The sequence below is a fragment of the Photobacterium ganghwense genome, assembly GCF_003025595.1.
GTDB lineage: Bacteria > Pseudomonadota > Gammaproteobacteria > Enterobacterales > Vibrionaceae > Photobacterium > Photobacterium ganghwense.
Genome location: NZ_PYMI01000005.1, coordinates 113,693 through 171,363 on the forward strand (window position 1 = coordinate 113,693; position 57,671 = coordinate 171,363).

A 57,671-nucleotide genomic window follows, 5' to 3' on the forward strand; every position below is an offset into this window, starting at 1 on the left:
GCTGCCTCGCGAAGAGTGGGACAACAAGCTATGCGAAATTAACGTCGCCAGTCAGGTCTACAACCTGGGTAACTCGACCATTATGCAGAGTGCCTGGGAGCGCGGTCAGCAGGTGAAACTGCACGGCTGGATTTATGGTATCGGTGACGGCAAGCTGCGGAACCTGGGCGTGACAGCGACCAGCCGCGAGAGCCTGGAAGTGGCGTATCAGGCAGCCATGGCAGAAATCCTGCCGGGCAACACCCACAAGTAAATTGATGCCATAAAGAAAAAGCGACTGAAATCAGTCGCTTTTTCCTATTGGTTATTCGCCGTCCTGCGGCACCACTTTGCCGATAAACGGCAGGTGGCGGTATTTCTGGGCGTAGTCGATACCCACACCGACCACGAACTCGTCAGGAATCTCAAAACCGATCCAAGCGACATCTACCTTCACTTCGCGACGTTCAGGCTTGTCCAGCAGGGTACAGATACGGATAGAGTTTGGCTCACGCAGCGCCAGGATTTCACACACTTTGTTCAGCGTATTACCTGTATCGATAATATCTTCGATCAGCAGGACATCCTTACCTTTGATGTCGTCATCCAGATCTTTCAGGATACGTACATCACGGCTGCTTTCCATGGTGTTGCCATAGCTTGATGCGGTCATGAAGTCGACTTCATGCGGCAGTTCAATGGCACGGGCCAGGTCAGCCATGAACACAAAGGAGCCGCGTAACAGGCCAACCATTACCAGGTTTTCTGAATCTTTATAGTGTTCTGTGATCTGCTTTCCTAGCTCTTTAACACGTGCCTGAACGTCCTGCTCAGAAATCATTACTTCAATAGTGTGTTTCATTTTATTCTCCATCAGTCCGACCGTCTTCGTCGGCTGTCGGCTTGCGGTAAAACGGACGCCTATTCTAGCATTCCTTCAATTGTAATGGTTATTTTATCCGCCCTGTCAATGATATGATACACATTGATTAAAAACTGGTTTGAATACAACCGATTGCTCCTGTAAAGTTATCCCGCAAGAACAAATGATAACCAAAACAAATACTTTGGAGCTAGGGAATCAGTGATATGGATACCATCCTAAAAAAAACCAGAACACGCCTGTCACCGGAAAAAAGGAAGGAACAACTACTCAACTTTGCTATGGACGTTTTTGCCCGTCGCGGCATCGGTCGTGCCGGGCACGCTGATATTGCGGAAATGGCGAATGTCTCGGTCGCGACGGTATTCAATTACTTTCCTACCCGCGAAGCACTGGTTGAAGAAGTACTGGGACAAGTGGAACAATGCTTCAAGTCCATGCTGGCCGAGTCGTTTGACAACGACCAGCCGTTCCAGGCGCAACTGACTCAGATCTCCCATCGACTGATCGACGAAGTGATCGAGCAGCAGGACTGGGTCAAAGTCTGGTTCGAGTGGAGCACTTCAGTTCGCGACGAGATCTGGCCACAGTTTGTCAGTAACAACCAACAGAATTTTGCCTTCATCTCTGAACAGTTTGAAGCCGCGAAGATTGACGGTGTCCTGTCTGGTCAGGAGCGAGCCTGGCAGTTTCAGGGCCTGTGCTACGTGCTGTACCTGCAGACCAATATTAATCCGGATCGCGATGCAATGCAGGAAAAAGCCACCCTGCATATCCAGGCACTCCTGGAAAAATAATCCAAACCAATCAGGCCGGCAATATGCCGGCCTGATTATTTAGCGCCAAAGGCTATCTCTGTCCTGCTGCTCGGCATAATCCAGTACTAAGCCGCTGCACCAGGTTCAATATCAAAAACCCTGCGCTAGCAGGCAGAGGCAAACACCACCGGCTCATGAGGCTCAACACTGACTTCTACCCGCTCACCCATCTGCAGAATCAGGTGAGAGTAGACCATCAGGTGGTGTCCCTGATAATCGACGGTATACCGGCAGCTGTCTCCCATAAACAGCTGATCAATGATCACCCCGGCACCTTCTGCTGCCGGTATCACCTTCAGATTCTGAGGGCGCAGCAACCATTCCACGTTGCTGCTGCCCGCTTCCATCATGATCGGGCTGCCGACATTAATCGGGCCAAACGGGGTGGCAAGCGTTTTGTCATTCCCCATGGTCACCGGCAGATAGGTACCGGTTCCGAGAAACTCCGCCACAAACCGGCTGCTCGGTCGGTAATACAGCTCTGTGGCAGAACCAAACTGCTCGATCACGCCGTGGTTCATCACCGCCATCCGATCGGCAAACACAAACGCTTCCTCGCGGCTGTGGGTCACGAAAATAGCTGTCACACCCTGCGCTTTAAAAATCCGGCGAATTTCACGGATCAGGCTGTAGCGCACCTGGGTATCAATATTTGAAAACGGTTCATCCAGCAGGATCAGATCCGGTTCGCACGCCAGGGCCCGGGCAATCGCCACCCGTTGTTGCTGACCACCTGACAGCTGATGCGGATAGCGATCATCCAGTCCGCTCAGGTGCACCAGTTCCAGCATGTCCTGCACCTTGCTCTGAACCCGGGCTTTGTCCCAGTTTCTCAGGCCGAAGGCGATGTTCTCCGCCACCGTCAGATGCGGAAACAGGGCGTAATCCTGGAAGATCATGCCGATGTTGCGCTTCTCCGGCGGCAGCCAGGTTTTGCCATCAGCGATCACCCGACCGTTAATGTGAATCTCACCGCTGTCGAGCGGCAGCAGACCGGCAATAGCTTTGAGCAGGGTCGTCTTGCCACAGCCACTGGCCCCCAGCAGACACACAATTTCGTTGTCCTGAACCGGCAGCGACAAATTCTCCAGCACGGCCTGACCATTGTACTTACAGGTCAGGTTGGTTACGGATAATGCATGACTCATCAGTGTTTCTGCTCCAAAGAACGGTTAACCATCACCAGTGGGATCAGGCCAACAATGACCAGTAGTATCGCCGGCAGAGCGGCCATCTCCAGCTGCTCATCAGACGCGAAATTGAATACGTAGGTTGCCAGCGTCTCAAAATTAAACGGGCGCAACAGCAGCGCGGCATTGAGCTCTTTCATCGACTCAATGAACACCAACAGACCGGCAATCAGGCAACCGCGGCGGATCAGCGGCAGGTGAACCCGACGCAGCATCTGTATCGAGGCATACCCCATAGTCTTGGAAGCCATATCCAGTGACGGCGGAATCTTGGCTAGGCTGCTTTCAATACTGCCGACAGCCACCGCAGCAAAACGCACCACAAAGGCAAAAATAATGGCAAACATGGTGCCGGAGAACACCAGCCCAGGACGCCCTAAACCGAGCGCGATTGTCGTATCATTAAGCAAGTGGTCAGCCCCCGTCAGCGGAATCATCACCCCAATTGCCAGCACTGTGCCCGGCACCGCATACCCCAGCGAGGAAATCCGCGACGGCACAACCGTGGTACGGCGCCCGTCAAGACGGCGGTAAAAGTTAAAGATCAAGGCCAATACGACGGCAACAGCCGCTGCCATCAACGACACTTTCAGGCTGTTCAGACCGTATTGCTGAAATTCCGGCGTCCAGCTTGCAGCAAAGTAATGCCAGGCGTAATAGCTCAGTTGCAGCAGCGGCAGGACAAAGGCAAAAGCGACCAGTCCCCAGCACCAAATCACCGCGACCCACTTTTTCACGCCGCTGAGCGGGTAACGAATGTCATCACCGTGTTCAAACTCCTGCTGGAACAACTTCTGCTTACGCCGACTGAACCGTTCGGCACTGATCAGCAGGAAGATCGCCAGCAGCATAATGGCGGAAATTTTCGCGGCAGCATTGAGGTTGGAGTAACCCAGCCAGGTATCGTAAACCGCGGTGGTCAACGTGTTCACGGCAAAATAGCTGACCGTACCAAAGTCCCCCAGGGTTTCCATGGCCACCAGCGACAGGCCGACCGCAATGGACGGGCGAGCCAATGGCAAAGAAATACGGCGGAAACTTTCCCACGGTGAGCAGCGCAGCAGACGAGCTGATTGCAGCAGGCTGGTGCTCTGCTCCATAAACGCTGCCCGTGCCAGAAGATAAATGTAGGGATACAACACCAGAGCCAGTACCAGACTGGCACCGCCCAGAGAGCGGATATCCGGAAACCAGTAGTCCTGGTAATTCTGCCAGCCAAACCAGTCACGCAGCATAATCTGCACCGGCCCGGCATAGTCCAGCCAGTCCGTGTAGATGTACCCGACAATGTAGCCCGGCATGGCGAGAGGCAGTACCATCGCCCACTGCAGCACCCGCTCCCCCGGAATCCGGCACATCGCCATGATCCAGGCCGCAGGCAAGCCAAACAGCAAGGCCAGCAAGCTGGTACTGACCACCAGCAGGAAGGTATTAGTGGTATAGGTGGCCATCACCGTGTCCATCAGGTGAGAGAAGACTTCATCGCTCTCACCGGCTGCGGTGTAAAAAATGGCCAGAATAGGCAAAACCAGCAGCAGGGAAAACACCCAGCCACTGGTTTGCCAACAAAGATATCTTTCTTTCATTGCTTACAACTTAGTACCTTTTGCAACTTAACCCTGGTACGACGCCATACCACTGTCAGAGCCTGATAAATCCTTTCTCTGAGTAGGGAAGTGAAGCTACCACAAGTCATTGGAAAAAGTACAAGGATCTAAGGATTTTTCATTCGTTTTCCAACATCAAGCCAGATTGTCTGCTCCCCGATCCTTAAACAAAAATGGGGCCTGTGGCCCCATTTTTTGGTGTATTACAGGTCGAATTTCACTTCGTCCATCAGCTTGATGGCGGCAGTGTGGTATTCAGCCACTTTTTCCAGTGACAGCGTATCGGACTTGAAGTCACCCCATGAAGCTACCAGCTCAGAGCGCGCTACGCCTTCTTTAACCGGGTATTCGTAGTTCACTTCTGCATACATGTGCTGGGCTTTGTCGCCTGTCAGGAATTCCATCAGCTTCTGCGCGTTAGCTTTGTTTGGCGCGTATTTAGCCATTGCCATGCCACTCACGTTTACGTGTGTGCCGTTTGCTTGCTGGCCTGGGAAGTTGATGTATACCGACTCTGCCCATGCTTTCTGGCTCTCATCGTTCAGCATGTTACCCAGGTAGTAGCTGTTACCGATTGCCAGGTCACACAGACCTTCTTTCACCGCTTTAACTTGCGCACGGTCGTTGCCTTGTGGCTTACGCGCCAGGTTCGCTTTCACGCCTTCCAACCAGGTTTTTGTTTCTGCTTCACCGTAGTGAGCAATCATCGAAGAAACCAGCGAGATGTTGTAAGGGTGCTTACCTGAACGCGTACAGATCTTGCCTTTCCACTCCGGCTTGGCCAAATCTTTGTAATCAAATTCCGCTGGCAGTTTGCCCACACGGTCACGAGACGAATACACGTTACGTGCACGCATAGTCAGCGCAAACCACTCGTCTTCGTTATCACGGAACTGAGCCGGAACATTTTGCTCAATCACTTTGCTGTCAACGGACTGAACCAGCTTCTTGTCTGCCAGTTCAACCAGACGGCTGATATCTGTTGTCAGAAGGACATCGGCCGGGCTGTATTCGCCTTCCTGCTGCAGTTTCTCTGCCAGACCTTCTTTTGCAAACTTCACGTTTACTTTGATACCGGTCTCTGCAGTGAACTCTTTGAACATAGGTTCAACCAGGAAAGGTTGACGGTAAGAATAAACGTTCACTTCTTCCGCCGCCATTGCCGCCTGAGGAGCAGCCAGACCCAATAGAATTGCCGATGCCAACAGCTTTTTCATTTTTACTTCCCTTAAACGCAAAATAGAATGATAACAGTTATCAGTTTCGCTCAATTATACTGTAGCAGTTCATCAATACAATGCGTCATTGCCGTTGAGATAAAAAAAACGCTGCCTTATTGGCAGCGTTTTTTGTAAAGTTGTGATCTATATATATGTTAACTATTTCACACTGACAAACTCTGGGTAGGCATCGATACCACAATCGTGTACATCCATCCCTGCCAGCTCTTCTTCTTCGGTCACGCGAATGCCCACGGTGTATTTCAGTGCCGCCCAGACACCCAGACTGGTCGCAAATACCCAGCCGAAAATCACCGCCGCGCCCAGCAACTGTGAACCAAAGCTGGCATCGGCATTACTAAATGGCACCGCCATCAGGCCAAAGAAGCCACACACACCGTGGACCGAAATCGCCCCTACCGGGTCATCGATTTTCACTTTATCCAGACCAATGATGCTAAATACCACCAGTGAACCAGCCACTACCCCGATAATCACTGCCGCCATTGGTGACGGTGACAGCGGGTCTGCCGTGATGGCAACCAAGCCAGCCAGCGCCCCATTGAGAATCATGGTTAAATCCGCTTTGCCCCACGTGGTTTTACACACCGCCAGTGCCGCAATCGCACCCGCGGCCGCCGCGGCATTGGTGTTGAGGAAAATTTTCCCGACAGCGGTGGCGTTTTCAAAGTCAGACAACATCAGCTGTGAACCGCCGTTAAAACCAAACCAGCCGAACCACAAGATGAAGGTCCCCACTGTCGCCAGCGGCATATTCGAACCCGGGATCGGGTAGATCTCGCCGTTCTTACCGTATTTCCCCTTACGAGCGCCCAGCAGCAGTACCCCGGCCAGCGCTGCAGCCGCACCCGCCATGTGGACGATGCCAGAGCCGGCAAAGTCGCTGAAACCGGCTTCAGACAGGAAGCCACCGCCCCAGGTCCAGTACCCTTCCATTGGATAGATAAAGGCCGTCAGAATGACTGAGAAAATGAGGAACGACCACAGCTTCATGCGTTCAGCAACGGCACCGGATACCACCGACATCGCCGTCGCGACAAACACCACCTGGAAGAAGAAATCCGATTCCAGCGAGTGATCAGCTCCGTCCGCCTGCGTGCCGATCAATGTGCCGAACGTAGGCAGCCAGCCACCTTCCCCGTTGTCGACATACATCATGTTGTAACCGACAATCAGGTACATGGTGCAGGCAATCGCGTACAGACAGAAGTTCTTGGTCAGGATTTCGGTGGTGTTTTTCGACCGCACCAGCCCTGCTTCCAGCATGGCAAACCCGGCGGCCATCCACATCACAAGAGCACCTGACATTAAGAAGAAAAAGGTGTCGAGCGCATAACGCAGCTCGGTAACGGTAGTTGATAATTCCATAATCTTTGTCCCCTACTTCAATCCTGTTTGTTATAAGGCTTCTAAATCAGTTTCCCCGGTACGGATGCGAACCGCATGCTCCAGGTCGTACACAAAAATCTTGCCGTCGCCAATCTTGCCGGTCTGGGCCGCCTTGGTGATCGCCTCAATAATGGCTTCCATGTTGTCAGCCTGAGTCGCGATCTCCAGCTTTACCTTTGGCAGAAAGTCGACCTGGTATTCCGCGCCACGGTACAGTTCGGTGTGGCCCTTCTGCCGCCCGAACCCTTTCACTTCCGAGACCGTCATCCCTTCGACGCCGACATCAGCCAGTGCTTCACGAACATCATCGAGCTTGAACGGTTTAATGATTGCGCTAATTATTTTCATTGCCTGCTCCTCAATTCAGAATTCCTTCTCAGTCACCACTGATGAATAAACAAGCACTGTGCCAATTTTTTTATTTCTTAATTTTCATTAACTTGCTAAATATCCGCGCCAAAATGCAAAAAGGGCCGCACCAATTGGGTGCAGCCCTTTCACTAAAACGAAGCAAATTTGCTCTTAGAACAGCATAATGACCTAAAAACGGGTCACAAATGCACGCCAGGCTTGCAGAACCTGCTCAAAATCTTCAAATCCGCAGATGGCTACGGCTTCTTCATCATAAAAATCCATGTTTTCTTCCAGCTCAGTATCGTCTTCAGAAAACAGGTAGTTAGCCTGAATCAGCGCTTCATTTTCCTGCAGGCTGAGGGTCAGCTCCTCACCAATCCGCCGCCATTCCCGGGTGCTGTTTTTTAGTGCACCAAGCTGGGACACCACCTCGTCCATCAGTGCGAAGTTCTTGCCCACCTCCTCCGTCAGCCAGCGCCCCAGCGCCTCGTGGCCCATTGAGAAGTTGGCATGATAGCTACCATCCAGGGTATTTTTCTTAAACTCGTAATCCATAGCTATCCTCTTTCACTCATTCGTTCATCTTGGTGATACACTGGCGACCAATAAGATGGCTGCACTGTCACAGACAGCCGCACGCCGGAGCGCACATTGTCAGGATCTGATTCAGAAATGCAACTCAATGCCACACTGGCCCGTCAAATTGTCGAGCGGGCGATGAAAATCATTCGCTACTCTGTCAACGTGATGGATGAGTATGGCCGGATCATCGGGTCCGGCGATCCGACCCGCCTGAACCAACGCCATGAGGGTGCAATCCTTGCCATCAATGAAAATCGGGTGGTTGAGATCGATCCGGGGACTGCGCAGCAACTCAAGGGCGTCAAACCCGGTATCAACCTGCCGATCGTGTTTCAGCACCGGGTGATCGGCGTGGTGGGGATCTCCGGCGAGCCCGACAAAGTGCGCAACTACGGTGAGCTGGTCAAAATGACTGCCGAGCTGATCATCGAGCAGGAAGCCCTGATGGCGCAGGTACAATGGAACCAGCGCCACCGTGAAGAGCTGGTGCTGCAACTGATCAACGGCACCGAACTGAGTGAGTCCCAGCGCCTGTCCATCGCCCAGAAACTGGCACTGGATCTGGATCAGCCCCGCGTCGCCGCCATCGTCAAAGTGCTGCCCGCAGAAGGTGCCAGCCTATCGCTGGAACACCTGCAACGGATGGTTCACCTGCTGGAGCACCCGGAACGGGATAACCTGGTCGGCATCGTCTCCGTTTCCCATAATGAAATCGTGGTACTGAAACCCATCACCCTGACCTCTGATGGCTGGTCGAAAGCCCGGACTCAGAAACGGCTCGACAAGCTGATGCGTCAGGTTGCCAGAGAACGCCAGTTTTCCATACGGATTGCCATTGGTGACTATTTTCCGGGTCTGCAGGGATTAGCCCGCTCGTACCAGACCGCCAAAGCGACCCTCGAAGCCACGCTCGATGCTACTCCGGCAGCGGCCTTGGATACCACCCGAGTTGTGTTCTATCAGGATCATATCCTGCAAGTCCTGCTTAGCGGCCTGAAACAGGACAGCTGGCGTCATGAACAACTGATGCAGCCAATACAGGCACTGCGCAGTCAGGATCCGCGGGGTGTCCTGATGCGAACCCTGCAGGCATTTTTTGCTCAGAATTGTGATTTGGCGCAAATCTGCCAAACCCTTCATATTCATCGTAACACCCTACGTTATCGCCTGGAGCGGATAGAGCAGATAACTCAATTAAAAATCAACAATATAAATGACAAGACCCGGCTATACCTGGCGGTGACCTGTCTCCCCGAAAAACTCTGATTTTGTGCATCTGCACAAATCAACCTTTCTCTCGGCAGGCTTTTTTGTCATCTCGCCTAAAGCCAAACCTGCCGCCCCGCAGTACATTCCTGCCTGCTGATAATTTCTTTTTATAATTTTACGTGGATCAAAACATGGCAGAAGTCTCTACCCTCGGGGCATTAGCGGCACTGGTCGTCGCGATATTCCTGATATTAAGAAAAGTCCCGCCCGCTTACGGCATGATCATAGGTGCACTGGTCGGCGGGGTGATTGGTGGTGTTTCGCTGAGCGACACCGTCGGCCTGATGATTGGCGGTGCCCAGGGCATTGTGACCGCCGTCCTGCGTATTCTCGCGGCCGGGGTGCTGGCTGGGGTGCTGATTGAATCCGGTGCGGCAACCTCCATTGCCGAAACCATCGTGAAAAAAGTGGGGGAAACCCGTGCCCTGCTGGCGCTGGCAGTGGCAACCATGATCCTGACCGCCGTGGGGGTGTTTGTGGATGTGGCGGTGATCACCGTGGCACCGATTGCCCTGGCAATTGCCCGCCGGGCCGATCTGTCCAAGATGGCGATCCTGCTGGCCATGGTCGGTGGCGGCAAAGCCGGTAACGTGATGTCGCCGAACCCGAATGCAATTGCCGCGGCCGATGCCTTCAACGTGCCGCTGACATCCGTGATGGCTGCCGGGGTGATTCCCGGTCTGTGCGGCATGGCAGTCGCCTACCTGATCGCCAAAAAACTGGTGAACCGCGGCAGTAAAGTACAAGAGCACGAAGTGGTTGCCGTTGATCACAGCCGCCTGCCAGGCTTTGGTGCCGCCATCGTGGCTCCGTTGGTCGCCATTGCCCTGCTGGCGCTGCGCCCGCTGGCCGGGATTCAGGTCGATCCGCTGATTGCCCTGCCGCTGGGTGGCCTGATGGGCGCTCTGGCCATGGGCCGTTTTCGCGATACCAACCATTTTGCCGTCTCCGGCCTGACGCGCATGGCGCCGGTCGCCGTGATGCTGCTCGGTACCGGAACCCTGGCAGGGATCATCGCTAACTCCGGGCTGAAAGGAGGTCTGATTGATGTCTTGACGGCTTCCGGTCTGCCGTCGTACCTGCTGGCGCCAATCTCGGGTGCCCTGATGTCACTGGCCACCGCCTCCACGACCGCCGGTACCGCGGTCGCAGCCGGCGTGTTCAGCCATACCATCCTGGAGCTGGGTGTGCCTGCTCTGGCTGGCGCAGCCATGATCCACGCCGGTGCCACGGTGATGGATCACATGCCGCATGGCAGCTTCTTCCACGCCACCGGCGGCGCGCTGCACATGGACATTAAAGAACGACTGAAGCTGATCCCTTACGAATCTGCGGTCGGTCTGATCATTGCTTTTGTGTCGACCCTGATTTTCGGTGTCTTCGGTTTCTTCGTGTAAGGATAAATGTATGAAAATTGTGATTGCCCCTGATTCTTATAAAGAAAGCCTGACCGCGATGGAAGTCGCTGATGCCATTGAAGCAGGATTCAAGGACATCTGGCCTGATGCACAGTACCTGAAGCTGCCGATGGCCGATGGTGGCGAAGGGACGGTTCAGTCACTGGTCGACGCGACCCAGGGCACCATCGTCGAGCACACGGTCACCGGGCCGTTAGGCGAACCGGTTTCAGCGTTCTATGGCCTGCTGGGCGATGGCCGAACCGCAGTGATTGAAATGGCGGCGGCATCCGGCCTGCACCTGGTCGCGCCGGATCAGCGCAATCCCCTGCTGACCACGACCTACGGCACCGGTGAGCTGATCACCGCGGCGCTGGATCGCGGCGTCGAGCACATCATTATCGGGATTGGCGGCAGTGCCACCAATGATGGCGGGATTGGGATGGCCCAGGCACTCGGCTTTCAGCTGCTAGATGCCGACAACCGCAGCCTGGGGTTCGGCGGTGGCGAACTGGCAGCCCTGAACCGAATCGATACCCAAAAAGTCGACCCGCGTCTGGCTCAAGTGAAACTGGAAGTGGCCTGCGATGTCGATAACCCGCTGTGCGGGCCCAAAGGCGCCTCAGCCGTGTTTGGTCCGCAGAAAGGGGCTACACCAGAGATGGTGGCACAGCTGGATGCCAATCTGGCGCACTATGCCGCAGTCATCCATTCACAACTTGGACGTGACGTGAAAAATATCCCGGGAGCCGGTGCCGCCGGAGGACTGGGCGCGGCGCTGATGGGCCTGCTGAATGCCAGCCTGCGTCCGGGGATTGAGATCGTCACTGAAGCAGCTGGGCTGGAAGCCGCAGTGCAAGATGCAGATCTGGTGATCACTGGTGAAGGGCGTATCGACAGCCAGACCATTCACGGTAAAACCCCGATGGGGGTTGCCCGGATCGCCAAGCAGTATCAGCTGCCGGTTATCGGGATTGCCGGTTGCGTCGCACCGGACTGCCATGTGGTCCACCAGCACGGTATTGATGCAGTGTTTAGTGTGGTACCGCGAGCGATGCCTTTATCTGAAGCCCTACAGGAAGCCGCGTTCAACGTACGTCAAACGGCGCGCAATGTCGCGGCATCACTTGCTCTGGCCCGCCAGTTTTCGGCTTGAGTCTAGAGGTGCCTGACTCCGGCAGGATTCAGGTGCAGCAATCAGCCATAAAAAAACGCCTCCGTCTGGAGGCGTTTTGCTAATGATGATTCAAAGCAGTGCTTATGCCGGCTCTTGGAAAATAACCGTGTCCGCTTTTTTGGTGTACTGCTCCATCAGGTGGAAGTTCAGGTAGCGATACGTATCGGCTGCCGTGGCATCGATCTGTTTCGCGTATTCCATGTACTCCTCAACCGTAGGAATGCGGCCCAGAATAGCGCCAACCGCAGACAGCTCAGCCGAAGCCAGGAAGACATTCGCGCCCGTACCCAGACGGTTCGGGAAGTTACGGGTAGAAGTCGACATAACCGTTGCTTTGTCAGCCACGCGAGCCTGGTTACCCATACACAGTGAACATCCCGGAGTTTCAATACGAACCCCGGCACGACCGAAGATGCCGTAGTAGCCTTCTTCAGTCAGCTGATCGCGGTCCATCTTCGTTGGCGGAGCCACCCACAGACGGGTTTCCAGCTGGCCTTTGAATTTATCCAGCAGTTTACCGGCCGCGCGGAAGTGACCGATGTTAGTCATACAAGAACCGATGAAGACTTCATCAATTTCTGTACCTTGTACATCAGACAGCAGACGCGCGTCATCCGGATCGTTAGGTGCACACAGAATTGGCTCGTTGATTTCCGCCAGATCGATTTCGATCACGTGAGCATATTCTGCATCGTTGTCCGCGCTCATCAGCTCTGGATTTTCCAGCCACGCTTCCATCGCCTTGATACGACGCTCGATGGTACGTACATCACCGTAGCCTTCAGAAATCATCCACTTCAGCATGGTGATGTTTGACTTCAGGTACTGGGCAATTGAATCTTCAGACAGCTTCACAGTACAGCCCGCAGCACTACGCTCTGCAGAGGCATCAGACAGCTCGAACGCCTGCTCAACGGTCAGGTGTTCAACACCTTCGATTTCCAGGATACGACCAGAGAATTCGTTGATCTTGCCAGATTTCTCAACCGTCAGCAGACCCTGCTGAATCGCGTAGTAAGGAATTGCATGTACCAGGTCACGCAGGGTGATGCCCGGCTTCATTTCGCCCTTGAAACGCACCAGGATAGATTCCGGCATATCCAGTGGCATAACGCCAGTCGCTGCCGCGAACGCCACCAGACCAGAACCGGCCGGGAACGAAATACCCAGCGGGAAGCGGGTGTGCGAGTCACCGCCCGTACCTACGGTATCTGGCAGCAGCATACGGTTCAGCCATGAGTGGATCACGCCGTCACCCGGACGCAGTGAGACACCGGCACGGTTCATGATGAAATCAGGCAGGGTGTGGTGCGTGTTCACGTCAACCGGCTTCGGATACGCCGACGTGTGACAGAATGACTGCATCACCAGATCAGCCGAGAAACCAAGACACGCCAAGTCTTTCAGCTCATCGCGGGTCATTGGGCCCGTGGTATCCTGAGAACCAACGGTCGTCATCTTAGGCTCACAGTAAGTGCCAGGGCGGATACCTTCCACGCCACAGGCTTTACCAACCATTTTCTGAGCCAGGGTGTAACCTTTACCGCTGTCAGCAACACCCGCAGGACGGCGGAACACGTCAGATGTCGGCAGACCCAGCGCCTGACGCGCACGGTCAGTCAGACCACGACCGATGATCAGAGGAATACGGCCGCCGGCACGGACTTCGTCCAGCAGTACATCGGTTTTCAGCTTGAAGGTGGAAACCACTTCATCGCTGTCATGACGACGCACTTCGCCTTTATGTGGGTACACATCAATAACATCGCCCATGCTCAACTTGGACACATCCAGCTCAACCGGTAATGCACCGGCATCTTCCATGGTGTTAAAGAAGATTGGAGCAATCTTGCCGCCCAGTACGAAGCCACCGGCACGCTTGTTTGGTACATGTGGAATATCTTCACCCATGAACCACAGGACGGAGTTGGTCGCCGATTTACGTGATGAACCGGTACCCACAACATCACCAACATAAACCAGCTGGTGACCTTTTTCTTTCAGGGCTTCGATTTGTTTGATTGGGCCGACGGTTCCCGGCAAATCCGGTGTGATCCCTTCACGTTCGTTTTTCAGCATCGCCAGGGCGTGCAGCGGGATATCCGGACGCGACCAGGCATCAGGGGCTGGAGACAGGTCATCGGTGTTGGTTTCACCGGTTACTTTGAACACTGTCAGGGTGATTTTTTCAGCCAGTTCAGGCTTAGACAGGAACCATTCGGCATCCGCCCACGACTGGATCACCTGCTTCGCCGCTTCGTTACCGGCTTTGGCTTTCTCTTCCACATCATAGAAAGAATCAAACATCAGCAGTGTGTGAGACAGAGCTTTAACGGCGATCGGAGCCAGCTCGGCATCGTCCAGCAGAGAAACCAGAGGCTCGATGTTGTAGCCACCTTGCATGGTGCCCAGCAACTCTGCCGCTTTTTCCTTGCTGACCAGCGGTGACTGGGCTTCCCCTTTCGCTACCGCGGCCAGGAAGCCGGCTTTCACGTATGCTGCTTCGTCAACCCCCGGCGGAATGCGGTTTTCAAGAAGATCCAGCAAGAACGCTTCTTCGCCTGCTGGCGGGTTTTTCAGTAGTTCAACCAGAGCGGCAACCTGCTCAGCATCCAGGGGCTTAGGCACCACTCCTTCAGCGGCACGTTCTTCGACGTGTTTACGGTAGGCTTCAAGCACGACATATTCCTCATTGTTGGTTCGGCCGCACTGACCGAACATCCTTGGAAGTGATTGATCTCTCGAACGCTACAATGAGGCGACGGGTGCTGTGCAGACCAGACAGTAGCTGCCTCAATTTTCGTCAAGGGAGACCAAAACCGTCCGCTCAGCATACCAGTTTTAACGTAAAATTAAAATCAGCCCGTTTTTTACAACATTCACAAATTTCGAATAAATATCGAGGGTATTCTCAAAATCCACCTACAATGCCCCGCCAAAAAAGACGTAGAAGGTCTTGTTATTTTGTTCGGTCTGCCCATATGCCAGGATCAACGGGCCAATCGGGGTGGTCATCCCGGTGAATGCACTGCCGGCAAAATACAGCGGCAGATCGCTGATACTCAGGCTGGTGTTGTTGTATACCCCGCCGTATTCCATGGAGCCGCCCAGATATATCGACGATTTAAACAACCCAAAGTCCTGATCCGTCAGGTGATAACGGTATACCCCGGCGGTGAAAAGCTTGTTGTTGCCCGTCAGGCTATTCTTCGGAATACCGGATAGATTTAAAAAACCGCCCAGCTCTTTGGGATCCAGCCGCAATTCAAGATCCGAATCGACCCTGCCGTATTCCGCTTTCCCCATCAGGGTGTGGCGTCCGAACGTGTACGCTCCTTTCCAGGAAGCATCCAGATGAATAGAGGTACCGTTATACTCAATGCCGAAGTTGCGGATGTTGTCGTCTGACGCCGCCAGTTCAATTTCCAGCAGATTCCCCGTTGACGGCAGCATCAGGTTATCCAAAGTATCCAGACTGTAATGCAGGTATCCCACCCTGTTCTCCCGCTTATCCCGGCCGGCATCAGGAAACCCGATGTACTCGGTTTCACCGGTGATGTACCGCATCCCCACCCGAAACTCCTGCCACAGTTGAGGCTGCCAGCCAAACGAGGCATCCAGAGTCACATCGGTATAAGTAGCAGGCAGGAAGTTATCAATAAATTCCAGCTCCGGCTCTTCGCCGAAAAACAGGCGCACGTTTTTATCCGCAATCTTGTACTCCGCCGAAAGCAGGCTGAACCAGTCCTGATTCTGATAGAACGGCAGGTAGAATTCGGTGGCGATGCGCTTGTCAGAGCCGTATTCCAGCTCGGTCCGCCATTCGGCCCCCGCCCGGCTCAAGCCGGTCACATTAAATGCCGCCCCAATAGAGAAATCGGTATTACTTTCAAAATCATCCTCCAGCGCGAAGCGCAAATCGATGAAGTTAGGTCCCCAGCTTTTTTCCCGGACATTCAGAAAAATTGCATTGTGGCCGTCATCATTTTCGATGTGGTAATCGATACGCTCAAACCGATCCAGGGCATACAGGCTGCGAATACTCGACGATAGCTGTTCCGACGTAATCTGCGAGCCGGCTTCCAACTCAAGCCTGTCCAGCAACACATCGTCCGAATAAGCGCTGTTGTTAACCAGACGGATTTCTTCCACGCTGAGCTCGTCGAGATATTGCATGTGACGCCGGCGTTTCTGTTTATGATCGATATAGCGCTGATACCAGGTCGAACGCCCCAACGCGCTGAGTTTGGCTGACTGGGCTTTGGTCTCAATATAGCCGCGCTCAAACGCTAACGGCATTTGAGCAAAGTCGGCAGTCCGGATCCCTTTGATATTCGGCCGGATCAGTACATCCTTATCAGTCAGGGTCTCGATCTGCCGGTTGGCGTTATCACGTACCATGTAGTCGGTCAGCTGATCCATCACCGAAAAGTAGCTGTCCAGCTCATCCCGCTGGCGAAATTCATTACTGATATCCACCGCAATGATGATGTCAGCCCCCATCTCACGTACCACCTGAATCGGCAGGTTATTGGTAATACCGCCATCCACTAACAGCCGATCATTGAGTGCCATCGGCGGCAGTAGGCCCGGAATCGACATACTGGCCTGCATGGCGGCCGCCAGATCGCCGTGATCCAGCACGACTGGCACCAAATGCTCAATATCCGTCGCCACCGCACGGAACGGAATCGGCAGCTGATCAAAGCTGTCAAAGACCGGCAGGTTGCCGGACGTCGAGCGCAGGATCTCTCCCATGGTCTGGCCCTGTACAAACCCTTTCGGCGCTTTGATCTCCCACCAGTCAAACCCGATTTCACTGCTGATCTGGAATCGATCTTCCTGCTGCTTCTCCCTGACCCGCCGCTCGCTGCGCTCAACCCTGTCCTTGTAGCCTTTATCCCAGTTGACGGTGTTAAGCAGCGACTCGATTTCGTCGGCACTCATGCCGGTGGCATACAGTCCCCCTACGTAGGCGCCCATACTGGTCCCGGCAATGTAATCGACCGGGATCTGCATTTCTTCCAACGCTTTCAGCACACCGATATGGGCAGCCCCTTTGGCCCCCCCGCCCCCCAATACCAGACCGATCTTCGGCCTTTCCTGAGACGCCGCCAGGTTGGGGACCGCCGCCTGTACAGCCTGAGTTGCCAACAAACAGGTCGTCAGCAAACAGGTCACGAACATGCAAGTGGCCCACTTACACCCAACGAGTGAACGGACTGGCGCAGCCAGCAATGAGCGTAAGAGAAACAGTGGTTGTAATCGCAGGGTTCGGGTCATTGGCGATGGATTCCATGCTTAACAGCAGGTTCAAAATAAGGGTCAATACAGTCAGTCGGTGATATGCAGCCTCCCAGTCTGAGACGCTGTGACAGAATGTGCCTGCATAACACCGCTCTGCATAATATCAAAATCTCGTTTTCAGCAGATCGGAAGACATTCTCATCGTACCACTGTGTGACATGGTTCAAATTTTAGCCAGCACCGGCCCAGAGAGAGCCCAATGTGAAATACAGCTCGTTTGGCTTGAAACCTTGTTTTCTTGAGACTTTGTTGGCTTGAGACCTGGTTGGCTTAAAACCTTGAGACCACAATGCGTGCTATCGGTTTAACCGGAAGATCTCAGACATAAAAAAAGCGCCCCGAGGGGCGCTTTCAGCAATTCGTAGCGGAAGTGATTCCGAGACGACAATTATTTTTTCTTCTTCACTGCTTTCGGGTTAGGCAGGTCAGTGATCGAACCTTCGAACACTTCAGCAGCCAGACCAACAGATTCGTGCAGTGTTGGGTGAGCGTGGATAGTCAGCGCGATATCTTCGGCATCACAACCCATCTCGATCGCCAGACCGATTTCACCCAGCAGTTCACCACCGTTAGTACCAACGATTGCACCACCGATCACACGGTGAGTGTCTTTGTCGAAGATCATCTTCGTCATACCGTCAGCACAGTCAGAAGCGATTGCACGGCCAGAAGCTGCCCATGGGAACGTCGCTACTTCGTAGTTGATGCCCTGTGCTTTTGCTTCTTTCTCAGTCAGACCAACCCATGCCACTTCTGGCTCAGTGTAAGCAATTGAAGGAATCACTTTAGGATCGAAGTAGTGCTTCTTACCAGAGATAACTTCAGCTGCTACGTGACCTTCATGCACACCTTTGTGAGCCAGCATTGGCTGACCTACGATGTCGCCGATCGCGTGGATGTGAGGAACGTTGGTACGCATTTGCTTATCAACGTTGATGAAGCCACGCTCGTCAACTTCGATACCCGCTTTCTCAGCGTCAATCAGCTTACCGTTTGGTACACGGCCGATTGCAACCAGAACCGCGTCGTAACGTACAGGCTCAGCAGGTGCTTTCTTGCCTTCCATTGACACGTAGATACCGTCTTCTTTCGCTTCAACCGCGGTCACTTTCGTTTCCAGCATCAGGTTGAATTTCTTCTGAATGCGCTTAGTGAAGACTTTAACGATATCTTTATCCGCTGCAGGGATAACTTGATCGAACATCTCAACAACGTCGATCTGAGAACCCAGTGCGTGGTAAACCGTACCCATTTCCAGGCCGATGATACCGCCGCCCATAACCAGCAGTTTTTCAGGAACTTCTTTCAGTTCCAGTGCGTCAGTTGAGTCCCAGATACGTGGGTCTTCGTGCGGGATGAATGGCAGCTCGATTGGACGAGAACCCGCAGCAACGATCGCGTTGTCGAAGTTAACGGTAGTTTGCTCACCGTCAGCACCTTCAACCAGGATAGAGTTAGGGCCAGTGAACTTACCGTAACCGTTAACAACGTTAACTTTACGCATCTTAGCCATACCGCCAAGACCGCCAGTCAGCTGGTTGATAACCTTTTCTTTCCAAACACGGATTTTGTTGATGTCGGTTTGAGGCTCACCGAATACTACGCCGTGGTCGGCCATCGCTTTAGCTTCTTCGATAACTTTCGCTACGTGAAGCAGTGCTTTAGATGGGATACAACCCACGTTCAGACATACACCACCCAGGGTGCTGTATTTTTCGATTAGTACCGTTTCCAGACCTAAGTCAGCGCAACGGAACGCCGCAGAGTAACCAGCAGGGCCTGAACCCAACACCACTACCTGGGCTTTAATTTCTTTACTCATCATGACCTCGTTGTAAGTCTTTTATCCCTTTCAGGCTATCGGGTATGTTCTTCTTTTTGTTTCAGCTGGCCAACGATTTTACAGAGGTGTTAACAAACTGAAAAGTAAATTCCCGGAGCCTGTGAGCTACACAACAGAATCCATGCCTGCTGTTGCAGGCATGGACGTTGCGATTGGATACCTTAAAGCACCAGACGGCGAATGTCAGACAGACAACCGTTCAGGTAAGTGATGAAGCGTGCACCTTCAGCACCATCGATCACACGGTGGTCGTATGACAGAGACAGTGGCAGCTGCAGGCGTGGAGTGAAGTCTTTACCATTCCACACAGGCTTCATTTCAGACTTAGATACACCCAGGATTGCTACTTCTGGCGCGTTTACGATTGGAGTAAACGCAGTACCACCCAGGCCACCCAGGCTAGAGATGGTGAAACAGCCGCCCTGCATGTCAGCAGCAGTCAGTTTGCCGGCACGTGCTTTCTTAGACACAACCATCAGCTCTTCAGACAGCTCGTAGATACCTTTCTTGTTCACGTCTTTGAAGACAGGAACAACCAGGCCGTTTGGCGTGTCTACTGCGATACCGATGTTCACGTATTTCTTCAGAATCAGGCTCTCACCGTCTTCAGACAGAGAAGAGTTGAACGACGGGAACGCTTCCAGTGCTTTAGCAGCTGCTTTCATGATGAACACAAGTGGAGTGATCTTCATGCCAGAGTCATTCTTCGCTTCGATAGCATTCTGCTCTTTACGGAATGCTTCCAGCTCAGTGATGTCTGCGTTATCCCACTGAGTCACGTGAGGGATCATTACCCAGTTACGTGCCAGGTTCGCACCAGAGATCTTCTTAATGCGAGACAGTGGTTTAACTTCAGTTTCACCGAACTTGCTGAAGTCAACTTTCGGCCAAGGCAGCAGACCCAGACCTGCACCGTCGCCTTTGCCAGATGCCGCAGCACCAGACTCAAGACGTTTCAGCGCGTCTTTCACGAAGTTCTGTACGTCTTCTTTCAGGATACGGTTCTTACGACCAGTACCTTTCACCTTCGCCAGGTTAACGCCGAATTCACGAGCCAGACGACGAACAACCGGAGAAGCGTGTGAATATTCGTTGTTCTCAACGAAATCACTCGCTGCCGGAGCCGCTGCTTGCGCTGCCGCTGGCGCCGCTGCCGGAGCAGGTGCTGCTGCCGCCGGAGCTGCTGCAACTGGCGCAGGCGCTGCGCCCGCTACTTCGAAGACCATGATCAGAGAGCCGGTAGACACTTTGTCACCCGCTGCGATCTTGATTTCTTTTACTTTACCTGCGAATGGAGCAGGAACTTCCATAGACGCTTTGTCGCCTTCCACAGTGATCAGAGATTGCTCTTCTTCCACCATGTCGCCAACTGCAACCATGATTTCAGTCACTTCTACTTCGTCGCCACCGATATCTGGAATGTTAACTTCTTTGTCAGCTGCCGCCGCAGGCGCTGCTGCTGGAGCTTCAACTGCTGCAGGAGCCGCTGCCGGAGCACCTGAACCTGCTACTTCGAAGACCATGATCAGAGAGCCAGTAGACACTTTGTCACCAGCCGCTACTTTAATGTCTTTCAGAACGCCAGCGAAAGGTGCTGGTACTTCCATAGACGCTTTGTCGCCTTCCACAGTGATCAGTGACTGCTCTTCTTCGATGCTGTCACCGATAGCAACCATGATTTCAGTCACTTCTACTTCGTCGCCACCGATATCCGGTACGTGAACTTCTTTCAGTTCAGAAGTAGCAGGAGCCGCTGCTGCTGGAGCAGGTGCAGCTGCTGGAGCTGCCTCTGCCGCAGGAGCAGGTGCAGCAGCTGCTGCACCCTCGGCTTCGAAAATCATGATTAGAGAACCGGTAGAAACCTTGTCGCCTTCTGCAACTTTGATTTCTTTAACGATACCCGCCTGAGAAGCTGGCACTTCCATAGAAGCTTTATCGCCTTCTACAGTGATCAGAGACTGCTCTTCTTCAACCTTGTCGCCAACGCTTACAAGGATTTCAGTTACTTCAACCTCATCCGCACCGATGTCAGGTACATTAATTTCGATTGCCATTGTTTCTATGCCTCTTACGCGTATAGCGGGTTGATCTTGTCAGCGTCGATGTCGAATTTCTTGATTGCTTCAACAATCACAGATTTCTCAACATCACCACGCTTAGCCAGTTCAGTCAGTGCAGCAACAACTACGTAGCCAGCGTTAACTTCGAAGTGACGACGCAGGTTCGCACGGCTGTCAGAACGACCGAAACCGTCTGTACCCAGAACCTTGTAAGATTCAGCTGGGATGAATGCGCGAACTTGGTCAGCGTAGTTCTTCATGTAGTCAGTCGCAGCGATTGCAGGCTCAGTACCCATTACAGTTTGGATGTAAGGTACTTTCTGCTCTGCTTCTGGGTGCAGCATGTTGAAACGCTCTGCATCCTGACCGTCACGAGTCAGTTCGTTGAACGAGGTTACTGAGTAAACGTCAGAAGCGATGCCGTATTCTTCGCTCAGGATCTGAGCAGCTTTACGTACTTCGTTCATGATCGTACCAGAGCTCATCAGCTGAACTTTAGACTTGTCGCCCGCGTAAGACTCAAGCTTGTAGATACCCTTACGGATGCCTTCTTCAGCGCCTTCTGGCATTGCTGGCATCTCGTAGTTCTCGTTCATCAGCGTCAGGTAGTAGAACACGTTCTCTTGTTCGCCGTACATGCGACGGATACCGTCTTGCATGATTACCGCAACTTCGTAAGCAAATGTTGGGTCGTAAGAGATACAGTTAGGAACCGTGCCCGCCATGATGTGCGAGTGACCGTCTTCGTGCTGCAGACCTTCACCGTTCAGCGTAGTACGACCGGCTGTTGCACCCAGTAGGAAACCACGTGCTTGCTGGTCGCCCGCCATCCACGCCATATCGCCAACACGCTGGAAGCCGAACATAGAGTAGTAGATGTAGAACGGAATCATCGGCAGGTCGTTTGTCGAGTATGAAGTCGCAGCTGCAACCCAAGATGACATCGCACCCAGTTCGTTGATACCTTCCTGCAGTACCTGACCAGCAGTGTCTTCTTTGTAGTAAGACACAACGCCACGGTCTTCAGGCGTGTACGTCTGGCCGTGTGGGTTGTAGATACCGATTTGACGGAACAGACCTTCCATACCGAAAGTACGCGCTTCGTCAGCAATGATAGGAACAATGTTCTTACCAATGTTCTTGTTCTTCAGCAGGATGTTCAGTGCACGAACGTAAGCCATAGTTGAAGAAATTTCACGCTTCTGCTCTTCCAGCAGAGGTTTGAATTCTTCCAGCTCAGGAACGATGAATTCTTGAGTGAAGTTAGGCAGACGTTGTGGCGTGTAGCCGTGCAGAGCCTGACGACGTGCGTGCAGGTATTCGTACTCTTTTGAACCTTCTTCAAGCTTCAGGTACGGCAGAGCTTTCACATCTTCATCAGAGATCAGGTCTTGCAGACCCAGGCGATCACGCAGGTGCAGAACATGAGTCATGTCCATCTTCTTAACCTGGTGCGCAATGTTCTTACCTTCGGCAGCGTCACCCATGCCGTAACCTTTAACGGTCTTGGCTAGGATTACAGTTGGCTTGCCTTTGGTTTCTTTCGCATTCTGGTACGCAGCGAAGATCTTAGATGTTTCGTGACCACCACGCTTCAGCGCGAAGATCTCGTCATCAGTCATGTCTGCAACCAGAGCAGCAGTTTCTGGGTACTTACCGAAGAAGTGCTCACGAACGTAAGCGCCGTCTTTCGACTTGAACGTCTGGTAGTCACCGTCGATGGTTTCGTTCATCAGCTGCAGCAGTTTACCAGTGGTATCTTTCGCCAGCAGAGAATCCCAGTTGTTACCCCAGATAACTTTAACAACGTTCCAGCCAGCACCTTTGAACAGGCCTTCCAGCTCTTGGATGATCTTGCCGTTACCCATTACCGGGCCGTCCAGACGCTGCAGGTTACAGTTGATCAGGAAGCACAGGTTGTCCAGTTTCTCACGCGCAGCGAAAGAAATCGCACCACGTGATTCTGGCTCATCCATCTCACCGTCACCCAGGAACGCGTACACGCGCTGCTCAGACGTATCTTTCATGCCACGGCCATCCAGGTACTTCAGGAAGCGAGCTTGGTAGATAGCAGAGATTGGACCCAGACCCATAGATACGGTCGGGAACTGCCAGAATTCAGGCATCAGTTTAGGGTGAGGGTATGAAGGAATACCTTTACCGTCGACTTCCTGACGGAAGTTGTCCAGTTGGTCTTCAGTCAGACGACCTTCAACGAAGGCACGTGCATAGATACCCGGAGAGATGTGGCCTTGGTAGTAAACCAGGTCACCGCCGTCCTTCGCATTTGGCGCACGGAAGAAGTGGTTGAAACCGGTCTCGTAGAACGCTGCCGCAGACTGGAATGATGCCATGTGGCCACCCAGGTCTAGGTCTTTCTTAGACGCGCGCAGTACGATCATTACTGCGTTCCAGCGGATAATAGCACGGATACGACGCTCAAGAGTCGTGTCACCAGGATATGCTGGTTCCTGTGCGGCAGGGATGGTGTTGATGTAGTTAGTAGTGATGCCAGTTGGCATATCTACGCCATCAAGACGCGCTTTTTCCATTACTTGCTCAAGCAGGTACTGGGCACGTTCTACACCTTCTTCACGAACGACTGATTCAAGAGCTTCAAGCCACTCTTGAGTTTCTAGTGCGTCCACGTCATTTTTCATGACTTCAGACATGCGATCTATCCTTTCGTTGATAATCTACAAAACTAACAATGTCGCGACTGTTCACTAGCGCCCCAGGCTTATATGAGGGGTACTAATCCAGCCCATCCTTGCGTTGTTGAATACGACGAAGAGAGCGTTCACGTCTGCTATCTTCACGCGATAAATCCAACAAGGTTTCCTCGATATAAGCCAGGTGTGCATGCGATGCTTCTCGGGCCTGCTCCGGCTCGCCAGAAACAATCGCTTGGACAATGTTGGCTCGATGATTTCGCACCTTTTCCACCACCTCAGGGCGACGGTTCAGGAGCTCAAAGTTTTGTAATACGTTTTGCTCTAGCAATGGGGCAAGGCTACGGATGATATGAAGCAGAACCACGTTGTGTGCGGACTCGGTGACCGCAATCAGGTACTGCATAACAGCGGCAGCTTCTGCCGGTAAATCACCTTGCTGCTGAGCGTCCTGTATCCGACCGTGGCAGTCACGGATACGGGTAAAATCTTCTTCGGTGCCTCGCAGGGCTGCATAGTAAGCAGCCAGGCCTTCAAGGGCGTGGCGAGACTCCAGCAAGTCTAGCTGGGTTTCAGGATGGGCGGACAAGAGATCCAACAACGGCTCGGAAAAGCTCTGCCACAGTTTTTCCGTTACAAATGTGCCGCCGCCCTGGCGACGCGTCAGTAAATGTTTGGCTTCAAGACGCTGAATAGCTTCACGAACAGACGGGCGAGAAACATCGAATTGCTTAGCCAGCTCACGCTCAGGGGGGAGCTGCTGTCCCGGAGACAGAATGCCCTCGAGGATCAGATGCTCAAGCTCTTGCTCGATCGCATCAGACAGTTTGGGCTGGCGAATTCGTTTATAAGTCATTTTTTTATTATTTCTTCTGAGTACTTATCGCGCTTCTGGACAGTCTGTGTTCGGACAATTGGTATTACCAATTTAACGATAGCAGCAAAGTTTACAGAAATAATTGAAGATGTCCACCGACAACTTGATGGAAATCATAGAACGAAGGGGGATTTAACAAAAATTTCAAGATATGAAAACTTGTTAAAACAAGATGAAAAATAGTCGTCAACTGACTTGTGGGCAAGGAGCGGCAAGAAAAAAATCAATGGTCTGACCAATTTGATCGGTCACAATCTCGCCACTTCACATCCATTTCACGATTCAATGTCGGCTTGCAGCTTTTGTCGATAAGCCAACCAGTCAAACGCCAGCCCCGGATCGGTTTTCCGTCCCGGAGCAATAAACTCATGCCCGGTGATGCGCTGGCTGTCCAATCGCGGATAGCGGTTTAATAAAACCCGTGTTAACTCGGCCAGAACGTCGTACTGAACCTGGGTATAAGGCAGATTGTCGGTTCCTTCCAACTCAATACCAATCGAGTAGTCATTGCACTTATCGCGTCCGGCAAACTGGGATACTCCGGCATGCCAGGCCCTGCTGTCGAAGGGAACGAACTGGATGATATCGCCGTTACGCCGAATTAAACAGTGGGCCGAAACACGAATGCCTGAAATTGCTTCAAAATAGGGATGATCTGTCGGATTTAACGTCCCTGTAAACAATTGCTCAATGTACGGACCACCAAACTGCCCCGGCGGCAAACTGATGTTGTGCACCACCAGCAGCGAAATATCTGCCGGATCCGGACGCGGATCATGAAAGGGAGAAGGAACATGCCGGACACCTTCCAGCCAGTGTTGTGCGTTAATCGTGAGCATCTGTGCGATCCCGGTTTACCATAATGTCGCAAGGGTAGCGTGAACTGCCGTAAGGTCAAGCACCTGGCTTATTCTTCTTGTTCTTCTTTATATAGAGATGAAGCATTTTTTTACTGCCCAAATTGGCTTAGCTACAAAGCGAACACCAGAACTCCGATCTCCCTCCTAGGATCTCCGGAAAAGCCAAGGTATGATCCTTATATGACCGTCGGCAAGCCCAGACGGCCCCGAAAGCCGCCCAGAACCGTGCTTTCGTTTGCCCAATATATGCTCACTTGTATGGACGTGTAATGACTCAAATGGAAAAGATGCACGACAGCGCGTCGCGCCTGAACTACCTCAAGCAACAGCTTCCGGCCGAAATTACCCGCATGGTCGCCGATACCCTCAGAGAAGATCTCGGTGGCGAGGTTGATCCGAGCCGCGACATCACCGCCAATCTGATCCCGGTCGATAGCCAGGGCGAAGCCACTATCATTACCCGTGAACACGGTATTTTCTGCGGCCAACTGTGGGCGGACGAGGTATTTAAACAACTGGGTGGCGAAGTGGACATTACCTGGCATGTCCAGGACGGCGATAAGGTAGAGCCAAATCAGACGCTTTGCACCCTGCACGGACCATCGCGCATTCTGCTCACCGGTGAACGCAACGCCATGAATTTTATTCAGACGTTGTCAGGCTGTGCGACCACAGTGGCAGCGTATGCCAAGCAACTTGAAGGCACCGGATGCCGCCTGTTGGATACCCGCAAGACCATTCCGGGCCTGCGCAGCGCCCTGAAATACGCCGTGACCTGCGGCGGCGGCTTCAACCACCGCATCGGGGTGTTTGATGCCTACCTGATCAAAGAAAACCACATCATCGCCTGTGGCGGGATTCGTCAGGCGATAGAAACCGCCAAGCAGTTGGCTCCCGGTAAACCGGTTGAAGTGGAAACCGAAAGCCTGGATGAGCTGCAACAAGCTATTGATGCCGGTGCAGACATCATCATGCTCGACAATTTTACCACTGACATGATGCGTGACGCTGTCAAGCTCAACGCCGGCCGGGCAGCACTGGAAAACTCCGGTAATATCACGCTCGACACCATCCGGGAATACGCTGAAACCGGCGTGGACTATATCTCGGTCGGCGCACTGACCAAGCACCTGAAGGCACTGGATTTGTCAATGCGTTTCAAATAATACAGCGTAACTCTTCATAATCTGTTCATACAAAAAGGCAGCATCCGCTGCCTTTTTTGCTTTACCTGTGTGAATAACTTGTTTGACCAGCTTGTTCAGATAAGCAGCCCGTGACCATATCCACACCAATACACCCTTTCCCTGCGCTTTTGTGCACCCTCTATTCCACATACCATTTTCTCACCTCTCCCACCCGGTTTTACCTTGTTAACCAGGCAAAGCCCAAGTCCTGTATTTCCGGATAAAAATGCCGCTGAGCCGATCCCCTATCCCTCACTGACAAAATCCCCAATGACATTACGTCTACTCACTCGCAAAGCCACTGAAAACCATGCAAGTCTCCTGAATTTTTTTTCGACTGGGCCGAGCAATCATTTGTAGCCAATTCAGCACGTTGCGCAATCGGCATATCCTCGCTCCACCAATTATTTGGGCTTATTTGCATCTCTTTATTTTGAAAGGAAACAGAAATGAAAAAACAAAACGGCTTTACGCTGATTGAACTGATGATTGTGGTGGCGATTATCGGTGTATTATCAGCAATAGCAGTACCTGCTTATCAAGACTATGTTAAACGAAGTGAAGGTGCTTCAGCTCTTGCAACATTAAAATCACTTATCACGCCATCAGAACTTTGGTACCAGGAAAATGGTGACTACCTAAAATCAGAACAAGCAAATATTTTTACGGCACTTGGAATCTCCGCAAAATCAAATAGCCTAGGCGATATTTCTATTCCTTCAGACAATTCACTTGATTTTACTTTTTCAGGCAATTCTTCACTCCCAAATACAACGAAGATAACATTTACCCGTTCAGCTACAGGCTGGGGTTGTGAAGTTAACAATGCAGACATTGAAACAGATAGCTGCCCAGCAGCTAAGAAACCGTAGACAAGAAAATGCAAACAAACCTCGCCTCCATTCTTCACCAAGCAGATCTTCTCAGTCTGGTGGAGCAACAACAAGTGGTGGATCAGGTTCAGTCAGAGGGCGCCTCGGTGCCCTCTGTTCTGTTGCAACTTGGCATCATCGGCAGCGCCGAGCTGGCCCGGCAACTGGAACAGCTGTTCGCCCTGCCGCTGGTTGATGTCCATCAGTACGATTACGCGGAATGTTGCAAAAGCCTGAACCTGCGGGATCTGGTGTTACGCCACAAAGTGCTGCCGCTGTACAACACGGACACCAGTATTTTTATTGGCCTGAGCGATCCGACCCGTATTGATGTGCTGGATGAATTTCGCTTTGCCACCGGCAAAAACATTGAGCCGCTATTGCTGGATCATAAGCAGCTGGAAGCGGCGATCCGCCGGGTATACGGCAGTGACATTAAAGGGGCCGGCTCCAACAAAACACAGCGCAGTGTCAGTGATGCAGATCTAATGGAGCTGGTGGATCTGACCGACACCGAACTGGCTGACGACGCCACAGATCTCACCAGTGATAACGCCCCGGTAACCCGCTATATCAACCAGGTGCTACTGGACGCCCTGCGTAAAAGCGCTTCCGATATCCATTTTGAACCCTATGAAGAGAGCTATCGGATCCGTTTTCGCTGTGACGGAATTTTGCATCTGCACGCCTCCCCACCGGCCAATTTGTCCCGTCGCTTATCCACCCGGCTGAAGGTCATGTCCAGGCTCAATATTGCCGAGCGGCGCCAGCCTCAGGATGGCCGGATCAAGCTCAAATTGTCCGAAAATGTGGCCGTGGATTTGCGGGTTTCCACACTGCCTACCCTGTGGGGTGAAAAGGTGGTGCTGCGGATTCTTGACAGCTCCAGTGCCAATCTGGATATCGATATTTTGGGTTATACCGAGCCCCAAAAAGCCGCATACCTGAGTGCCCTTCAGCGCCCTCAGGGCATGATTCTGATGACCGGACCGACTGGCAGTGGCAAAACAGTCTCCCTGTACACCGGCCTCAAAATCCTGAACACCGAGGAACGCAATATCTCCACCGCCGAAGACCCGGTGGAAATCAACCTGCCGGGCATAAATCAGGTACAGATACGCCCCACCGTCGGGCTTGGGTTTGCCGAAGCACTGCGCTCATTCTTGCGCCAAGATCCGGATGTCGTCATGGTCGGGGAAATCAGGGATCTGGAAACCGGCTCTATTGCCGTGAAAGCAGCTCAGACTGGCCACCTGGTGTTGTCGACACTGCACACCAACTCAGCGGCAGAAACCATTACCCGACTGACCAATATGGGGATCGAGAACTTCAACCTAGCATCGTCATTGAGCCTAATTATTGCTCAGCGGCTGGCCCGCCGTCTTTGCGGACATTGCAAGCAGCCTGATGACCCGGATCGTTTTATCAGAGATACCCTCGCGATTCCCGACAATGCCACCATTTTCAAAGCCAGCCCAACAGGGTGTGATGAGTGTAACAAAGGCTATCTGGGACGGGTCGGTATCTACGAGGTCATGCCCTTTTCACGAGAGCTCGCCGAAGCCTTAATGGCAGGTGCCAATACACTGGAGCTGGAAGGCATTGCCTGTCGGCAAAGCATGAAAACCCTGCAACAGTCAGGTATAGAGAAGCTATGCGAAGGCATCACCAGTTTAAAAGAGTTACAACGCGTACTGCACTTTAGTTAAGACCACCGCGGGCCTGATTGCGTCAGACCGATTGAACCATCTGAGGGACCTTACCATGGCGCAAGCCGGAAAAATCCGTTACTACCACTGGCGGGGGGTTAACCCGTCAGGCAAAAAGCTCTCCGGGGTGATCCTTGGTTTCCAGGAGCAGGAAGTCAGGGCCAAGCTCACAGAGCAGATGATCCAGGTAAAAAAAATTCGCCACCGTAACCCGTCTACGTTCAGTAAACTAAAAAATCAGCTGAAGCCAACCGATGTTACGACCATTACCCGTCAACTGGCGACCATGATTAACGCCGGCGTTCCCGTCGTCCAGGCGCTCAAACTCATGGCCGACAGCCATCACAAAGCAGAAGCACGCGCCACACTGACCCAGGTATCCGTCCAGGTCGAGTCTGGCTCCTCTCTCGCCCGGGCGATGCGCAACAGCTCCCCACTGTTTGATACCTTCTATTGCGACCTTGTCAGTACCGGCGAACAAACCGGTCATTTGGGCCAGGTATTTGACCGGATCGCGACCTATCGGGAAAAAAATGAAGCCATGCGGAAAAAAGTGATCAAAGCCATGATCTATCCATCCATCGTCACGCTGACAGCCGTCGGCGTAACGGTCATGATGCTGCTGTTTGTCATTCCGCAGTTCGCCAGTATTTTCAATAGCTTTGGTGCAGAGTTGCCGTGGTTTACCCGTCAGGTCATTTCGGCTTCTGACTGGTTGGTTGATTCCGGGAAATACCTGGCCATCCTGTTGTTGCTGGGATTTATCACGTTACGTTACAGCTACCAGCGTTCTGCCCCTCTGCGCTATCGCTGGCACCGCTCTATGCTTAAGATTCCGGTGATTGGCGAGGTATTACTGAAAGCCACAGTCGCAAGGTTTGCCCGCACCCTGGCAACCACTTTCAGTGCAGGTATCCCATTGCTCAGCGGGTTACAGTCCGCGGCAAAAACTGCCGGTAACCTGTATATCGAAAAAGCCGCGATGGAGGCCCACGGCAGCACAGCATCTGGCATGCCTTTGCATATTGCGTTACGCCAGAGCGATGTATTTCCAGAACTCATGCTGCAAATGACGATGATTGGCGAGGAGTCCGGCTCTCTGGACGATATGCTCAATAAAATGGCGATGTTTTATGAAGATGATGTCGATAATACCGTCGACAACCTGGGAAAAATTATTGAGCCCCTGATCATTATTTTCCTGGGAACGGTTGTTGGCGGATTACTCGTTGCCATGTATATGCCGATATTCAAACTGATGAGTGTGATTGGGTAACTGTGGATTAGATAACTGTGGGTTTGTTATAAACAACAGAAAGAGGGAGGGAAGCCATGGCCAAATCAGCTTTCCCTGCTTTCTGCCACAAGCTATTGCTTCTGCTTCATAACCTTTGCCCCATTTGCCTTTGCTTAGCTTTTAGTGACATCACTTTGCGCTGTACGGGTTTCGCGGCACGCGAGCACCATTGTGACTCACTCCTCCAGCGACCGCTATGATCCGAACTGCGAATCCCCTACAATAATCCCATTGACTGATATGAGAATGTTTTCATGGAACTGCTGATCCTCTATCCCTGGCTTTTTCCTGTTTTTGCGGCTGTTTTTGGACTGCTTGTCGGCAGTTTCCTGAATGTCGTCATTTATCGCCTACCTATCATGATGGAGCGGCAGTGGAAAGCCGACTGCGCCGAGTGTTTTCCGGAATTTGGTTCTGTTCAAGAAACCGGCCCATTCAACCTCAGCATTCCCCGCTCGCGCTGTCCACATTGCCAGCATCCCATCAGCATGTGGGAAAATATCCCGGTTGTCAGCTGGCTGCTGCTAAAGGGGCGCTGCAAGAATTGCCAGGCAAAAATCAGCATCCGTTACCCGCTGGTCGAGCTGTTTACTGCCGCCATTGCTACGACAGTGGCGCTGACGCTACCGCACTCTGAATGGGCGCTTGCCGTTATCTTTTTCAGCTTTGCATTGATTGTCCTGACGTTTATCGACATTGACAAAATGCTGCTACCGGATCAAATTACGCTGCCGTTGATGTGGGCTGGCTTGCTGATGGCGCTGCTTGGCTTTTCGCCAGTCAGCCTGACCGATGCCGTCATCGGTGCCATGGCGGGCTACCTGTCGCTGTGGAGCCTGTACTGGACGTTTAAGCTGCTGACCGGCAAAGAAGGAATGGGCTACGGGGATTTTAAACTTCTCGCCGCACTGGGAGCCTGGCTTGGCTGGCAACTGCTGCCTTTTGTCGTGCTGCTTTCTTCTTTGGTTGGGGCAATCTGCGGCATCATTCTGATGCGGGTGCAGCGTTCCGACAGCCAAACACCGTTTTCATTTGGCCCCTATCTGGCGATTGCCGGCTGGATAGCCATCTTGTGGGGTGAGCCACTGCTCAACTGGTACCTGACTTCATATCTGGGAATGTAATGCTATGACCATGGTGATTGGCCTGACTGGCGGCATCGGCAGCGGTAAAACAACCGTTGCCAATCTGTTTGCCGCCTACCATATTGATATTATTGATGCTGATGTTATTGCCCGGGAAGTCGTGGAACCGGGAACGCCCGGCCTTCAGGCTATCGCTGACAAACTGGGATCTGACATCTTACTGACAGATGGTTCTCTCAACCGCAGTAAGCTGCGAGAGGCCATCTTCAATGACCACTCGCTCAAACAATGGCTCAACGATCTGCTGCACCCGATGATTCGGGAAAAGATGAAAGCCGACATTGAAAAGACGACATCCGCCTACTGCTTGTTGGTCATCCCCCTGATGGTGGAAAATAACCTGCAAACCATGACCGATCGTCTGTTGGTGGTGGATGTGGATGAATCGGTACAGGTCCAACGTACACAGCAACGCGACAATGTTGCAGCAGAGCAGGTCCGTAAAATCTTGGCTTCACAGGCAACCCGGGAGCAGCGTCTGGCCGCTGCCGATGATGTGATTTCCAATAACGGTGACGCAGAGAGCCTGAAACAAAAAGTGGCGGAACTGCACGCCTATTACCTGACATTAAGCCAGTCTCCGGCGGCATCAAATTAACCGAACATTTTTGGGTAAGTCGATATGCAAATGATTCGCTATGAACACCCTCTCAGCGAGAAAGTCCGGATCTACCTGCGGCTGGAATACCTGATCCGCCAGATGACGCATGCCAGCCAGCTTACTGACCCCTGGCAACATCAGATCTTTTTTCGTGCCCTGTTTGATATGCTGGAAATCCTGGATCAAATACAGCTGAAATCAGAGCTGGCCAAAGATCTAGAAAAACAACGCGGTAAACTCAAGCAGTGGCTGAACATTGACGGAGTGGACCAAAACGCACTGCTGGAGCTGCTAGATAAGCTGGATCTTGCTCACCATCAACTGCTGACAGCCACCCGGCTGGGGCAGGAGCTGCGTGAAGATCGCTTCTTGAGTAGTATTAAACAGCGCCTGTCAATTCCCGGCGGGAGCTGCAGCTTTGACTTGCCGACACTGCATCACTGGCTGCACCTGCCGCTGGCGCACAAACAAAGCAATATGCAAAACTGGCTCAATCACATCAGCGAACTGAGCGTGGCGCTGCACTTGTGGCTAAAGCTGATCAGGGAGTCAGGGCAATTCCGCCCGCAGGTCGCTCGGGGCGGCTTCTTCCAGCATGACGCCGAAGCGGCTAACATGCTGAGGATTGATATTTGCTCAAGCCATGGGGTATACCCTATGATATCGGGCCATCGCAGCCGCTTTGCTGTTCGCTTCCTACCTTTTGAGGAAGGAACCGGCATCGCGGAATTGCTCGAGTTTAAACTGGCGATATGCTGAGGTTCACCATGACACAAGCCAAATCCACCCAATCTGATCTCACCGTGGTCAAGTGCCCGACTTGTCGCACCGACGTGGTATGGGGAGAGCAAAGCCCATTCCGACCTTTTTGCTCCAAGCGCTGCCAACTGATTGATTTGGGTGAGTGGGCGGACGAGGAAAAATCCATTCCCGGCGCTCCGGACATGTCCGATTCTGATGGCTGGTCAGAAGACATGGGATACTGACAGCATAAGGCCCGGCATCTCGCCGGGTCTTATCGTATCTCAATCCACAGAACACCGAGCATAGGCTCTGTCATGCGCTTATAACCAGCAGCACTACAGACCCATCAGTTTGTCCAGAACCACCTCATTGGCTTCCGGAAAGGTATAGTCACGCAAGTTTGAGAGAGCGACCCATTCCCCGGGCTGACCTTCTTTACCAAAGGCTTCCCCTTCAAACGCCGTCACCAGAAAGAAATCAAATTTCAACGCCTTTTCCGGATAGTCATGCTCAAGAGCCATGAAATGCTCCAGGGCCGTCGCTTCAATGCCGACTTCTTCATGCAATTCACGAATCACCGCCTGCTCTGCCGTTTCGCCCTGCTCGACTTTGCCGCCGGCAAACTCCCAGAAGCCGCCTTTGTGCGCCTTGGCAGGACGTCGGGTTATAAAGACCGAATCTTTACTGTCATTTAGAATGATCCCCGCAGAGATCCACACGCGTTTTTTATCCACTCTTCACCCTATCATCAAACGGTAATGCTGCGTCTCTGTGTTATCTTGCCTCATTGTGCGCATAAACAAAAGGCCGCGTTGGCGGCCTTTTATTCTATAACACGGTCAGTTGTTAGCTGATTTTACCGTGACACTGTTTGTATTTCTTACCTGAACCGCAAGGACAAGGTTCATTACGACCTACCTTACGCTCAGCACGGTGTGGAACACCATCTTCATGGCTCTCGTCCGCCACCTGGTTTTCGGCTTCCTGATGCTGGAACTGCTGACGGCGGGCCAGTTCTTCGGCCTGACGACGACGCTCCGCTTCCATTCGCTCGACTTCTTCCTGCTGCTGGACGCGAACCTTACTCAGGATGGCAATCACATCAGACTTCAGGCTTTCCAGCATGCCCTCAAACAGCTCAAACGATTCACGCTTGTATTCCTGTTTCGGGTTTTTCTGTGCATAACCACGCAGGTGGATACCCTGACGCAGGTGATCCATGGCAGCCAGGTGCTCTTTCCACAGCATGTCCAGATTTTGTAGCATGACCGTCTTCTCGAAGTTACGCAGCACAGGCGCACCAACCACTTCTTCTTTGTGACGGTAAACTTCCACCGCTTTCTCGACAATACGTTCACGCAGCGCTTCTTCGTACAGCTTCTCTTCGCTGTCCAGCCACTCCTGAATCGGCAGTTCAAGATCGAAATCGTTCTTCAGGCGCTCTTCCAGGCCCGCAATATTCCACATTTCTTCCAGAGACTGAGGCGGGATAAACTCGTCAATCACAGCCTGCAGCACATCCTCACGGTTCTGCTCGATCATATCGCTGATGTCTTCGGCATTCATCAGCTCGTCACGCAGCTCGTACACGACTTTACGCTGATCATTAGCCACATCATCGAATTCCAGCAGCTGTTTACGGATGTCGAAGTTACGGCTTTCTACTTTACGCTGGGCGTTTTCGATCGCCTTCGTCACCCATGGGTGCTCAATGGCCTCGCCTTCTTCCATGCCCAGTTTCTTCATCATCCCGGAAACACGCTCAGACGCGAAGATACGCATCAGGCCATCTTCCATCGACAGGTAGAAACGCGAGGAACCCGGGTCACCCTGACGACCTGAACGGCCGCGCAGCTGGTTATCAATACGGCGGGATTCGTGACGTTCTGTACCAATAATGTGCAGGCCACCGGCTGCCAGTACCGCATCGTGGGCTTCTTTCCACTGGGCCTTCACGCCGGCAATTTGTTCTTCTGTCGGGTTATCCAGCTTCGCCACTTCGCTCTGCCAGGAGCCGCCCAGCACGATATCCGTACCACGGCCCGCCATGTTGGTAGCAATTGTCACCGCACCGGCTTTACCCGCCTGCGCCACAATTTCAGCTTCCATTTCATGGAATTTCGCATTCAGAACCTGATGCTTAATCCCTTCTTTTTTCAGGGCGTTTGACAGCATTTCTGATTTTTCAATCGAGACGGTACCCACCAGCACCGGCTGACCTTTGCTGACGCGCGCTTTGATGTCTTCACTGATCGCCGCGAACTTTTCACGTTCAGTCATGTAAACCAAATCACCCATGTCATCACGAACCATCGGCTTGTTGGTTGGGATAACCACGGTTTCCAGACCGTAGATTGTCTGGAATTCAAAGGCTTCAGTATCCGCAGTACCTGTCATACCTGACAGCTTCTCATACAGGCGGAAGTAGTTCTGGAAAGTGATGGAAGCCAGAGTCTGGTTTTCATTTTGAATTTTCACACCCTCTTTGGCTTCAACAGCCTGGTGCAAGCCTTCAGACCAGCGACGGCCCGGCATCGTACGGCCTGTGTGCTCATCAACGATGATCACTTCGCCGTCTTTCACGATGTAGTCGACGTCACGCTCAAACAACACATGGGCACGCAATGCGGCATTCACATGGTGAAGCAGGCTGATGTTGGCTGGCGAGTACAGTGTATCGTCCTCGTCCATCATACCGTTTTGTTTAAGCAGCTCTTCAACAAATTCCTGACCGTTCTCCGTCAGGTAAGTCTGCTTAGATTTTTCATCAACCGTATAGTGGCCTTCACCACGGTATTCTTCGCTATCTTCTTTGTCCTGCTTCACCAACTGAGGAATCAGGGCATTGATCTTAATGTACAGCTCCGAGCTGTCTTCAGCCGGACCAGAAATAATCAGCGGGGTACGGGCTTCATCGATCAGGATGGAGTCGACTTCATCGACAACCGCAAAGAAACGCTCACGCTGTACACGGTCTTCCGGGCGGAAAGCCATGTTGTCACGCAGGTAGTCAAAACCGAATTCGTTGTTGGTACCATACAGTACGTCTGCCGCGTACGCTTCTTTCTTCGCATGCGGAGGCATATTCGGGATGTTCACCCCAACGGTCATCCCCAGGAATTCGAACAGTGGTCGGTTGGTTTCGGCGTCACGGGCAGCCAGGTAGTCGTTCACCGTAACGATATGCACACCTTTACCGGTCAGTGCATTCAGGTAAGCTGGCAACGTCGCCGTCAGCGTTTTACCTTCACCCGTACGCATTTCTGCGATCTGGCAGTTATTCAGTACCATACCGCCAATCAGCTGAACATCGAAATGGCGCATGCCAAACACACGCTTCGACGCTTCACGAACCGTGGCAAACGCTTCTGGCAACAGCTGATCCAGGTTTTCGCCCTGATCCAAACGCTCACGGAACTCAACCGTTTTGGCTTTCAGTTCTTCGTCTTGTAAGCTTTCAAATTGCGGTTCAAGCTTGTTAATTTGGTCAACGATTTTGCGCATACGACGCAGTGTGCGGTCGTTACGGCTACCGATAACTTTAGTCAGTAGTTTTGATAACATGGCGTTGCCGTTTTCTCTTTGTTATGTCAGCCAGTAGGTCGGGCTGATGACTCAATCTGAATATTTCACCGGGATACTACCAGACGGAATCGAGGTCATGGCCTGAACGTCTTCGTCCCTGTCCCGTTTCAATCCACCACACAAGTGGCGAAACAAGCCGACCGGAAAATAGTGGTTAAGAAAGATATTGTGGCCTATCTCCGCCATTTCAAGTCGAAACCGTAAAATACCCACATTTTCCGCTCACCGGTGTTCATTTTGGGAGCCACAAGACAGTTATGTCGTGTTATTCATTAGGTTCCCAAGCCTGATATAATAAGCCATATTGACAGTGTCGCCTATGGCAAATCCCCCGGCGATGTTTACCATATCCGAAAAATTAGAACTTATCCCCTAATTCAGAGCCAGGAATTGCCAGACATGCGTGATCACCGCCCTCAAACACCCGCGACTTTGCTGGACAACAGCCAGATGGGGAATATTCAGCAGCGTGCTATCGCCTTGAGTAAGCTGGATAAAGCGGTTAAGGCGCACCTGAACTGTGCTGAACACTGTCGAGTCAGTAACTACCGCCAGGGAGTCCTGATTATTGAAACGGCCTCAGCGGCCTGGTCAATGCGCCTGAACTACGAGCGCAATACGCTGATGCAGAAGCTCCGGGAAAAACTACTCCCGAATCTCAGTCAAATTGACATTCGGGTCAATCCGGCTTTAGCTGCGGTCGCTCCGGCACCGTCAGAAAAAACCCCGGATATCGTTCGCAAGCCAATCTCGGATAAGGCAGCAGGTTACCTGCGTCAAACCGCAGCAGATGCCCCTGATAAAATTAAAGCTCGGCTGGAACGTATCGCCGCTATGGCTGAAGCCCGAAATCGTTCAAAATAACACGGCATAAGTAGCTATTGTTTAAAGTAGCTACTAACTAAAGTAGCTATTGCTTAAAGAAGCGAATACTGAGAGTGGCTATTGCCGAAAATAGTAAAGTATTTCTCGAGGCGAGATTCACGAAGCCAGAAAAGCAAAACGCCGGACAGAGTCCGGCGTTTTTCAATCTGATTGGGTATCAGGCAAGTACCATGCCCGGCTGGGCAAAAGTAACAGGCACCTGCTGTTCATTATCGAAGGTCGACCATTCAAAAGCTTCTTGGTCAGCCAGAACAGCACGCAGCAATTTGTTGTTTAGCGCGTGGCCTGATTTATAAGCCACCATCTCACCAATGATGTTGTGGCCGCACATGTACAGGTCACCAATGGCGTCCAGTACTTTGTGAGTCACGAGTTCATTGTCGAAACGTAAGCCGTCATCATTCAAGATACGGTAATCATCCAGTACGATGGCATTATCAAAGCTACCACCCAGACACAGGTTCTGTGACTGTAAATACTCGATATCACGCATGAAACCAAAGGTCCGTGCGCGGCTGATATCTTTTACAAATGACTGGCTTGAGAAGTCCAGAACCAAACGCTGCTGATCCGCATCAATCGCCGGATGGTTAAACTCGATAGTGAAATCCAGGCGGAAGCCGTTGTATGGACGCAGCTCGGCCCATTTGTCACCATCTTCGACGCGAACAGTTTTCTTAAGACGCAGGAAGCGCTTAGGCGCATTCAGCGTCTCAATACCGGCTGATTGCAGCAGGTAAATAAACGGGCTGGCACTGCCGTCCATAATCGGAATTTCCGGCGCATCCACTTCGATAATCACGTTATCGATACCCATACCTGCCAATGCGGCATTCAGGTGTTCCACAGTCGAGATACGCACACCTTCTTCGTTCACCAGAGCGGTGCATAACATTGTATCGCGCACTGAGTCGGCGTTCGCTGGAAAATCAACAGGTGGATTCAAGTCCGTACGACGATAAATCACACCGGTGTTTGCCGCAGCAGGACGAAGGATCAGCGTGACTTTACGTCCAGAGTGCAAACCCACCCCGGTCGTTTGGACAATGCTTTTCAATGTACGTTGTCTGATCATCTGCGTTTCTCAACTGTTTAAATGCCTAATGTCGGCCCTTATCCTTGTTCAAAAATAGGACAAGGACAGACATCATACCACTTTGTTACCTGTTTCCCAAATAATTTGCAACAGCTAAGCAATTAGTCTGCTTGCTTGCGCAAAAACGCCGGGATGTCCAGGTAGTCGTGGTCCGCTTGTGGTTTAGCTTTCGCTGCTGCCTGAGCGTTACCTTCAGCGGCTGGGGCAGACTGAGTCAGCGGAGCTGGCTTCGTGTCTTCCATCACAGGCGTAGGCTGAACCGTTTTTTCCTGTGCAACTGCTGGTGCTGGTTTGCTGGTTGTAACCAGAGTGATATCAGGCTTGGTGTCTTTACCAATACCCGTTGCCACTACTGTTACACGCAGCTCGTCAGACATTTCCGGATCCAGTGATGTACCGATAACCACGGTCGCGTTGTCAGAAGCAAATGCCTTGACGGTGTTACCAACGGTTTCAAACTCATCCAGACGCATGTCCATACCCGCGGTGATGTTAACCAGTACGCCACGAGCACCCGCCAGGTCGATATCTTCCAGCAGTGGGCTGGAAATCGCCATTTCAGCGGCTTCTTCTGCACGGTCATCACCGGTCGCAACGCCGCTACCCATCATCGCATGACCCATTTCAGACATCACTGTACGTACGTCCGCAAAGTCGACGTTGATCATGCCCGGGCGAGTAATCAGCTCGGCAATACCCTGTACCGCGTTTTTCAACACGTCGTTCGCTTTCGCAAAAGCGTCCAGCAGAGTGATGCCACGGCCCAGCACTTTCAGCAGCTTCTCATTCGGAATCGTGATCAGCGAGTCAACGTGCTTAGACAGTTCTTCGATACCTTGCTCGGCAAAAGCCATACGCTTTTTACCTTCGAAGCTGAATGGCTTGGTAACTACGGCAACCGTCAGAATACCCAGCTCTTTCGCGACTTCCGCAATAATCGGGGCCGCACCGGTACCGGTACCGCCGCCCATACCGGCAGCGATGAAAATCATGTCTGAACCTTCCAGCTCAGCTTTGATTGCTTCACGATCTTCCAGCGCCGAATCACGGCCAACCTGTGGGTTGGCACCGGCACCCAGACCTTTAGTGATCGCGCCGCCAATCTGAATTACAGTGCTGACACTGCTTTTACGAAGTGCCTGAGCGTCAGTGTTTACACTGATGAACTCAACGCCTTCAATAGATTCACGTACCATGTGATCGACAGCGTTACCGCCACCGCCGCCAACGCCAATGACCTTAATTACTGCCTCGTCAGACATTTCCATCATCGGTTCAAACATGTGTTCTCTCCGTTCATCCTGTTCGCATCAGGTTTTAAAATTCTTTTTTAAGCCAACCACTTATTCTAGTGAAAATACTGGAGACAGACCGTTTCGGCTCCAGATCACTATCGTCAAATGTCTGACTATCCTTTCCGTAATGCAGCAGACCGACTGCTGTCGCGTAATGCGGTGATTGGACATGTTCTGTCAGTCCAGTCACGTCCAGCGGCAATCCTACCCGGACCTGATTGCTGAATACCCGTTCGGCACATTCAACCAGCCCTTCCATTTGAGCCGCACCACCGGTCAGGACAATACCTGCTGCCAGTTGGTGCTTGACGCCCGCATTACGCAGTTGTTCTTGTACTTCGATTAGCTTCTGATTCACCAGCCCCAGCAATTCGCTGTAACGAGGCTCGATCACTTCCGCCAATGTCTGGCTCTGCAGACTACGTGAAGGCCGTCCGCCGACGCTCGGTACATCGACCTTCGCATCTTTGCTGACCATTTCACTCAGTGCACAACCGTATTTGACCTTGATTTCTTCCGCATCACCGAGCGGTGTACCAAAGGCATAAGCAATATCGCTGGTCACCACATTGCCGGCATACGGGATGACGGCAGCATGGCGCAGTGCGCCACCGGTCCAGACCGCGATATCCATTGTACCGCCACCGATGTCCACGACACACACGCCGAGCTCGCGCTCGTCCGGTGTCAGAACAGCATAACTGGCAGCCAGACCAGAGAATATCAGCTGATCGACTTTCAGATCACAGCGCTCAACCGCTTTCACGATGTTGCGCGCCATGTCGTTATGGCAAGTGATTAGATGAACACTGGCTTCCATGCGCACCCCTGATAAACCAACAGGATTTTTTATCCCCTCTTGGTAATCAATAGCAAATTCCTGAGGAATAACATGCAAAACTTTATGTTCATCACTAATTTTTACTGACTTCGCTGTATGTATAACATTATCAACGTCGTCTTGTGTCACCTCTTTATCAGAAATCGGCACCATACCTTCTTCTGTCTGGCAACGAATATGCTTACCTGATAAAGACAGGAAAACCGAGGAAATCTGGCAGTCAGCCATCAGTTCGGCCTTGTAAACAGCGCTCTGAACCGATTTTACGACGGACTCAAGATCGTTCACGCCGCCTTTGTCCATTCCGCCAGAAGGACTGCTACCCTCACCGATGACGTTTACTTCACCATCCGGCAACACTTCCCCGACTAAAGCACAGACTTTGGATGTACCAATATCCAAGCCCACTATCAGTTTTTTATCTGCTGCCTTCGTCATTAGCGCACGCTCTTATAGTTCTACCAAGCCAAACAGAAAGCGGCGATGCCGTCCCATTTGGTTTCGCTTACTCTGGATCTGTAGTCCAGCCTACAGCAGCCCCGGTGTCATAGCGCAAGTCTACGTACTCGATGGCCTTTCCCTGCTGCTCTATCTCCGGGAACAAGGTAATGAAACGTTCCAGCCGCTCCATTCTTTCCTTGCGCCCTAATTCGAGCCTGATGCCGTTGGTTAACCACACGCGCCAGGCACGACGTTCGTTCAATACCAGCCTAGCAATTTCAAAGCCGGCTCGCTGTAATCTGGGTTGCATTTCATGCAACGCAGCCAATACCTGTCGGCTGCTGTCTTCCGGTCCGGATAGCGCGACAAACGCCTGTCCGGCCTGCTCTTTCGGGGCATAAAATACGTCACCAGACGTATTCAGCAGAAACTCATCATCCCAAAAGGCCGCGGGCTCCTGTTCAACCAGATACACTTTCACCGTATCCGGCCACTGCTTGCGAACTGCCGCTCTGGCTACCCAGGGCATGGCTTCCAGCGTATGCTGAATATCATCCACATCCTGCGTCATGAAGCTGCCCAGACTGTCAAGCTGGAGTATTCCGTTTCGGACATCATCCGGCGTCAGGTAATGCAGCTCCCCCTGAATAATGAGCTGCGATAATGGCAGCCGGTTGGCATCGGTCATCCAGTCTATTGCGGCACTGAACAGCCAGACAATAAAGCTGATGACAAAAAGAAAAAAAGCCAACCCACCCCAGTGTTTTCTGGCCACAGGGGAAGGTAGCGGTATGCGATTTAAAACCGTATCAGCCATACATTCAAAACCCTAATAGCCGACATTTACCGGCAAGATACGGAACTGGCAGCCTAAACCGCTCTAAATCAGACCGCATCTTGCGAGCAAAGTTGACAGATTATACCGAGCAAGCTCTGGCACTCCAACACTTGTCTCATGATTCCTTGCAATTACTGATAGCAATAAGACACTTAAGAGACCTATTGCACAGCTTTTTCCGGCAAACATCACGGCAAACATCACTGAACCTGATACTCAGGCAAGATTTACGCCAGACTTGCGCCTCCGCTGACTACTTCTGACGCATCATGTCAATATTCAGTTTCATTTCAGCAAGTTGGCGTGCAATTTTGCCAACATCACCGGCGCCTTGTGTCAGAACTAAATCATCATTTTGTAGAATGTTGGCCAACGCTGACGGCAATGCTTCACCGTTGGGCACAAAAATCGGATCAATTTTGCCGCGCCCGCGAATAGTGCGGCACAGAGAGCGCCCATCTGCTCCGGTAATCGGTGCTTCCCCGGCAGAATAGACATCCAGCATTACCAGAACATCAACCTGCTCCAGCACATTGGCGAAATCTTCATACAAGTCACGGGTACGGCTGTAACGGTGTGGCTGGAACACCATCACCAAGCGCTTATCCGCCCAACCGGCCCGCGCAGCTTTGATGGTGACATCCACTTCGCTCGGGTGATGACCATAATCATCCACCAGCATGACGTTGCCGTTACCGGTTTCAAACTCACCCAAATGGTCGAAACGACGACCGGTGCCCTGGAATTCTACCAATGCACGAATGATGGCATCTTCTTCCACGCCTTCTTCACTGGCAACAGCCACTGCCGCCGTTGCATTCAGCGCATTGTGTTTCCCCGGAATATTCAGGGTAACTTTCAGTGTAGGCTTGCCTTTGCGCAGAATCGAGAAGTGGCCTTGCTGACCCGTTTGCGTGTAATCCACCAGGCGAACATCAGCATCTTCTGAGAAACCGTACGTGATCACCGGACGGCCGACCCGCGGCAGCAGTTCACGAACCACAGGATCGTCAATGCACATCACAGCCAGCCCGTAGAACGGCAGATTATGCAGGAAATCAATAAACGTCTGCTTCAGAACTTCAAAGTCACCACCATAGGTATCCATGTGGTCAGCTTCAATGTTCGTCACAACACAGACCATCGGCTGCAGGTGCAAGAAAGACGCGTCGCTTTCATCCGCCTCAGCAATCAGGTAACGGCTGCAACCCAAACGGGCATTGGTTCCTGCGCTTTTCACCAGACCGCCGTTGACGAACGTCGGATCCAGCCCCGCTTCGGAATAAATCTGAGTGACCAAGGCCGTCGTTGTGGTTTTGCCGTGCGTTCCCGCAATTGCAATCCCGTGGCGATAGCGCATCAGCTCGGCCAGCATTTCGGCACGGCGCACTACCGGAATACGCTGCTCACGGGCTGCAACTAACTCTGGATTGTCCTGACGGATTGCGGTCGACACCACCACCACACTCGCGCCCTGAACATTTGATGCCTGATGACCAAAAAAGATCTCAGCACCCTTGCTGGTCAGCCGCTCTGTCACCGCATTCGGCGCCAGATCAGAACCACTGACCCGATAGCCTTCATTGACCAGTACTTCGGCGATTCCGCTCATTCCGGCGCCGCCGATACCAACAAAGTGAATACGCTCTACGCGGCGCATCTCTGGTACCATGGTACGAATTTTAGCTAGCTGCTGGTTATCCAGTTTACTCATCACTTTGTCTCGTCTTGTTATTGTTTTGCCAGCGATTTAATCACTTCTGCGACACGGACATCCGCGTCAAGAATCGCTGCATTCCGTGCCGCCTCGGCCATCGCCGTCAGCTGACTACGGTCTAGTTGTGCAATCTCATCAGCCAGCCCCTGAACGGTCAGATCCGGCTGCTCAATCATTTTTGCGGCACCGCAGGCTACCAGATGGTCGGCATTCAGCGCCTGCTGGCGGTCCTTGTGCATGAACGGAATAAAGATAGCCCCCAGTCCCGCCGCTGACAGCTCAGAGACTGTCAGTGCACCGGAGCGGCATACCACCAAATCGGCCCAGGCGTAAGCTGCGGCCACATCATCAATAAACTCGGTTACTTTATGTGGCACCGTGGTGTTAGCTTCATAGGCCTCCTGGGTTTCGGCCTGCGCCCCTTTACCGGCCTGATGCCAGATAGTGACTTTATCACCCAGAATCCCTGCCACCTGAGGAAGAGTCTGATTCAGGATACGTGCCCCCTGACTTCCCCCCATCACCAGGATACGCACTGGCCCCTGGCGCTCCGCAAAACGTTCTGCCGGCGCTGGCAGCACCGTCACATCTTCGCGCACCGGGTTACCGACAACATCACGCCCTTTAAACGCTCCCGGGAACGCCTGTAGCACGCCACTGGCAATACGGGACAGCCACTGGTTTGTCAGCCCGGCCACGGCATTCTGCTCATGCAAAATCACCGGTACGCCCGACAGCCAGGCTGCCACGCCGCCTGGGCCACTCACGTACCCCCCCATGCCCAACACCGCATCCGGCTGCCAGGCTTTGATGTATTGTCTGGCCTGCAGAATCGCCCCGACGATTTTAAACGGCGCCGACAGCAAACGCAGGATCCCTTGTCCGCGCAGGCCTTTGACTTTAATAAAATCGATATCAATACCGTGTTTCGGCACCAGATCCGCTTCCATACGATCCGCGGTACCCAGCCAGCGAATTTCCCAGCCTTCCTGTTGCAGCTTCTTGGCTACCGCCAGCCCGGGAAATACATGGCCACCGGTTCCGCCAGCCATCACCAGCAAGCGTTTATTCTTGTTCATTCTCTGTATCTTCTTTTTCAGGATCCGGGGCATAACGGGCAGCCAGGCGCTGCTCAAAGTCAATCCGGATCAGGATGGCAACAGCGGTTGCCATAATAAATAGACTGGAGCCACCGTAACTGATCAGCGGCAGGGTCAGACCTTTGGTCGGTACCATACCGGCAGCAGCCCCCACGTTAACCAACGTCTGGAACGCAAACCAGAAGGCAAAACCAAACGCCAGGAAACCGCCAAACAGTTGCCCGGTCTGCAGACAACGGCGGCCAATGATCAGTGATTTGAACACCAGAGCAAAAATCAGGAGCAGGACGACTGTCACGCCAATCAGGCCAACTTCTTCCGCCAGTACCGCAAATACGAAGTCCGTGTGAGCTTCCGGCAGGTATTCGAGCTTCTGAATGGAGTTCCCCAGCCCTTGTCCCAGCCAGTCACCGCGGCCAAACGCCATCAGTGACTGCGTCAGCTGGTAACCACTGCCAAACGGGTCTTCCCACGGGTCAAGAAACGACGTTACCCGGCGCATCCGATAAGGTTCCAGCAGGATTAGCAGGCCGATGCCGCCAATCGCCATCACCAGCATGGCAATGAACTGCCACAACTTGGCCCCGGCAATAAAGAGCATGCCAACTGTCGTAACAAACATCACGACGAAGGAGCCGAGGTCAGGCTGCGCCAGCAGCAGCACGCCCAGCACGCCCAGTACGACCAGCGGCTTTAGAAAGCCACGAAAGCTTTCACGTACCTGCTCATACTGACGAACCAGATAGCCGGACAAAAACAGAAACAGAGACAGCTTGGCCACTTCGGCTGGCTGCAAATTAAAGATCCCGAGCGGGATCCAGCGGGAAGCACCATTGACCGAACGGCCAATCAGCAACACAACCACCAGCAGCACCAACGAGGTGATCAGCATCGGTACGCTGTACTGCCGCCACTTTTCCAGCGGCACCATGACCACGAAGCCAGCGATCACTAGAGCCCCGGCCAAAAAGAATGCATGGCGCAGGGCGAAATAAAACGGCATGTCCGTCAGGCGGGTCGCCACCGGCACCGAGGCGGAAGTCACCATCACCAGACCGGTTACCATCAAAGAGAGCGCAATCCACACCAGCTGACGATCGTAACTGCTTTGTGCGGCCGGTCGGGTCAGCCAGTCAAACAGAGACTCCACACTGTCTCTCAGTACGCCCAGCATTATCCGGCCCCACCGACCTGATGCTGTAGCTCACCGGCCAGTGCGGCAAACGCCTCACCGCGCGCCATGAAATTGGCAAACTGATCAAAGCTGGCGCAGGCAGGAGACAACAGCACCATATCGCCAGAGGCTGCTGAAGCGGCAGCCATTGTCATGGCCTGTGCCATCGTTTCAACCTGCACCGCACCTGATACCTGCTCAGCCATCAGGTGGCCGTCGCGACCAAAGCAGTACAGCTGAACGTTCAGCGCCGCCAGTACGGGCGCCAGCTCAGAGAAATCCGCGCCTTTGCCATCCCCGCCCATCAGCAGATGCAACTTGCCCTGCAGGGTGAGACCACTCAGGGCCGCGACCGTGCTCGCCAAGTTAGTGGCTTTGGAGTCATTGACCCACTTCACGCCGTGCTGCTCGGCAACCAACTGGCAACGGTGTGCCAGTCCGGTATAACGACGCAGTGTTCGGCAGGCAGCGCCACGATCGACGCCCAAGGCATCGGCCAGCGCCAGTGCCGCCAGACTGTTGGCGACATTGTGACGGCCCACCAGCGCAATCTCATCACTTGGCAGCACAGCATCACCGTTCACCGCCAGCCACTCCCGGCCATCCAACTCGACCAGCCCGTATGGACCGGCATCCAGACCAAAGCTGGTCATCGGGCCAGCAAATTCCGGACGGGTTGCCAGATCATTGCGGTTATACACTGCCAGTTCGGCATGACGGAAGATACGCATTTTTGCCAGGCTGTAATCATCCAGCCCGGTGTAGCGATCCATATGATCTTCAGAAAGGTTGAGGTAGACCGCGGCTTTGAGCGACAACGAAGCAGTAGTTTCGAGCTGGAAGCTGGACAGCTCCAGAACATAGACGTCATGATCTTCGGCCAGCATATCGAGCGCTGCAAAGCCGATGTTGCCTCCGACGCCGACATTCATACCGGCTTCCTTCGCCATTTCACCGACCAGACTGGTTACCGTACTTTTGCCGTTAGAGCCGGTAATCCCAACCACCGGCTTGGTAACCGCCCGGGCAAACAGCTCAATGTCGCCGACAATGTCAATGCCGGCCTGTGCGGCCTGCACCAACTCCGGCGTTGCCAGGGCAATCCCCGGGCTGGCCACAATCAAATCGGCGGCCAGTAGCCAGTCCATCTGCCACTCACCACTGCACAGCGCAACGGTTGGTGGCAGTTGCTCTCGGCCCGGAGGCGTCTCCCGGGTATCAATCACTTTGATATCCAACGGCTGCGCCAATCGGCATAAGTGGTTCACAACCGACAAACCGGTCATCCCCAGGCCAATTACCACAACATTTTGTACGCCTTCCAAGCCTTTCATTTATCGTACCTTCAGTGTTGCCAGCGCGATCAGAACCAGCATCAGGGTGATGATCCAGAAACGGACGATCACTCGCGGCTCCGGCCAGCCTTTCAATTCATAATGGTGGTGAATCGGGGCCATGCGGAAAATACGCTGGCCACGCAGTTTGTACGAGCCCACCTGGAGGATCACCGAAACGGTCTCCATCACGAACACACCGCCCATCAATACCAGCAGCAGTTCCTGACGCACCAGCACCGCAATTGTACCCAGCGCACCGCCCAGTGCCAGAGAGCCGACATCGCCCATAAAGACCTGTGCCGGGTAGGTGTTGAACCACAAAAAGCCCAGTCCGGCTCCGACTATCGCAGTACAGACGACCACCAGTTCACTAGCATCTTTCAGGTAAGGAATATGCAGATAGTTCGCGAAATTCACGTTGCCGGTTGCCCAAGCGATAAACGCCATGCCGCTGGCCACCATAACCGTTGGCATAATAGCCAGGCCGTCCAGACCATCGGTCAGGTTAACGGCATTACTGGTACCGACAATCACAAAATAGGTAAAGACGATATAGAACAGCCCCAATTGTGGCATCACGTCTTTGAGGAATGGCACCACCAGCTGAGTCGCCACCGTGTCTTTACCGTGTACATACAAGGCAAACGCCACACCCAGCGCGATCACTGACTGCCAGAAGTATTTCCAGCGGGCGATCAGACCGTCTGTATTCTTGCGTACCACTTTGCGGTAGTCATCCACAAAGCCAACAGCCCCGTAGCCCAGCATGACCGTCAGCACGGCCCAGACATACGGGTTGCTCAGATCCGTCCACAGCAGTACTGTGATCGTAATCGCGGCCAGGATCATGATCCCGCCCATAGTCGGCGTACCACGCTTGCTAAAGTGAGACTCCGGACCGTCGTGGCGAACCACCTGACCAATTTGCAGCATCTGCAGACGGGCAATCAGACGTGGCCCCATCCACAGCGAAATCACCAGAGCCGTCAGGATGCTAATGATGGCCCGGAACGTCAGGTATTCAAATAGTCGAAAAAATGGAAACGTGGGTTCTAGTAATTCGGCTAACCAGTAAATCATTCTTTGTTGTCCTGCAGTGCGACAATTACCTCTTCCATGCGGGAGCTGCGAGCCCCTTTCGCCAGCACTGTCACTTGGATGTTATCGTCATTGAGCAATGGTTCGAGTTGCTGTTTCAGCGCCTCAATCAATGCTGTCTTGTTATTAAAATGTTTGCCGCCGTTGAGAGAGCTCACGACTTCACTGGCAACGCCGAAGGTCAGCACCTGATCCAGTGCTTTGCCTTGCGCATACTCACCCACTTCCCGGTGCAGAGCAGCGCTGTCATCACCCAGCTCAGCCATATCCCCCAGTACAAACCAGCGCTGTCCGGCAAAACCGGCCAGCAGGTCAATCGCCGCCTTCACTGAGGCCACACTGGCATTGTAGGTATCATCAATCAGCCGCAGATTGGTTCGCGGCTCGGTGATATCCACCCGGCCTTTGACGTTTGCCACCTGGCCGAGTCCGGCCTGAACCTGTGCAGGCGTGGCACCCAGCGCCATGGCCAGCGCCGCGGCGGCGAGAGCATTGGCAACGTTATGCTCCCCTGCCAGCGTCAGCGACACCGGGAACTCCCCGGCGGGGGTGCGCATTGTAAAACAAGCACGCCCCAAATTGTTAATATTTATATCAGTGGCGTGATAGTCCGCATCCTCTCGGGTTGCAGAGAAAGTCATCACCGGATGCCCGTCCAGAAGCGGCTGCCACAATGTACGATCGTTGGAGTCCAGGTTAATGATGGCAGTACCGGCTTCACCGGTTGCCAGCCCCTGGAAAATCTCCCCCTTGGCTTTGGCCACGCCCTGCAGCGAGCCGAACCCTTCCAGATGCGCTGCGGCCAGATTGTTAATCAGCGCGACCTGCGGTTTCACCAAATCAGTGGTGTAGGCAATCTCACCCTGATGGTTTGCACCCAGTTCAATGACCGCATATTCATGCTGAGGTTCCAAACGCAATAAGGTCAGGGGGACGCCGATGTCATTATTAAAATTGCCACTGGTCGCCAGCACCTTGCCTTTTTCCGCCAGAATGGCTGCCGTCATCTCTTTCACGGTGGTTTTCCCACAGCTGCCGGTCAGGGCCACAGTCTGTAACCCGTACTCGCGCTCCATCAGGGCTTTGAGCCAGGCGCCCAGCTGGCCCAGTGCCGCATGTGTGTCTGCCACAATCAGCTGAGGCAAGGCAATCGGTAAGTGTTTGCTTACCAGCAATGCCTTAGCCCCTTGTTCACAAGCATTCTGCGCAAAATCATGAGCGTCAAAACGTTCGCCAATCAGGGCGACAAACAAGGTGTCTGCCCCGATTTGGCGGGTATCGGTCGACACCGCACTGATAACCATATCCTCACCGACCAGCTCAGCATCGAGCACTTCAGCCAGCTGGGAAAGTTGAACATTTATCATGCGTGTGCCTCCAGTAACGCCTGTACGGTTTCACGGTCAGAGTAATGAATCGTCCGATCCGCAAGAATCTGGTAATCTTCGTGGCCTTTTCCCGCCACCAGAATGATGTCGTCAGCCCCGGCTTGGGTAAGTGCCCACTCACAGGCAGCACGGCGGTCATGAACCACTGTCGCCTGCGCTGGCTGTGCCAGCCCGGCCAGCATGTCTTCCACGATTTGTACCGGCGATTCAGAGCGCGGATTATCGTCAGTCAACACAATCCGATCAGCCATCTTCTCCGCCACAGCGGCCATCATTGGACGCTTGCCGCTGTCGCGATCGCCGCCACAGCCGAAAATACACCACAAGCGGCCTTCACAGTGTACGCGCAGTGCCTGCAGCGCTTTTTCCAGCGCATCGGGGGTGTGAGCATAATCAACAACCATCATAGGTTTGTCAGCCGCTTGAAAAACTTCCATCCGCCCGGTCACGGCACGCAATTGCGGTGCGGCAGCCAGCAGCGCAGCTTTATCACGCCCGGTCGCCAGCAACGTGGCCAGTGCCAGCATCAGGTTCATCACATTGAACGCCCCGACCAGCGGAGCCTCAAACTGTCCGGCTCCCCAGCTGGAGTCAAACGCAATCTTAACGCCCTGGGTGCTGTACGCCACCTCATCCAGCCACAGTTTAGGGCCAGAATGTTCCGCCACACCGGCAGCATCAGTGGCCACGGCAACAGCATCAGGCAATCCTGCCAGCCACTGACGGCCTACCTCATCGTCAGCGTTAATGACCGCAACCCCGCTGTGGTGCTCAGTAAAGAGGGTCTGCTTCGCCGCCGCATAGCTTGCCATGTCACCGTGGTAATCCAGGTGATCCCGGCTCAGATTGGTAAAAATGCTGGCCGCAAACTGCAGCGCCTTCACCCGCCCCTGAACCAAACCGTGTGAGGACACTTCCATCGCCACATAATCTGCGCCCTGACGGTGCATCGTCGCCAGCTCACAAGGAATGTCCAGCGCGCTGCCCGTGGTATTGGCGGCTGGCTGAATGTTCGCCAGCAGCCCGTTACCGGTGGTTCCCATCACGCCACTGGTGTGGCCCAGTAACTGTGCCCACTGCGCCAGTAACTGGCTGATGGTGGTTTTCCCGTTGGTTCCGGTCACCGCGATCAGCTCCAGAGCCTGATCCGGCGCGCCGTAAAACTGCTTGGCAATCGCCGACAGCTTCTGGCCCAGCTCCGGCAGCGCAATAACCGCCACCTCATCCTGCCAGCACAGTGCCGGTTTACCATCGTCGGCTTCGGCCAGCACTGCCGCAGCGCCGGATTCAATGGCCGACGAGATAAAGCGCCGACCATCCACCTGGTGTCCGTTGACCGCGACAAAAAGATCACCGGCCTGAACCTTGCGGCTGTCCAGAGTCATTCCCGTGACCGTCAACGCCGCCAGGCGATCCGGTAACGAGAGGGCATCACGCCACGGCGCAACCAAGGCGCCAACTGAAGTATTCTGATTAAGTTCCGGCATGCGTTTTGCCCCTGTGACTTACTACTTTTAATTCTTCTCGGGTTCCCGCGTCAGGCGGGATATTCAAAATTTGCAGGGCGCTTTCCATCACTTCCGCGAAAATCGGTGCGGCGACCAGACCGCCATAGTATTTGTCGCCCTGGGGCTCGTTAACCACCACAACCATCGCCAGACGCGGGTTGCTGATCGGCGCCAGGCCGGCTGTCATTGCGATGTATTCATCACTGTATCCGCCCGCCACGGCTTTTTTCGCCGTACCGGTTTTTGCCCCAACCCGATAGCCGGGCACACCCGCGCGGAAGGCACTACCACCTTTCTGCGTAACGGTTTCCAGCATATTGAGCAGCTTGCGGGTGTTTTCCACCGAGGCAACCTGACGCCCCGGGATCACCTGCTCAGTCTTCAGGATTGACAGCGGACGGTTGACCCCCATCCCTCCAAGAGTGGCATACGCCCGCAGCAACTGGATCGGGGTCGTCGAAATGCCGTAGCCAAATGACAGAGTGGCACGTTCGAAATCAGACCAGCGGCGGCGGTCAGGGAAAAAGCCCTGCGCTTCGCCAATCAGGTTGATGCCGGAAGCATCCCCCAGCCCGACTCCGCTGTACATGCCCAGCACCGCATCCACCGGCATCGCCAGCGACAGTTTACTGACGCCGATGTTACTGGACTTTTTCAGGATTTGCGCCAGATCCGCCTTACCGACCTGAGACACATCACGCACCCGGCTACCCCCGATTTGCATCAGGCCGTTGCCGGTGTCGATTATTGTATTTTCATCCGCCACCCCATTTTCCAGGGCGGCCAGAACCACAAAGGGCTTAATTGTTGAACCCGGCTCCATCGCATCGGTTATGGAGCGGTTACGCATTCGGAAGCTTTGCAGCTGATCGCGATTATTCGGGTTATAAGACGGGGCATTCACCATCGCCAAAATTTCCCCGGTCCGGACATCCGCCATAATGACAGTGGCTGAGGTCGCCTGATAATCCGCAACGGCCTGCTTCACGGCACGATAGGCCACCGCCTGCAGGCGCTGATCAATGCTCAAACTCAGCGGTTTACCCGGTTCACGCTGTTTCAGAGAGATATTTTCCACCACCCGGCCGTAACGGTCTTTACGCACGGTGCGCCGTCCCGGCTCACCGGTCAGCCAGCCGTCGTAGGTACGCTCAACCCCTTCCAGGCCATGACTATCGATACCGGTCACCCCGATCAGGTGCGCGCTGACTTCGCCGGAAGGATAAAAGCGACGGGATTCGTCTTTCAGGCCAATGCCTGGCAGTTTAAGTTTATTGACATATGCCGCCATGGCCGGACTGACCTGACGCTGAAGGTAGATAAAACGGCGGGATTGATTTTGCTCCAGGCGATTGAGCAGCGCTTTACGATCGAGCCCCAACACATCCGCCAGCGCGTGCCAGCGATCCACCTGAGCCAGGCCACCGTTTTTGAAAATCTGAACCGGATCGGCCCACACCGCCTGAACCGGCACACTGACCGCCAGCGGTTCACCGTTGCGATCCGAAATAATGCCTCGGGCTGACGGCAGTGCCTTCACTCGCAGTGAGCGCATGTCGCCTTCCTGGATCAGCTTGCCGGGATCCAGGACCTGAATATAAGCGGCACGGGCAATCAGTGCCCCGAGCGCCAGTACTACAAAGCCGCAAATAACGCCAAAGCGCCACGGAATAAAAGCCGGTGGCGCTTTTTGTCGACGTTGATTGGGCGTATTATCGCGCTTGATATTCTTCATCAACTTCATTCGTGAACAATGACTTCGTTATCACGGGATGGGCGTTTCATTTCCATGTCCTTTTCAGCCAGCCGTTCAATCCGGCTGTGTTCGGCAAGGGAGTTCTCCTCCAGGATCTGGTTACGCCATTCAATATCCAGCTGATCACGCTCGATCAACAGTTGTTCCTGTTCGGCAATTAACTGACGGGAATGATGGGTGATCAGAACAACCCCCAATGCAGAAATCAGCACCAGAACCAGCAGGAACAGCGGAAACCGTCCTACAGAGAGTAAGTCCCGCCCAATCAGGCGGGCCAGATTGTCTGTCGGTTCCGGCGCAGACTTCATAGACGCTCAGCCAAACGCAGAACCGAACTGCGTGAACGGGCGTTCACGTTAATTTCGGTATTCGATGGTTTAATTGCTTTACCTACCGCTTTCAGCTTCGCCGAGCCCAACGCCTTGATTTGCTCATCGGTCAGCGGCAGGCCAGCAGGCACTTCCGGCCCTTTGCTCTGCTTACGGATGAAACGCTTCACCATGCGGTCTTCCAGCGAATGGAAGCTGATCACGGACAGACGGCCACCCGGAGCCAGCACCTGCAGCGCGCCATTCAGCGCGGTCTCGATTTCTTCCAGCTCGCTGTTGATGTAGATACGGATGGCCTGGAAGCTACGGGTCGCCGGGTGCTTATGCTTGTCTTTAAACGGCGACACTTCAGCAATCAGGCGGGCCAGCTGAGTGGTACGGGTCAGTGGCTCGTTCTCCGGATTTTCACGGTGCGCCACAATGCCACGGGCAATACGCTTGGCGAAACGCTCTTCACCAAACTCTTTCAGAACCCAGGCAATGTCGTCCGCTTCCGCTGTCGCCAGCCAATCAGCGGCCGAAATACCGGATGTTGGATCCATCCGCATGTCCAGCGGGCCGTCACGCATAAAGCTGAAGCCGCGCTCGGCATCATCAAGCTGCGGCGAAGAGACACCAAGATCCAGCAGCACGCCGTCAATGCGGCCAATCAGATCACGCTCAACCATGTATTTTTCCATGCCAGAAAACGGGCCATGGATAATAGTAAAACGCGGGTCATCAATTTTTTGAGCCTCAGCGATAGCCTGGGGATCACGGTCAATACTGTACAGACGCCCGTTTTCTCCGAGCTGTGAAAGAATTAACCGGCTGTGACCGCCACGACCAAACGTGCCGTCAATGTAGATACCATCAGGCTTAATCGCCAGGCCATCTACAGACTCGTGCAACAGCACGGAAACGTGCTCAAACTGTTCAGACATAATAATTTAATTGGCTCTTAAAAAGCTGCCCGTACGTCAGCGTGACTGGTGACGTCTGCGGGATAAATTTGATTCGTGAAGGAATTCATTCAGTTAAGCAATTAAAACACTGTTTTAAAAGCATTTACTGCAAATTCCCATCGCAAAGTGTACGTATTTGGCAAAAAAGATGTCAAGCCAAGGTCTCGTTTTCTGACAATCAATTGATAATTTTCAATGACCTCAGAATGCTTTGCCAGACAGGCAACGGGGAGGCATAAACGACAAAAGGTGATGAGAGACATGCCAGGAGGCGTCTCTCATCACCTTTTATGCGGAAAGAGGTGAGTTGGCCGATAAGCCGGGTTCTGTACCGCTTGCGCGGTGGTAATCATTCCTCTAGGCCTGCAATCGCTCACAGGCTCAAGCAACCTACCCGTCCCCAACGCGGGCCACGCCACTGGGGACCTATTTGGTCTTGCTCCGGGTGGAGTTTACCGTGCCACGAACTATTACTAGCCGCGCGGTGCGCTCTTACCGCACCCTTTCACCCTTACCTGTGCACCATTCCGAAGAACGGGCCATCGGCGGTTTGCTCTCTGCTGCACTGGTCGTAGGCTTGCGCCCCCCAGACGTTATCTGGCACCCTGCCCTATGGAGCCCGGACTTTCCTCCCCCTCGTCAGTCTCCCTAAGGACATCAACGAAGCAGCGATTACCTGGCCAACTCAGGCGAGCGATTGTATAGAAGTTGGCACGCGGTTACCAGTGAAATATCCTGCCCGACGTGACAACGCTTAAAAAGCCAGCAACGCGCACCGGTTACTCCAGATTTTCCAGCCCCCACTTATACAGCGCGTTTTTCTTCACACCGTGGATTTCCGCCGCCAGTGCCGAGGCTTTTTTCAGCGGCAGTTCCTTGACCAACAGCGCCAAAGTACGCAACGCTTCGGCCGGCAGCGCATTTTTCTCTGCCCGATGACCGGCCACCAGCAGCACCATCTCACCACGAATGCGGTTACTATCCAGCTTCAGCCACTCAATCAGCTCCGCCAGCGGCGCGCCGTGGATGGTCTCGTAGGTTTTGGTCAGCTCACGCGCCAGGACAACATCCCGCTCCGGCCCCAGTACCGCCAACATATCAGCCAGCGATTCCATAATACGGTGTGGTGATTCATAGAAAATCAGAGTGCGTTCGTCCTCAGCCAACGCCTGAAAACAATCCCGACGGCCCTTGCTTTTCGGTGGCAAAAAGCCTTCGAAGCTGAATCGGTCTGAAGGCAGACCGGCAGCACTGAGTGCAGTAATCACCGCACAAGGTCCCGGAAGCGGAACAACTTTAACACCCGCCTGACGACAACGATTGACAAGATGATATCCTGGATCGCTGATCAGCGGCGTACCGGCATCAGAAACCAATGCAATGCTGTTACCTGCCTGAAGTTTTTCGATTAGGAAGTCAGCTTTCTGCTGTTCGTTGTGATCGTGAAGCGCGAAGGTGCGGGTCGAGATCGAAAAATGGGTCAGCAGGCGTGATGTATGGCGAGTATCCTCCGCAGCAATCAAGTCCACCTTGGCCAGCACGTCCAATGCACGCTGTGTAATATCTGCCAGATTACCGATGGGTGTAGGTACGATGTACAAAGTTGCGGCATCTACCGTGCATGAATTGGTCTCACTCATTTGTTTAAGATCTCATCTGCAATTAATATAGAGAGTAATTTGTCATAGTTGAATGAATTCAATGATCAATTTTACCCATAAGCGTAAAAGTGTATCACGACTGTTAGCCCCTGTAGCCCTTGCTGTCATCCTAGCTGGCTGTAGTGCGCCTAATCAGCAACAGGTCGTGGGCACGGATATCACTGTCGCTGCTACCGATACCGCGGCCAATTATCTGATTAAAGCCGAATCTACCGAAGGTGCCACCAGTATCAACTGGCACATCCTTGCCTTAAAAGCATTCATTAAAGAAGGTCGCTGGGAACAGGCCGAGCAGCAGTCTAACCGACTGAGCCGCATGAACCTGGATCCGGTTCAGATGGCGGAATGGCAGCTAGCCAACGCGACACTGCGCTACCAACAAGGCCAGCCTCAGGCAGCGCTGGATACCCTGAACTTCCAGCCATGGTGGACGCTAGCTGACAGCCAGTACCTGCGCTATCACATGCTGCGCGCCGACCTGCTTGGGCAAACCAACCAGTATCTGCTGGCGGCCCGTGAGCGCACGGCTCTGGATCAATTGCTGAGCGCCGAGCAAAAACAAGCGAACTGGCAGAACCTGTGGCAGGATCTAAGCCATTACAGTAACAGCCAACTGCAGTCACTGTCTCTGGGCAGCAACGAAGAGGTGCTGCGCGGCTGGGTACAGCTGGCCGTGCTGAAAAACACATATGGGCAACGCCCGGCCAAACTGAAAACCATGGTTGAAGATTGGCTGGCCAAAAATCCGTACCACCCGGCTAACCAGTACCTGCCTGCCGATCTGACGGCCATCATGTCACTGGAGATCACCCAGCTGAACAATGTGGCACTGTTGTTGCCACTTAGTGGTCGCTTCGAGCAGTCCGGGAAAGCGGTGCGTGACGGCTTCCTTAACGCGATGCTGGACGATTCCGGCCGCGATGCCAACACCGAGCTGACCCTGTACGATACCGATGCCGAGCCAATGCCAGCCATTCTGGCGAAGCTGAAGCAAAACAATGTTGAGCTGGTGATTGGTCCGCTGCGCAAAGAGAAGATCACGGAATTCCAGCGCATGAACAGCGATCAGATCCCGCAACTGGCCCTGAACGAACCGGATGCCGGCAGCGTAAGCCAAGCCAACACCTGTTATTTCTCGCTGTCACCGGAGCAGGAAGCAGAACAAGCAGCCAAGCACCTGTTTGCCAATGGCCACCAGTTCCCTATCGTCCTGGCACCCGCGAACAGCTATGGCCGCCGGGTCAGTGATGCCTTTGTTAAGCAATGGGAACAGTTGACCGGTCACACCCCGACCTCCCGTCAGTTTAGCTCGCGCAAAAACATCCAACAGGTCATGACGGAAGTGTTTGGTCAGAATGACAGCAAAGCCCGTATCCGTCAGATGGAGCAGATCTTGGGTAGCGATACCCAAAGCGAATCCCGCAGCCGTCGTGATACCGATGCCGTGTATGTGATCGGCAATGTCAACGAGCTGAAGCTGCTGAAGCCGTTTGTGGATGTGGCCGTCGACCCGGGCGTGACACCGCCGAAGCTGTACGCCAGCTCACGCAGCTACCCGGATCGCAATATCAGCCACATGGACATTAAAGGCGTCGAGTTCAGCGATATCCCGATGCTG

46 protein-coding genes and 1 other RNA gene (2 of these 47 running past the window's edge) are annotated in these 57,671 nt (G+C 53.3%); 15 read left to right on the plus strand and 32 right to left on the minus strand.

The window, feature by feature from the left end; all coding sequences use genetic code 11:
• Nucleotides 1-253: the final stretch of a carbonate dehydratase gene (gene can / locus C9I92_RS18465; protein ID WP_047886923.1), read on the plus strand. The gene continues 407 nt to the left of window position 1, outside the view; 253 of the gene's 660 nt are visible here — the last part of the coding sequence; the start codon falls outside the window, past its left edge; the stop codon is at nucleotides 251-253.
• A 51-nt stretch (nucleotides 254-304) separates the two neighbouring features.
• Here can and hpt read toward each other — a convergent pair whose 3' ends face one another.
• Nucleotides 305-841 carry a hypoxanthine phosphoribosyltransferase gene (gene hpt / locus C9I92_RS18470; protein WP_047886924.1) on the minus strand — a complete coding sequence of 179 codons (537 nt, stop codon included), beginning with the start codon at nucleotides 839-841 and terminating at the stop codon, nucleotides 305-307.
• A gap of 227 nt (nucleotides 842-1,068) precedes the next feature.
• Between hpt and C9I92_RS18475 the strand changes: the two genes are divergently transcribed.
• Complete coding sequence (locus C9I92_RS18475; RefSeq protein WP_047886925.1) at nucleotides 1,069-1,659, plus strand: TetR/AcrR family transcriptional regulator; 591 nt, start codon at nucleotides 1,069-1,071, stop codon at nucleotides 1,657-1,659.
• A 125-nt stretch (nucleotides 1,660-1,784) separates the two neighbouring features.
• Here the strand turns inward: C9I92_RS18475 and C9I92_RS18480 are convergent, their stop codons facing one another.
• The 6 genes from C9I92_RS18480 to C9I92_RS18505 form a co-directional block, all read right to left on the minus strand.
• Nucleotides 1,785-2,828, minus strand: coding sequence for an ABC transporter ATP-binding protein (locus C9I92_RS18480; protein ID WP_047886926.1), 1,044 nt, complete (start codon nucleotides 2,826-2,828; stop codon nucleotides 1,785-1,787).
• The gene (locus C9I92_RS18485; protein ID WP_047886927.1) at nucleotides 2,828-4,456 is read right to left on the minus strand and encodes an ABC transporter permease; all 1,629 of its coding nucleotides are present in this window, start codon (nucleotides 4,454-4,456) and stop codon (nucleotides 2,828-2,830) included. The genes C9I92_RS18480 and C9I92_RS18485 overlap by 1 nt, the downstream gene beginning before the upstream one ends.
• 224 nt (nucleotides 4,457-4,680) lie before the next feature.
• Nucleotides 4,681-5,694 carry a Fe(3+) ABC transporter substrate-binding protein gene (locus tag C9I92_RS18490; protein ID WP_047886928.1) on the minus strand — a complete coding sequence of 338 codons (1,014 nt, stop codon included), beginning with the start codon at nucleotides 5,692-5,694 and terminating at the stop codon, nucleotides 4,681-4,683.
• Nucleotides 5,695-5,856: 162 nt separating this feature from the next.
• On the minus strand, nucleotides 5,857-7,086 hold the full coding sequence (locus C9I92_RS18495; protein ID WP_047886929.1) for an ammonium transporter: 1,230 nt from the start codon (nucleotides 7,084-7,086) through the stop codon (nucleotides 5,857-5,859).
• A 30-nt stretch (nucleotides 7,087-7,116) separates the two neighbouring features.
• On the minus strand, nucleotides 7,117-7,455 hold the full coding sequence (locus C9I92_RS18500; RefSeq protein WP_047886930.1) for a P-II family nitrogen regulator: 339 nt from the start codon (nucleotides 7,453-7,455) through the stop codon (nucleotides 7,117-7,119).
• A gap of 192 nt (nucleotides 7,456-7,647) precedes the next feature.
• The gene (locus tag C9I92_RS18505; RefSeq protein WP_047886931.1) at nucleotides 7,648-8,016 is read right to left on the minus strand and encodes a YacL family protein; all 369 of its coding nucleotides are present in this window, start codon (nucleotides 8,014-8,016) and stop codon (nucleotides 7,648-7,650) included.
• Nucleotides 8,017-8,133: 117 nt separating this feature from the next.
• On the opposite strand from C9I92_RS18505, the gene C9I92_RS18510 reads away from it, so the two are divergent.
• The 3 genes from C9I92_RS18510 (at nucleotide 8,134) to C9I92_RS18520 (ending at nucleotide 11,865) form a co-directional block, all read left to right on the plus strand.
• Nucleotides 8,134-9,309, plus strand: coding sequence for a sugar diacid recognition domain-containing protein (locus C9I92_RS18510; protein WP_047886932.1), 1,176 nt, complete (start codon nucleotides 8,134-8,136; stop codon nucleotides 9,307-9,309).
• A 134-nt stretch (nucleotides 9,310-9,443) separates the two neighbouring features.
• Nucleotides 9,444-10,709: a GntP family permease gene (locus tag C9I92_RS18515; protein WP_047886933.1), complete on the plus strand. Its 1,266-nt coding sequence runs from the start codon at nucleotides 9,444-9,446 to the stop codon at nucleotides 10,707-10,709.
• Between the two features lie 10 nt (nucleotides 10,710-10,719).
• The gene (locus C9I92_RS18520) at nucleotides 10,720-11,865 is read left to right on the plus strand and encodes a glycerate kinase (RefSeq protein WP_047886934.1); all 1,146 of its coding nucleotides are present in this window, start codon (nucleotides 10,720-10,722) and stop codon (nucleotides 11,863-11,865) included.
• Nucleotides 11,866-11,967: 102 nt separating this feature from the next.
• Here the strand turns inward: C9I92_RS18520 and acnB are convergent, their stop codons facing one another.
• From acnB to ampD, 7 genes are all read right to left on the minus strand, one after another.
• Entirely contained in the window at nucleotides 11,968-14,565 is a 2,598-nt protein-coding gene (acnB, locus tag C9I92_RS18525) for a bifunctional aconitate hydratase 2/2-methylisocitrate dehydratase (RefSeq protein WP_047887025.1), read from the minus strand.
• 243 nt (nucleotides 14,566-14,808) lie between these two features.
• Nucleotides 14,809-17,169, minus strand: a complete 2,361-nt coding sequence (locus tag C9I92_RS18530) for a patatin-like phospholipase family protein (protein ID WP_248827395.1) — start codon at nucleotides 17,167-17,169, stop codon at nucleotides 14,809-14,811.
• Between the two features lie 412 nt (nucleotides 17,170-17,581).
• Nucleotides 17,582-19,015: a dihydrolipoyl dehydrogenase gene (gene lpdA / locus C9I92_RS18535; RefSeq protein WP_047886935.1), complete on the minus strand. Its 1,434-nt coding sequence runs from the start codon at nucleotides 19,013-19,015 to the stop codon at nucleotides 17,582-17,584.
• A gap of 182 nt (nucleotides 19,016-19,197) precedes the next feature.
• Entirely contained in the window at nucleotides 19,198-21,090 is a 1,893-nt protein-coding gene (aceF, locus tag C9I92_RS18540) for a pyruvate dehydrogenase complex dihydrolipoyllysine-residue acetyltransferase (protein ID WP_047886936.1), read from the minus strand.
• Between the two features lie 14 nt (nucleotides 21,091-21,104).
• Nucleotides 21,105-23,768, minus strand: coding sequence for a pyruvate dehydrogenase (acetyl-transferring), homodimeric type (gene aceE, locus C9I92_RS18545; RefSeq protein WP_047886937.1), 2,664 nt, complete (start codon nucleotides 23,766-23,768; stop codon nucleotides 21,105-21,107).
• 82 nt (nucleotides 23,769-23,850) lie between these two features.
• Entirely contained in the window at nucleotides 23,851-24,624 is a 774-nt protein-coding gene (gene pdhR / locus C9I92_RS18550) for a pyruvate dehydrogenase complex transcriptional repressor PdhR (protein WP_047886938.1), read from the minus strand.
• 296 nt (nucleotides 24,625-24,920) lie between these two features.
• A complete protein-coding gene (ampD, locus tag C9I92_RS18555) occupies nucleotides 24,921-25,484 on the minus strand; it encodes a 1,6-anhydro-N-acetylmuramyl-L-alanine amidase AmpD (RefSeq protein ID WP_047886939.1) in 564 nt (187 codons plus the stop codon).
• 299 nt (nucleotides 25,485-25,783) lie between these two features.
• On the opposite strand from ampD, the gene nadC reads away from it, so the two are divergent.
• From nadC to yacG, 8 genes are all read left to right on the plus strand, one after another.
• Nucleotides 25,784-26,671 (plus strand): carboxylating nicotinate-nucleotide diphosphorylase, encoded by an 888-nt coding sequence (nadC, locus tag C9I92_RS18560; RefSeq protein WP_047887027.1) that lies wholly within the window; start codon nucleotides 25,784-25,786, stop codon nucleotides 26,669-26,671.
• A 470-nt stretch (nucleotides 26,672-27,141) separates the two neighbouring features.
• A complete protein-coding gene (locus C9I92_RS18570; protein WP_047886941.1) occupies nucleotides 27,142-27,564 on the plus strand; it encodes a pilin in 423 nt (140 codons plus the stop codon).
• Between the two features lie 8 nt (nucleotides 27,565-27,572).
• Nucleotides 27,573-29,273 (plus strand): type IV-A pilus assembly ATPase PilB, encoded by a 1,701-nt coding sequence (pilB, locus tag C9I92_RS18575; protein ID WP_047886942.1) that lies wholly within the window; start codon nucleotides 27,573-27,575, stop codon nucleotides 29,271-29,273.
• A 55-nt stretch (nucleotides 29,274-29,328) separates the two neighbouring features.
• A complete protein-coding gene (locus tag C9I92_RS18580; RefSeq protein ID WP_047886943.1) occupies nucleotides 29,329-30,549 on the plus strand; it encodes a type II secretion system F family protein in 1,221 nt (406 codons plus the stop codon).
• Between the two features lie 275 nt (nucleotides 30,550-30,824).
• A complete protein-coding gene (locus C9I92_RS18585) occupies nucleotides 30,825-31,694 on the plus strand; it encodes a prepilin peptidase (RefSeq protein WP_047886944.1) in 870 nt (289 codons plus the stop codon).
• Nucleotides 31,695-31,698: 4 nt separating this feature from the next.
• On the plus strand, nucleotides 31,699-32,313 hold the full coding sequence (gene coaE, locus C9I92_RS18590; protein WP_047886945.1) for a dephospho-CoA kinase: 615 nt from the start codon (nucleotides 31,699-31,701) through the stop codon (nucleotides 32,311-32,313).
• Nucleotides 32,314-32,337: 24 nt separating this feature from the next.
• The gene (zapD, locus tag C9I92_RS18595; protein WP_047886946.1) at nucleotides 32,338-33,075 is read left to right on the plus strand and encodes a cell division protein ZapD; all 738 of its coding nucleotides are present in this window, start codon (nucleotides 32,338-32,340) and stop codon (nucleotides 33,073-33,075) included.
• Nucleotides 33,076-33,083: 8 nt separating this feature from the next.
• Nucleotides 33,084-33,302 (plus strand): DNA gyrase inhibitor YacG, encoded by a 219-nt coding sequence (gene yacG / locus C9I92_RS18600; RefSeq protein WP_047887028.1) that lies wholly within the window; start codon nucleotides 33,084-33,086, stop codon nucleotides 33,300-33,302.
• 93 nt (nucleotides 33,303-33,395) lie between these two features.
• Here yacG and mutT read toward each other — a convergent pair whose 3' ends face one another.
• Nucleotides 33,396-33,794, minus strand: a complete 399-nt coding sequence (mutT, locus tag C9I92_RS18605) for an 8-oxo-dGTP diphosphatase MutT (RefSeq protein ID WP_047886947.1) — start codon at nucleotides 33,792-33,794, stop codon at nucleotides 33,396-33,398.
• Nucleotides 33,795-33,906: 112 nt separating this feature from the next.
• Complete coding sequence (gene secA, locus C9I92_RS18610) at nucleotides 33,907-36,624, minus strand: preprotein translocase subunit SecA (RefSeq protein ID WP_047886948.1); 2,718 nt, start codon at nucleotides 36,622-36,624, stop codon at nucleotides 33,907-33,909.
• A 420-nt stretch (nucleotides 36,625-37,044) separates the two neighbouring features.
• Here secA and C9I92_RS18615 point away from each other — a divergent pair, with 420 nt between their 5' ends.
• Nucleotides 37,045-37,509 (plus strand): DUF721 domain-containing protein, encoded by a 465-nt coding sequence (locus tag C9I92_RS18615; RefSeq protein ID WP_047886949.1) that lies wholly within the window; start codon nucleotides 37,045-37,047, stop codon nucleotides 37,507-37,509.
• 178 nt (nucleotides 37,510-37,687) lie between these two features.
• On the opposite strand, the gene lpxC is transcribed toward C9I92_RS18615, so the two are convergent.
• The 16 genes from lpxC to rsmI form a co-directional block, all read right to left on the minus strand.
• Nucleotides 37,688-38,605, minus strand: coding sequence for a UDP-3-O-acyl-N-acetylglucosamine deacetylase (gene lpxC / locus C9I92_RS18620; RefSeq protein WP_047886950.1), 918 nt, complete (start codon nucleotides 38,603-38,605; stop codon nucleotides 37,688-37,690).
• A gap of 122 nt (nucleotides 38,606-38,727) precedes the next feature.
• A complete protein-coding gene (ftsZ, locus tag C9I92_RS18625) occupies nucleotides 38,728-39,909 on the minus strand; it encodes a cell division protein FtsZ (protein ID WP_047886951.1) in 1,182 nt (393 codons plus the stop codon).
• Between the two features lie 34 nt (nucleotides 39,910-39,943).
• Nucleotides 39,944-41,200, minus strand: coding sequence for a cell division protein FtsA (gene ftsA / locus C9I92_RS18630; RefSeq protein WP_047886952.1), 1,257 nt, complete (start codon nucleotides 41,198-41,200; stop codon nucleotides 39,944-39,946).
• Between the two features lie 67 nt (nucleotides 41,201-41,267).
• A complete protein-coding gene (locus C9I92_RS18635; RefSeq protein ID WP_047886953.1) occupies nucleotides 41,268-42,020 on the minus strand; it encodes a cell division protein FtsQ/DivIB in 753 nt (250 codons plus the stop codon).
• Between the two features lie 274 nt (nucleotides 42,021-42,294).
• Nucleotides 42,295-43,755 (minus strand): UDP-N-acetylmuramate--L-alanine ligase, encoded by a 1,461-nt coding sequence (gene murC / locus C9I92_RS18640; RefSeq protein WP_047886954.1) that lies wholly within the window; start codon nucleotides 43,753-43,755, stop codon nucleotides 42,295-42,297.
• A gap of 17 nt (nucleotides 43,756-43,772) precedes the next feature.
• Nucleotides 43,773-44,837, minus strand: coding sequence for an undecaprenyldiphospho-muramoylpentapeptide beta-N-acetylglucosaminyltransferase (gene murG / locus C9I92_RS18645; protein WP_047886955.1), 1,065 nt, complete (start codon nucleotides 44,835-44,837; stop codon nucleotides 43,773-43,775).
• Nucleotides 44,824-46,032 (minus strand): cell division protein FtsW, encoded by a 1,209-nt coding sequence (ftsW, locus tag C9I92_RS18650; protein ID WP_047886956.1) that lies wholly within the window; start codon nucleotides 46,030-46,032, stop codon nucleotides 44,824-44,826. Before ftsW ends, murG begins: the two co-directional genes overlap by 14 nt.
• On the minus strand, nucleotides 46,032-47,366 hold the full coding sequence (gene murD / locus C9I92_RS18655) for a UDP-N-acetylmuramoyl-L-alanine--D-glutamate ligase (RefSeq protein WP_047886957.1): 1,335 nt from the start codon (nucleotides 47,364-47,366) through the stop codon (nucleotides 46,032-46,034). The genes ftsW and murD overlap by 1 nt, the downstream gene beginning before the upstream one ends.
• Nucleotides 47,367-48,449, minus strand: coding sequence for a phospho-N-acetylmuramoyl-pentapeptide-transferase (gene mraY, locus C9I92_RS18660; protein ID WP_047886958.1), 1,083 nt, complete (start codon nucleotides 48,447-48,449; stop codon nucleotides 47,367-47,369).
• Nucleotides 48,446-49,834: a UDP-N-acetylmuramoyl-tripeptide--D-alanyl-D-alanine ligase gene (gene murF, locus C9I92_RS18665; protein WP_047886959.1), complete on the minus strand. Its 1,389-nt coding sequence runs from the start codon at nucleotides 49,832-49,834 to the stop codon at nucleotides 48,446-48,448. Before murF ends, mraY begins: the two co-directional genes overlap by 4 nt.
• Complete coding sequence (murE, locus tag C9I92_RS18670; RefSeq protein ID WP_047886960.1) at nucleotides 49,831-51,342, minus strand: UDP-N-acetylmuramoyl-L-alanyl-D-glutamate--2,6-diaminopimelate ligase; 1,512 nt, start codon at nucleotides 51,340-51,342, stop codon at nucleotides 49,831-49,833. Before murE ends, murF begins: the two co-directional genes overlap by 4 nt.
• Nucleotides 51,329-53,098 carry a penicillin-binding transpeptidase domain-containing protein gene (locus C9I92_RS18675; RefSeq protein ID WP_415719988.1) on the minus strand — a complete coding sequence of 590 codons (1,770 nt, stop codon included), beginning with the start codon at nucleotides 53,096-53,098 and terminating at the stop codon, nucleotides 51,329-51,331. Before C9I92_RS18675 ends, murE begins: the two co-directional genes overlap by 14 nt.
• Nucleotides 53,099-53,103: 5 nt before the next feature.
• Entirely contained in the window at nucleotides 53,104-53,427 is a 324-nt protein-coding gene (gene ftsL / locus C9I92_RS18680; protein WP_047886962.1) for a cell division protein FtsL, read from the minus strand.
• The gene (rsmH, locus tag C9I92_RS18685; RefSeq protein WP_047886963.1) at nucleotides 53,424-54,371 is read right to left on the minus strand and encodes a 16S rRNA (cytosine(1402)-N(4))-methyltransferase RsmH; all 948 of its coding nucleotides are present in this window, start codon (nucleotides 54,369-54,371) and stop codon (nucleotides 53,424-53,426) included. Before rsmH ends, ftsL begins: the two co-directional genes overlap by 4 nt.
• A gap of 320 nt (nucleotides 54,372-54,691) precedes the next feature.
• Nucleotides 54,692-55,080, minus strand: an RNA gene (gene rnpB / locus C9I92_RS18690) — RNase P RNA component class A.
• Nucleotides 55,081-55,171: 91 nt separating this feature from the next.
• Entirely contained in the window at nucleotides 55,172-56,032 is an 861-nt protein-coding gene (gene rsmI, locus C9I92_RS18695; protein WP_047886964.1) for a 16S rRNA (cytidine(1402)-2'-O)-methyltransferase, read from the minus strand.
• Between the two features lie 61 nt (nucleotides 56,033-56,093).
• Here rsmI and C9I92_RS18700 point away from each other — a divergent pair, with 61 nt between their 5' ends.
• Nucleotides 56,094-57,671, plus strand: partial view of a penicillin-binding protein activator gene (locus C9I92_RS18700; RefSeq protein WP_047886965.1) — the 5' portion only. 252 nt of this gene lie beyond the right edge of the window; the window shows 1,578 of its 1,830 coding nt (coding positions 1-1,578); it begins with the start codon at nucleotides 56,094-56,096; the stop codon falls past the right edge of the window.

Excerpts from the sequence above, each read along its gene's own strand:
- hpt (WP_047886924.1), bottom strand. The coding sequence starts at position 841 with ATGAAACACACTATTGAAGTAATGATTTCTGAGCAGGACGTTCAGGCA.
- ftsL (WP_047886962.1), bottom strand. The coding sequence starts at position 53,427 with ATGAAGTCTGCGCCGGAACCGACAGACAATCTGGCCCGCCTGATTGGG.
- nadC (WP_047887027.1), top strand. The coding sequence starts at position 25,784 with ATGGAAAAGATGCACGACAGCGCGTCGCGCCTGAACTACCTCAAGCAA.
- rsmH (WP_047886963.1), bottom strand. The coding sequence starts at position 54,371 with ATGTCTGAACAGTTTGAGCACGTTTCCGTGCTGTTGCACGAGTCTGTA.
- zapD (WP_047886946.1), top strand. The coding sequence starts at position 32,338 with ATGCAAATGATTCGCTATGAACACCCTCTCAGCGAGAAAGTCCGGATC.
- C9I92_RS18505 (WP_047886931.1), bottom strand. The coding sequence starts at position 8,016 with ATGGATTACGAGTTTAAGAAAAATACCCTGGATGGTAGCTATCATGCC.
- mraY (WP_047886958.1), bottom strand. The coding sequence starts at position 48,449 with ATGATTTACTGGTTAGCCGAATTACTAGAACCCACGTTTCCATTTTTT.
- secA (WP_047886948.1), bottom strand. The coding sequence starts at position 36,624 with ATGTTATCAAAACTACTGACTAAAGTTATCGGTAGCCGTAACGACCGC.
- ftsZ (WP_047886951.1), bottom strand. The coding sequence starts at position 39,909 with ATGTTTGAACCGATGATGGAAATGTCTGACGAGGCAGTAATTAAGGTC.
- C9I92_RS18510 (WP_047886932.1), top strand. The coding sequence starts at position 8,134 with ATGCAACTCAATGCCACACTGGCCCGTCAAATTGTCGAGCGGGCGATG.
- C9I92_RS18675 (WP_415719988.1), bottom strand. The coding sequence starts at position 53,098 with ATGAAGAATATCAAGCGCGATAATACGCCCAATCAACGTCGACAAAAA.
- murF (WP_047886959.1), bottom strand. The coding sequence starts at position 49,834 with ATGATAAATGTTCAACTTTCCCAGCTGGCTGAAGTGCTCGATGCTGAG.
- murD (WP_047886957.1), bottom strand. The coding sequence starts at position 47,366 with ATGAAAGGCTTGGAAGGCGTACAAAATGTTGTGGTAATTGGCCTGGGG.
- rsmI (WP_047886964.1), bottom strand. The coding sequence starts at position 56,032 with ATGAGTGAGACCAATTCATGCACGGTAGATGCCGCAACTTTGTACATC.
- lpdA (WP_047886935.1), bottom strand. The coding sequence starts at position 19,015 with ATGAGTAAAGAAATTAAAGCCCAGGTAGTGGTGTTGGGTTCAGGCCCT.
- murG (WP_047886955.1), bottom strand. The coding sequence starts at position 44,837 with ATGAACAAGAATAAACGCTTGCTGGTGATGGCTGGCGGAACCGGTGGC.
- C9I92_RS18580 (WP_047886943.1), top strand. The coding sequence starts at position 29,329 with ATGGCGCAAGCCGGAAAAATCCGTTACTACCACTGGCGGGGGGTTAAC.
- C9I92_RS18485 (WP_047886927.1), bottom strand. The coding sequence starts at position 4,456 with ATGAAAGAAAGATATCTTTGTTGGCAAACCAGTGGCTGGGTGTTTTCC.
- C9I92_RS18475 (WP_047886925.1), top strand. The coding sequence starts at position 1,069 with ATGGATACCATCCTAAAAAAAACCAGAACACGCCTGTCACCGGAAAAA.
- C9I92_RS18570 (WP_047886941.1), top strand. The coding sequence starts at position 27,142 with ATGAAAAAACAAAACGGCTTTACGCTGATTGAACTGATGATTGTGGTG.
- C9I92_RS18585 (WP_047886944.1), top strand. The coding sequence starts at position 30,825 with ATGGAACTGCTGATCCTCTATCCCTGGCTTTTTCCTGTTTTTGCGGCT.
- pilB (WP_047886942.1), top strand. The coding sequence starts at position 27,573 with ATGCAAACAAACCTCGCCTCCATTCTTCACCAAGCAGATCTTCTCAGT.
- C9I92_RS18615 (WP_047886949.1), top strand. The coding sequence starts at position 37,045 with ATGCGTGATCACCGCCCTCAAACACCCGCGACTTTGCTGGACAACAGC.
- C9I92_RS18520 (WP_047886934.1), top strand. The coding sequence starts at position 10,720 with ATGAAAATTGTGATTGCCCCTGATTCTTATAAAGAAAGCCTGACCGCG.
- C9I92_RS18515 (WP_047886933.1), top strand. The coding sequence starts at position 9,444 with ATGGCAGAAGTCTCTACCCTCGGGGCATTAGCGGCACTGGTCGTCGCG.
- ftsA (WP_047886952.1), bottom strand. The coding sequence starts at position 41,200 with ATGACGAAGGCAGCAGATAAAAAACTGATAGTGGGCTTGGATATTGGT.
- lpxC (WP_047886950.1), bottom strand. The coding sequence starts at position 38,605 with ATGATCAGACAACGTACATTGAAAAGCATTGTCCAAACGACCGGGGTG.
- aceF (WP_047886936.1), bottom strand. The coding sequence starts at position 21,090 with ATGGCAATCGAAATTAATGTACCTGACATCGGTGCGGATGAGGTTGAA.
- yacG (WP_047887028.1), top strand. The coding sequence starts at position 33,084 with ATGACACAAGCCAAATCCACCCAATCTGATCTCACCGTGGTCAAGTGC.
- pdhR (WP_047886938.1), bottom strand. The coding sequence starts at position 24,624 with ATGACTTATAAACGAATTCGCCAGCCCAAACTGTCTGATGCGATCGAG.
- aceE (WP_047886937.1), bottom strand. The coding sequence starts at position 23,768 with ATGTCTGAAGTCATGAAAAATGACGTGGACGCACTAGAAACTCAAGAG.
- C9I92_RS18490 (WP_047886928.1), bottom strand. The coding sequence starts at position 5,694 with ATGAAAAAGCTGTTGGCATCGGCAATTCTATTGGGTCTGGCTGCTCCT.
- C9I92_RS18500 (WP_047886930.1), bottom strand. The coding sequence starts at position 7,455 with ATGAAAATAATTAGCGCAATCATTAAACCGTTCAAGCTCGATGATGTT.
- C9I92_RS18495 (WP_047886929.1), bottom strand. The coding sequence starts at position 7,086 with ATGGAATTATCAACTACCGTTACCGAGCTGCGTTATGCGCTCGACACC.
- ftsW (WP_047886956.1), bottom strand. The coding sequence starts at position 46,032 with ATGCTGGGCGTACTGAGAGACAGTGTGGAGTCTCTGTTTGACTGGCTG.
- murC (WP_047886954.1), bottom strand. The coding sequence starts at position 43,755 with ATGAGTAAACTGGATAACCAGCAGCTAGCTAAAATTCGTACCATGGTA.
- C9I92_RS18530 (WP_248827395.1), bottom strand. The coding sequence starts at position 17,169 with ATGACCCGAACCCTGCGATTACAACCACTGTTTCTCTTACGCTCATTG.
- C9I92_RS18635 (WP_047886953.1), bottom strand. The coding sequence starts at position 42,020 with ATGGCTGATACGGTTTTAAATCGCATACCGCTACCTTCCCCTGTGGCC.
- murE (WP_047886960.1), bottom strand. The coding sequence starts at position 51,342 with ATGCCGGAACTTAATCAGAATACTTCAGTTGGCGCCTTGGTTGCGCCG.
- coaE (WP_047886945.1), top strand. The coding sequence starts at position 31,699 with ATGACCATGGTGATTGGCCTGACTGGCGGCATCGGCAGCGGTAAAACA.
- ampD (WP_047886939.1), bottom strand. The coding sequence starts at position 25,484 with ATGCTCACGATTAACGCACAACACTGGCTGGAAGGTGTCCGGCATGTT.
- C9I92_RS18480 (WP_047886926.1), bottom strand. The coding sequence starts at position 2,828 with ATGAGTCATGCATTATCCGTAACCAACCTGACCTGTAAGTACAATGGT.